This is a genomic window from uncultured Acidaminococcus sp., assembly GCA_900538365.1.
GTDB lineage: Bacteria > Bacillota > Negativicutes > Acidaminococcales > Acidaminococcaceae > Acidaminococcus.
The window spans coordinates 1-56,403 of sequence record UPXT01000006.1 but is presented as its reverse complement, the minus strand read 5'-3'; the positions used below and the strand labels follow the sequence as shown (position 1 = coordinate 56,403).

Here is a 56,403-nt window from a genome sequence, read left to right as displayed (position 1 = left end):
CGCTCTGTGTCCATGGTCAGGAAATCGATTCGGAGCCGCCGAAGACCCTCAAGATTGTTCTTGGTGTGGCCATTTCGGCTGTAGCCTATCTTCTTGTCGTATCGGGCGGTATGAATGCTGTCAAGGGACTTCTTAACATTGGCGGGCTCATCATGACCGTGCCGACGCTGTGGCTCTTCATGATGAACGTGAAGCTCTGCGAACCCCTTCTTGCTTCAAAGAGCCATCGCCTCAAAGCCGCTCCCGAAACAGACGAAGTGGCCGCCCCTGATGACCGGATTTCGGCCAAGGTCAAGGGTCTTGACGTCGTCATCAATAATCTTCCGTACGCGGATTACTGATTCTTTTTTGAGAGAGGGGAATGAGTATGTTAAGCCAAAAGTTTGATATCGAGGTCTTTCAGGAATGCTTTGGTGCCCATCATCACGAATATCCCCAAATCCTGGTGCCCATGGGGGAAACGATGGAACTATCCATCGGCAATTCGGACTATACTGTCACGCCTCAGGAACTGTGCCTCGTGCCGCCCAAGATGGACCACCAGTGCAGCTACCGGGGAAAACTGCTTGCCATCAACCTATCAAAAGAAATCATCGATGAAAAGGAGGGCCTCATGCTTTCCTATCCTATCGTCATTTCCATGGTGGGGCAAATTGCCCAGCTTGTGGACCTTATCCAGGCCGAACTACGCCAGAATCCTGAAAGTCATTCCGTATCCTATCTTTACAGCTACCTTTACAGCAAACTGATGGATAACTGCGCAGCCCCAAGTATCCGCTACCTGAGCGAGCATTATGACCTACCCATTACAGTGAACCAGCTGGCTGAAATGGAAAACTACAATGTGACCTACTATAACGATTGGTTCAAACAGCAGACGGGCTGCTCACCCAGCCTCTACCTGCGGCGTATCCGCATTGAACGGGCAAAGGAACTGCTCTTAAAGACCCATTATTCCATGATGGACATTGCTATCATGGTCGGCTACAGCAGCAATTCCACCTTTACCCGGTCCTTTCACAGCATTACGGGAATGACGCCCAAACTTTTCCGGGAAGCTAACGGCATTGACGCTGTTGGATAAACTAACAACAAAGGAGAATTGAAAATGGACAAGATTACGGGAAAAAACAGCAACAGAAAGTTCAAACTCGGCATGCACAGTTATACCCTTCACCTGAGCGGTTACGGGGAAAGCTGGGGCTTCCAGAGTGAAGGCAAGACCTATGCTTTTGAAAAGGCCGGTTCCCTCATCGACCTCATGGACCTTGCCAAAAAGGAACACATTGAGGTGCTTCATATCACTCTTGTTGACCTCGATAACGACACGAGCCCGGAACACCTGGCAATGGTGAAAAAGGAAGCGGAAAAACGGGGTCTTGACCTGGAACTCAATATCTCCTTTGATGCACCGAGTGATCCCCGCGTCAATTCGACCATTGAGGAATCCTTGGAAATTGCCCATGCCATGGGGGCCAAACTCGTCAAATACAGTACGGACATCCGCCATTCCCGTCCTTTCACCCATGCATGCATGTCGCCGGAAGCAATGGAACAGATGAGCCGCGTGGTCATGGAGTTCCAAAAGAATATTCCTACCATTGAAAAATATGGCCTTAAGATTGCCATTGAAAACCACTGCGATCTCTTTGCTGATGAAGTGGTCTGGATGGTGAAAAAACTCAACCACCCTCAGATTGGTGCCTGTTGCGATACTATCAACTCCCTCATCCTCGGCGAAGGCATTGCTGAATGCGTAAAGAAAATGGCGCCTTACTGCTACTGTGTCCATTTTTGTGACAACAAGATTTTTGCCGACCCCGACGGAACTCATTCCTTGGGCTGTGCCATTGGTGACGGCGACGTCGACGTTGTGGAAATCATGAAGATCCTGCGCGCCGAAGCTCCGGAAGAACTGGATACGATCGACCTTGAAATCGAGCTGCCGCTGAGCGGATACAGCCTCGAAGAGGGCCGCCAAAAGGAACTGGAAGGCATGAGAAAGAGTATCAAGTTCATGCGTGAAGTGCTTAAGATTGGTTCCGACGTATAAGTCGTTTTGCGTAAAAAGGCCTGTCCTTGACAGGTCTTTTTACGTCTCATGGCAGCTTTTATGAAAGCCCGAAACCCTTTACGAGGGGAAATTTTTGGGATATGATAGGATAAACCGAAGGCTGTGGTGAATGGTTTTTCATGCATGAGGTTAGGAGGTTCGGTCAGTCATGAAGTGGCAAGAGGTCATGGCTTTTTTAGATCAGTTCGATAGGGGGGCCATGCTGGTCCGCGAGGGAAGGACCATCGTGGAAATCAATGAATTTGGCAGGAATTTCCTTGGCCTATCCCAAACAACCGGTGCTGCGGTGCCGGAAAAGGCCCTGCCCCTCCTGCGTCCCTTGGAAGCAAAGCAGGTTGCCCACCTAGCCTTCCAAAAATGGGCCCGCCGCGTCAAGTGCGGCCCCGTGACGAACCTTCCGGAAGGAATGGAACTTGTGGTTTTTGAGGACGCTGCCTGTGAAGTGTACCGTGAGATGTACCAAAATATACTCAATCGGATCAGTGAGTCCGTTATCTTATGCGATGAAAATGAGCAGATCCTGTTTTTGAATGATGCTGCCGTCCGCATGGACAGCTTGCTTAATGAGGCCGTTGTAGGCCGGAGCATGGATGAGGTCTACAAAAGTGAAAATGATGTCAGTCTGCTCCTGCCAAAGGTCCTAAAAAGTGAGAAACCCCATCTTAATCAGCGCCAGCAGTATGAGACCTACAATGGAAAAGAAGTCGATATTGTATCGGACAATTATCCTATTTTCAAGAACAGTCAGGTCCTAGGCGCGTACAGCGTCATGGAAGACTTCAGTCAGCTTGATTCCCTGCACCGCAAGATCCTTGAATTGCAGGATGAACTGCTCCGCCAGGATGCCCAGATCAAGGGGAAAAAAAGTCATGACAGTGTGCTCCATGCAAAATACCATTTTGAGGATATCATTTCATCAAGCCGCACCATGCGCATTCTTGTCGAGCGCTGCAAACAGGTGGCAAAATCATCTTCTTCTGTCATGATCTATGGAGAAACAGGAACCGGCAAGGAACTTTTTGCCCAGAGCATCCACAATGCAAGCAGTCGGGCTGAGGGCCCTTTTCTTGCCATCAATTGTGCGGCCATTCCAGAAAATCTGCTTGAAGGCCTGCTTTTTGGGACGGAAAAAGGAGCCTATACGGGGGCTGAATCCCATCCTGGTCTATTTGAACAGGCAAACGGCGGAACCTTGCTCCTTGACGAGATCAATTCCATGAACATCAACCTTCAGCCCAAGCTCCTGCGCGTACTCCAGGAAGGGACCGTGCGGCGCGTGGGCAGTACGCGGGAACGAAAGGTCGATGTCAGGGTTCTTTCCAATATCAATATTCCGCCTGAAGAGGCCCTTACCTCCCATAAGCTGCGTCAGGACCTATACTACCGTCTTGGCGTCGTGGGCATCCGCATCCCGCCCTTACGGGAGCGCAAGGAAGATATTCCCCTTTTGGTTCAAAGTTTCATTGCCCGCTACAATAAGAGACTTGAACGGAACGTGCAGGGGGTTGATTCCCATGTCCTCGATATCTTTGCTCATTATGATTGGCCTGGCAATGTGCGGGAGCTGCAGCATGCCATCGAATATGCGATGAACCTCTTGCCGGAAAAGCGGGCGCTTCTTACGGTGGAATGCCTGCCTGAACATTTTGTGAACCTTGAAGTGCCCAAATCCGCAGATCCGTTAGCGTCGTCAAAAGTCATGGACACTCACAAAGGGCCCTTGCGTCGAAAAACCTTGCGTGACGTGGAACGGGCTGCTCTTGTGCAGGCTCTCAAACGGACGGGTGGAAATATTTCTGCTGCGGCAAGGGAACTTGGCATGAGCCGGCAGAATCTGCAGTACCATATCAAGCGGGACCAGATCAATCTGGAAAAATAGCGGTCTTTTTTACGTACGATAAACGGGCTGTGAAGCGATGGGCTTATCATGGGCATCGTTTCACAGCCCGTTTCTTATCCAAAAGAAGCTCGGCTTTTTTGTAACAATGAAGAAAACAGCAAAAACGCGGACCGTGAGAGGGGGGGAATACGGTCCGCATTTTTGCGTAGAAGGGTTTACTTATCTAGAAGGAGGTATTACGCGAGAGTACAGTGTGATGCTTTTTTACAGGGCCATCTTGTAGATTTCCGCTGCAATTTCGGGCGTCAGTTTGACAAAGTTCCCATGGTTGGGCGCTTCGTAGAACATGTTTTCCACCATCTTGGGGATATCTTCTTCCTTGCCGCCCAGTTCACTGATGGTCGTCGGCATCCCCAGATCTTCCTTGACAAAGCGCTGGAATGCCTTGATGCCTTCCATGGCAGTCAGTTCCGGATGTTCGAAGTCCATGGGAATACCCCAGACGCGGCTTGCGTATTTGGCAAAAAGGGTTGGCCCCTGAGTCTTCATGGCATACATCATCCAGTACGGGAAGAGAAGGGCAAGACCGGCACCGTGGCTGGCTCCATAAAGGATGCCAATTTCGTTGTCCATGTGGTGGGTGCCCCAATCCTGAGCGCGCCCGACACCGGTGGAATTGTTTTGGGCTACCATGGCAGCCCACATGATGTTGGCGCGAGCGTCGTAGTTCATCGGATCTTTCATGACCCGGCGGGCTTCTTTGATCATGGTGAGCATGACGGCTTCAAGGAGACGGTCCGTCAGTTCACATTCTTTGGTATGGGAGAAATACCGTTCCATGCAGTGGGCCATGATGTCGGAAATGCCGCTTGCCGTCTGATAAGGAGGCAGGGTCATCATCAATTCTGGATTCATGATAGCAAAGAGCGGACGCAGGATATCGCCGTCAGCGCAGCGTTTGTATTCATGACCATCTTCCGTATCAAGGGTGACCACGGAATCCGTGGATCCCTCGGACCCGGAAGCGGCGATGGTCACAACGCAGCCTACAGGAAGGGCTTCCGTAACAGGACCCTTCTTGCCGCAGTAAAAGTCCCAGAAATCTCCATCATAGGGGACGCCCAAAGCAATCCCTTTTGCCGAGTCCATGACGGAGCCGCCGCCAACTGCGAGGATAAAATCCACCTTTTCTTTCTTGGCAAGATCGATGCCTTTGTAGATGAGATCAGCGTGAGGAGAAGCTTTTACGCCGCCCAGTTCCACGTAGCCAATGCCCTCTGCATCAAGGGATGCTTCAATACGGGCAATGAGGCCGGAACGGACAGCACTTCCGCCGCCGTAGTGAATAAGGACTTTTGTGCCGCCGTATTTTTTGACGTATTTGCCCGTTTCCTTTTCCGTCTCTTTCCCAAAGACAAAGTAGGTTGGACTGTAAAAAGTAAAGTTATCCATGTTGTAACCTCCTATGTATTTCCACTTGTCCGTGGCTTATCTTGTTGGCTTTATTATAAGAAAACAGACTCTTTTATGATGTGCCTATTCTCATCATTCTTTTGCTGAATCTCACCATCTTTTGCGCAAAAAAAGAAGAGCTCCAGCACAGGAAGAGATAGAACAGGCACAGTATGGGACCGGGGCCTTTGCTATAATAGGTCATAGATAAAGGAGGTATCCCCGATGACAACTGAAATGCAGCAGTTTTGGGAAACACGGGACCGCCTGATAGCAACGGGATCGGTGGAACGGATGGAAGCGTTCTTCTTAGCGTGGCAGAAGAAGCTGGAAAGGGCAGGGGACTTTCTTGATTGGGCCAGTGTGACCAACGAAAGAGGTCTGTTCTATCGGAAAATTGGCTTATATGAGGAATCCATCAGCGTCATGGAAGGACTTCGCAAGGCCCTTCTTAAGGAGCGCGGTCGGTACTCGCCAGAATATGCGTCCCTCCTCAACAATCTGGGCGGGACTTATCGGCAGATGGGTGACAAGGATGCGGCCATTGCCCTTTTTGAGGAAAGCCTTGCCATCTATAAGGCTCAGTCACGGCTGAATGTTGCTGTATGTGCCAGTCTTTACCTCAATCTCAGTCAGGTCTATCAGGAAAAGGGAGAACTTGAAAAAGCGGCGAAACGGATGGAAGAAAGTCTGCGCTATTTTCTCCTTTCAGGCCGGCAAAAGGAAGTGGGACAGGTCTATTATCAGCTTGCATTCCTCTATTACCATATGGGAGAAGGACAAAAGACGGATCAATATATCCAAAAGGCCTTGGATGAATTCCGTCTCAATGGAAATCGCAAAAATCCCTATTATGCGGCGGCCCTAAATGGGCTGGGAGGCATCCTCTATCAAAAAGAAGCCTACGAAAAGGCTGCCCAGATCTATCATGAAGCCGCGGCCTATTTACTGAAATTTTATGGAAAAACCCATGAATATGCCATCAACCGGCAGCATGAAGCCTGGGCCCTGCGCGGCATGGGAAAGCTCAAAGCTGCCTATGAGGCGCTGGCAGAAGCAGGACAGGTTTGTGAAGGTCTTTATGGCAGGGATAATGAAAAGGTGCGGGCTGTTTATGATGAAATGGCCCTGCTTGGAAAGGAAATAAAATAGGTGCAAAGCTCCACGCACGCTGATTGGATGAAGGGACAATCCTCCGTGTTTTTAACAGCAAGACTGCATAGGGGAGGGGCTGCGCCAAATAATAAGACCGCTTCATGGTTAAAAGGGCAATCGGTTAGGTGCCTCTTTTTTCTAAAACGAAGCGGAACAGTCAGTCCTCGAGATTTGCGTGGAGGCCCTATCAGCCCATTGACGGGCGTATATCACAAAGAGAATCGAAACGGAGAAAGAGGGGACTTACAACGCTGCAGCGCGGCATGGGAAGCAGGCCTTCCGTCTTGAGCGGTCCCCCAAAAAGAAGACCTTTCTCCAAAGCCCCGTAGATGATTGCATGGTAAAGCTCCGCCGGACGCATTTTGTCTCAGCCTTTTCCTGGAATTGGGGATGACTAACCATGTTCCTTCTTTTTTGACAGTCCATCCATTTGTGGGATATAATGAAGAGATTTAAAAAATAAACCCACAAGGATGTGAACCCTGTGATTGGAGAAGGAACACAAATTGCACTCGATATGTACCGCTGCGTAGAGACGGTCATCCAGGACCCCATTCAAATCGAAACCATTTTGACAGAATGCATGGACCGGTTTTCCGTCAAGGCCCTTCATTTTTATTTGGATGAAGATCCGGACGAAGGCAGTCTTGTCTTTACAGTTCCCGTAAAGGGTGGGCACATCATCCTGCGAGTCTGTGAACGCTTTGGTTATGCTGGCCTTGATATCATGAACATGAATGGGGACTTCATTCCTGAAGAACTGGCCATCGCCATCCGTAAGGAAATAGGACCGGATCAGTCGAAGATGACGGTCATTAAGCGCGGTGATTTTGGCAATATTCAGGATATGAAGCCACGACGTCAAAAAATGGTAAAACCCATGCGGCGAGCCAAAAATGCCGGCGTGAAACTCAAGAATTTCATGCTGAAAAAATGATTCCTGCATGCTAAGGAACATTGGGCTGGCGGCATTTATCCAGTAAGAGGCATCTTGCTGGAGCGCCTCGATTTTGCAACATAGGAAAAAAAGATGAACTATTTACTTTGGGATATTGATGGAACGCTGATGCTGACTAATTTTGCCGGAGTTACGGCCATGAAGGAGACCATCCGCGACCTATATGGCGTCGATGACTTCACCTTTTCCTACAGCATGAGCGGACGGACCGACACTTATATTGCGCGCCGAGCCATTGAACAAGTCAAGGGAAGCTGTACAAAAGCCGATGTAGGGAACTTCATCGAAGCTTATGCCAAGCGCCTGCCGGAAACCCTTGCCGAGCGCCATGGTCATTTGCTGCCTTTTGTCAAGGAAACCCTTGCTTATACGCAGGCGGTGCCGGACGTAACAAACCTTCTTCTGACGGGAAATTGTGAAAAGGCCGCACTGGCAAAGCTTGCCCATTTCGGGATTGATGGCTATTTTGACCGCCGCGTCAGTGCCTTTGGAGAAATCAGCGAGCTTCGCGATGACCTTTCAAGGGCCCTGTGGCAAAAACTGACCGCCCTTGATCCAGAAGTGACGCCAAGTGATGCTGTTGTGATTGGCGATACGCCCCATGATATCACTTGCGCTGATGCCATTGGGGTCCGGGCCTTGATTGTAAAGGGCGGTTCGACCTACAAGGTGGAAGACTTAAAAAAATACACACCTTGGAAAATCATTGAGACCCTGCCCCAAGCACCGGAAACGCTGCTGCAGCTAATAAAGGAATGAGTGGAATGAGTAAAAAATGGAAAATCGCGGCCCTGCTGGCCCTTTCGTGCCTTGTGATGTCGCCGGTCCTTGCCTTTGATGCCGGAGATGTGGCGCGTCTTGTGGAGACTCGATCCTGTCCAGGCGGGGACCTTAGGGGAGCAACCCTTAAAAACAAGGACCTTACAGGGGCAGATCTTACGGGAGCCGATCTCAGTTATGCGGATCTTTCCGGTGCCGTCCTGGAAGGTGCGGATCTTTCCAAAGCCAATCTTCAAAAGGCCAATCTGCGTAAAGCCTACCTTGTGAAGGCAAAGCTGGATGGGGCAGACCTTACCCACGCCAACCTTTCCTACGCGGTTTTGAACCGAGGCTCCCTGATTGGCGTAACGGCGTATCGCACGAGCTTTGCCCATGCATCGCTTACCTTTGCAAACCTCTACACGGCAGACCTGCGGGAAAGCAATTTTGACTATGCTTCTGGGGCCATGGCCAATTTTTATTCGGCGAACCTTGCTAGGAGCTGGTTCTTCCGGTCCAACTTCATGAGCGCCAACTTTACATCGGCAAACCTCTATGATGCACGTTTCCGGAGAGCCAACCTGTCAGAAGCTCTCCTGCGCAGCGCCAATTTGACCAGCGCCACGGTCGTGGGGTCCAACCTGACAAAAGCAGAATTGACGAGTGCCAATCTTGACGATGCAAATCTTGCAGGAACAGACATGGAAGATGCCAAGTTTACTGCAGAAAGTATCCGAGAAGCCTATAAAAAATAAAAGAAGGAGCTGTAAAGCAATGACTTGTTCATTGCCTGGCAGCTCCTTTTTGCGTTTTGAGAGACGAAACATGTTATAACAATGGGACCTCTTGTCCTCCGAATAGAACCGGCAAAAGGACGCTTTTTTGTGTACTGAAGAAAGCCAAAGAGTGGGGGAATAAGCAGAAGAGTCCATATAGGCAGAAAGGGCAAAAGCTCCTCTATAAGTGCCGAGACGTTAACGATCTCCAAATGTCTGTTGTCTAGCAGGCCTGCCTCATGGTTCTTCTCCCTTTTTCATAGAGCAAAGGGACCCGTACTTGTATCAGGTCAGTCCGATTTTTGGACTGATCCCAAAAGATAGGCAGATAATGCCTCCCGTGTATCGACAATGACCGCTTTTCCCAAGGCTTCCAGCTCGGAACGGTCCCGGAATCCCCAGCTTACGAGGATGACATCCATGGCGGCGCGCCGGGCTGTTTCAAAATCAACTTCCGAATCGCCAATGTAGACGGCATCTTCCTTTTTGATGCCTAGGTCATGAAGGGCTTTTTCTACCATGAGGGGGGACGGTTTGCGGGGAATGTCTTCCTTTTGTCCCACGGCAAGGGTCACGGCAGGAAAGAAATCATCCCGTAGGGCGCGGACCGCTTCATCAGGTTTATTGGAGACGATGGCCGTCTTGATGCCTTGTTCCTGGAGACCTTTAAGAAGGTCGGCAATGCCGTCATAGGGCCTGGTGGCGATATGGCAGTGGTCTTTGTAGTAGGCCTTGAACTCCTTGAAGAGGGTCTGGAATTCCTCATCTTTGACGTTCTTTGGCAGGGCCAGACGGCAAAGACGTTCCGCTCCATTTCCTAAATAGCGCCGTACGGCGCTAAGGGACTGGGGTCCGTAGCCATGACGCGTGAGAATCGTGTTAAGGGACAGTCCAAGGTCCGCCAAGGTATCAAGGAGCGTCCCGTCAAGATCAAAAATGACCGCTTTGTATTGTTTCATATTATTTTCATCCTTTGTAATGTTGAGTTTCTGGAGGGAATCGTTTCTTTTCCGGGATTTTATTATACTATGACTTCAGAATATGGTAAAATGGAGGCAGTCTAACAAAGGAGAGTGCTAGTTATGAAAAAATTCCGCACCTTGATGCTGATGGCCCTTGCGCTCCTCATGGGCGCTATGACGGCTTTTGCTTCCCCTGAGAATCCGACCAATGAAGAAGTGATGACCGCCCTTAGCCGGGCAACGACGGTCTTTGAATGGTTCGAACATGATCCCTTGCCGACGGATGGAAAGGAACGCTTTGACAGCGGCTACATGCTCTATTATTCCGTATCGGATCCGACCATTCACAACATGTTGGAACTAAAAGCTGCTGTCCATGACATCTTTACGGATTCCCTGGCCAGCTTCATCATCAGCGGCAACAAGATGTATCGTCAGTCTGACAACAAGCTTTTTGTGGCACCTGCCGCTAAGAAAGCGGATCCCCTCCGGGGTACGCCGACCTATAGCTTGAGCCGTCCGTCGAGCGACCGGATTGTCGTGACGGCAAAGACGCCGGTCTATGCCGATAAGGCTCATAAGACCCTGGTTAAGACGGAATCTGTCGATTTTCCCTATGTAAAGACCGCCAAAGGCTGGCGCTTCTCCTATTTTGAATCGCTGAAATGATAAAAAGGAGACTGTGAGACAATGAGTCATTCATTTCTTCGCAGTCTCCTTTTTATGTTTTTTAGTTTTCCCTGCGTTAGAGCGAACCTCTTTATAAAGTTTTCTCCCAGCGATTTCAATCAGTTAAGGTGTCAACAACGCTGGGTATAGTTAAAGGATTGTCAAAAATGAAGGATTTTTAAAAATCAGAGTGACAACGACCTTGGGTGTCGTTTACACAACTTAAGCCCCACAACTCATAATTCACAACAGTCCCTATTCTCAATCGTGATACGGGCATCATACAATAAGCCATGAACCCCTTGCTTCAGATTAAAGCAGGGGGTTCACGATTTTCTCAAATGAGTTTAATTTTATGTCTGACCAAGGACGGCAGCATTACTTACGAACCACGGAAATCCGTTTCTTGATGTGACTGCCTTTGACGATTTCATCAACCAGGGCAAGGGCAAAGTCAGCGTAGCTGATGACACTTTCGCCGCGGCTATTCAGCGTCAGTTCTTCGCCAGCGAGTATGTAGCTTCCCGTGCGCGTGCCCTCTGCCTGAAAATCTGCGGCCGGGCTGATGTAGGTCCAATTGACGTCGCAGCGGGTGCGCAGTGCGGTGAGGGCTTCTCCCATGGCCGTTGCAAGGGGCTTAAAGGCGTCAGGAAAGTTCGGCGTATCAACAAGCTGCAAGGTATGGGTCTTATCCGTATAAAGGCTTCCGGCACCGCCAACAACGAGGAGACGGACCTTCGTACCGCTCAATGCGTCGCAGAGATGGTTCAAGGATGAGCTGTGAAGCGGCAGCGTTTCCGGCGTCCAGGCACCAAAGGCGTCGACGACAGCATCAAAGCCGGCAAGATCGTCCCTTGTGAGGTCAAAGAGGTCCTTTTCAATGACCTTTTGGGCAAGGGAGTGATTGGTGTGACGGACGATGGCCGTTACGTCAAGACCTTGGGCGATGGCTTCCTTTACAATCAGCTGACCGGCTTTTCCATTAGCGGCAACAACAGCAACTTTCATGATGAGTTCCTCCTTTAAGATGGAGCCTTTTAGAGGCTTGTGTTTTTCTGTTGATGGCTTTATACTACCTCAAGAAAGTACTTTTTGTGAAGTAGGCACAATAAAGTGCTATAAGTACCTAAAAGTAACTATTGTGGAGGAAAGCCGTGAAATTCATTGAATCATTGCCTGCCTGTCCAGTGGAAACCACCCTTATGCTTATTGGAGATAAATGGAAGGTCCTTATTTTGCGTGATCTCCTGCCTGGGAAAAAGCGCTTTGGTGAATTGCGTCATTCCGTTGGCCATATATCCCAAAAGGTCCTGACCTCAAACCTTCGGGACATGGAAGCCTGCGGACTATTGACCCGTACCGTTTATGCTGAAGTACCGCCTCGCGTTGAATATGCCCTGACAGACCTTGGCATGAGCCTAAAGCCCATCCTTGACGCCCTTGATCATTGGGGCAGGGACTATCAAAAAGCGGCGCATCAAGCTATGGAAAGGCTCTGACCTTATGCTAAATCACCAATCCTCCTCTATTCTATGCTATAATAGAGCGAATCATTGTTGAAGCGATGCAAAAAAGGAGCAGCGACCATGGCAGAAGAACAGACCCTTGAAGTCACCATCCAAAATATTGTCTTTCAATCCGATCAAGGGACATTTTGCGTCTTTCGAGGGGAAAATCAAGACCTTGGTGCAGTGTCTGTTGTCTATAAAGGCATGGCTCCTTTTGCCGGCGAAAAAGTGCGCCTCACGGGGTCATGGACTGAACATCCCCGTTTTGGCCGCCAATTTGACTGCCGCACATGGGAAGCCCTCAAGCCTACAGGAGAAACCGCCATCGTCAAGATGCTTGGCAGTGGGGCCATCAAGGGCGTAGGACCTGCCATGGCGCAGCGCATTGTCGATTGTTTTGGGGAGGATACGTTCCGCATCATTGATGAACATCCCGAACGACTGAGGGAAGTGCCCGGTATTGGCAGGAAAAAGGCCGAGGATATCATCAGTTCCTATAGTGAGATGACGGATACGCGGGAACTGGTCTTTTTCCTTGAAAGTCATGGCATCAGCGGCAATTACGCGCCCCGCATCCAAGCCTTGTATGGGTCAACGGCACTTACGCGGATTGCCAATAACCCTTATTGTCTTGCCGAAGAGGTAGAGGGGATCGGTTTCAAAACGGCGGACCGGCTTGCCGTCAGCCTAGGCGTGGACCTTAGCGGTCAGGAGCGCATCCAGGCAGGTATCCGGTTTGCCCTCATGCAGAGCGGGACCCAAGGGCATACCTGTGTCCCTGATGAATGGCTTGTAAAAAGCGCGGCGTCCCTTCTTTCTGTGGATCCTGTCGACGTGCGGACGGTTTTCCAGCATCTTATTGATGAAAATAGGCTGCGCACGGAAGACGTGGGCGGGGAAACCTGCGTGTACGCAGAATATCTCTACCAGGCTGAAGTGGGCGTTGCTAAACGCCTCATGGTCCTGCGTGACCGTGTGAACCAACTGTGGCAGGTGGACTACCAAAAGATCATCGAAGCGTGGGAAAAAGATGAGAACCTGACGCTGGCACCGGAACAGATAGAAGCCATCAAGACGAGCGTTGATCACGGCGTCTTTGTCCTTACGGGCGGACCGGGCACAGGGAAAACGACCGTCATCAAGGGCATCCTGTCCGTTCTTAAGGAAGCGGGCTGCAAGATCCTTCTTTCGGCACCGACAGGACGGGCAGCCAAACGTCTTGCTGAATCAGCAGGCGAGCCGGCCCTGACGGTTCACCGCATGCTCGAATATACGCCAAATGGCGACGAGGCCCTGTGGGGGCGCAACGAGGATACGCCCCTTGAAGCGGATGCCGTCATCGTCGATGAAGCGTCCATGATGGATATTGTCCTCATGTACCATCTCCTACGGGCCTTGCCCATTGGCTGCCGCCTGGTCCTTGTTGGCGACGTTGACCAGCTGCCGTCCGTAGGTCCGGGCAGTGTCCTCAAGGATATTATCCGCAGCGGCACCATGCCTGTCGTACGGCTCGAAAATGTTTTTCGGCAGGCCCAACTAAGCCCCATTGTGCGAAATGCCCACCGAATCAACCAAGGCCTTATGCCACTTACTGATGGAGAAACGGATTTTACGTTCCGCCAGTTCATGAACGAAGAAGAGACCGTGCGTTACGTCGTTGATACGTATGCCCGTATGGTTAGGAGCCTTTCCTGGCAGAACGTACAGGTCCTTTCTCCCATGCATCGCAATCCCTGCGGTGTAGAAAACCTTAATCGCCTGCTCCAGGCCCGCGTCAATCCGCCAAGTCCCGATAAAGCAGAACATAAGGCGGGGAACACGGTCTATCGTGAAGGGGACAAGGTCATGCAGATCCGCAACAACTATGAAAAGACCGTCTTTAATGGGGACATCGGACAAATTGACCTCATTCGCGGCAAGACGGTCTTTGTATCCTTCCCGGACCGTCCCGAAGGGGGAGACGTGACCTATGAAGGCGGCGAAGTGGACGACCTGCGCCTTGCTTATGCAATGAGCGTCCATAAGGCCCAAGGCAGTGAATACGCTGTTGTCATCATGCCCCTAGTGCCTGGACACTATATCATGCTCCAACGGAACCTTTTTTATACGGCCATTACAAGGGCCAAAAAACAGGTTTATCTTGCCGGCAGCAAGAAAGCGATGCAGATGGCCGTCACGAACGACCGGACGCGCAAGCGCTATTCCCTTCTTGCCGAACGGCTGCATGGGGAACTTGGTATTGATTGACATGGAACAATCAATTTAAAAATTTCATAATGGAAAATAATTATTAAAAAGAGGAATCCCGCCTTTTACAGCGAATAAGATAGAGTAAGCAGCCTGTAATAAATCATATCAGTTTTTCAATACGTGGAGGTGTACTATGGAATTTTTAGAAGCAACCCTGACCAAGATCGTACAAGAAACCAGTGATTCCTACAGCTTTATCATGACCATCCCTGAAGGATTTACGTGGAAAGCCGGCCAGCATGTTGCCTGGCAGATAAACGGCTTTGAACTTGATGCTGAGGACCGCAACACACGCGTTTTTACCATTGCGTCAACCATGGCTGACGGATACCTTATGTTTACGACCCGTATTGCCGACAAGCACACAAGTTTCAAGGAAGTTCTGCTCCATAAGATCAAACCAGGCGATAAAATTGGTGTGGCGCGCCCCTTGGGGACCTTCGCCCTGGATGCGGAAGGCTTTAAAAAGACCCTTATCGTGGCCGGCGGCATTGGCATTACGCCCATCCGTGCCCTTTTGCGGGATTACAAGGATCATCCTGCAGACGGTCACGCCATTACGGTTCTTTATTCCGATGACCGCGGCGAATTCTGCTACAAGGACTTCTGGAAAGAACTTGAAGCGGTTCCTGGTGTGGAAGTACGGCTCATTTCGGACCGGGAAATCTTTATGAAGGATACGGACACCTATGCTAAAGACGTGCAAAATGCTGCCGAATACCTTATCGCTGGTTCCCCGGGGATGAATAATGCCTTTACGGAACGTCTCGAAGGCCTTGGCATCAAGAAGGAAAACATCAAGACTGACGTCTTTATTGGCTACTAAAAAGAAAAAGTGCTGCCTGCGGGCGGCACTTTTTCATAGGTGGGGGCACACTTTGTCCCCGCTCTTTTTTTGAAAGGAAGGCTATGTGGCAAGTACTGAAAGAACTCATTCTTGCTATTTTTTATCCCCATTACTGTCCTGCTTGTCATGAAGAAGTGGAAGGTACGGGCCTTTTATGTGAGGCCTGCCGCCGCAGCACCTATGCACCAGGTTATTTGGAACTTGAAAAAGAAACGGTGCCTCACCTTGACGCCGTTTACCGTCTGTATCGCTATGAAGGGGGGATCAAACGGGCCCTTCATGGTCTCAAATATGAAAAGCGCTGGGACTATCTGGACCGCATGGGCGAGGAAGTCCTGCACCACGAGGCAGATCTTGAGCCTTTATTTACAGGAAATCCTTTTGTCGTAGCCCTTCCGACAGACCCCAAACGCCGAAAGACGCGGGGGTATGAAATCCCGCCCGCTATTTTTGGACCTTACCTGAAAAAACATGCGATGATCCTGACGCAGGCCCTTTGGCGGCAGAGGACGACAAAACCGCAGTATGGGCTCAGCCGTGCGGAACGACGGGAAAATCTATGGGGTTCCTTTGCCCTCCATCCGGTGAAGCTTGATGGGACGGTCATTGTCATCGATGATATTGCAACGACGGGCGCATCCCTTGAAGAAGCGGCCCGCCTCCTTAAAGAAGGCGGGGCAGAGAAGGTGGTGGGACTCGTCCTTGCCAGTAATGCCCCACAGCGCCAATTCTAAATTTGAACTGACGGGAAAAGGATGTCAAGCGGTCTTATTTAATGTGGAAAATGGGCAACGGGTTGTGACATTTACCGATCATATTGATTGGTTGAGGGACGAGCAGCTGGTTCTAATCCGGCATTTCTCGTAGGGCACAATTGAAATGCTTACGGACTGGCTTTAGAAAAGATAGCCGATGACGGCCAAAGAAATGACCCGATTGCAGTATACGGTCAAGCCGGATTTCCTGGAGATTGCATACATGCGATATGATGAAGCTCATCGAGCTTAAATGGAAAAATAAAGAAAAAGCAAGGCGACACCATGAAGCGAAATAGGTCCTCCACAGATAAGAAGGGAATGGATACTGCTGGTTTACTTAATGAATCCAATCTAAATGATCTATCTGAAAAAAACGGTGATGTAAAAAGGCGCAAAACCTCCATTGGGCTCATCTTGTGAACTGAATGGAGATTTTGTTGGAGGGGGCTTTTTTGTTTTAAGAGGCTAGGTGCCTCGTGAATCTCATTTGGCTATCCTAAGGTTCCTAGATTGCCCGGATGATTGGTAACTGTCAGGAACCTTTTTCTAGGGGCGATTCACTGCCTCTTCCCAGCACGATAAAGCTATTTGTTTATTAAAAAGAGGGTCACCATCCATGCGACAAGACGGGATTGGATGATGACCCTCTTTTTTATTCGGTTGGGATAGCCGCCTTTTACGCACTAACGCAGCACAGCAACTATTGTCAGTTTTCTTCTTTACTGCGTCCTCGTCATGAGGACCACTGACTCCACATGGCTTGTGTGAGGGAACATATCAACGGGCTGGACTTGACGAATCTTATAGCCGCCTTCACAAAGGAGGGCGGCATCGCGGGCCAGGGAAGCCGGTCCGCAGGAGACGTAGACGACGCGTTTGGGACGCACGGCAAGGATGGCATCAAGGACGGGCCGTTCACATCCGGCTCTTGGCGGATCAAGGACAACGACGTCGGGGCGGATTCCGTCCTTGACCAGAAGAGGCAGTTCTTTAGCCGCATCAGCACAGATGAATTCACTGTTTTTGATGTGATTGTCCCGGGCATTTTTTCTGGCGTCAGCAATCGCTGGTGCGACAATCTCGATTCCCAAGGCGTGCCGCGCCTTTTGGGCGAGAAAAAGGGTAATCGTGCCGGTTCCGCAGTAGAGGTCAATGACATTTTCCTTTCCTTCCAAGGCGGCATAGGAAAGAGCGGTTTCGTAAAGGCGCTGCGCCTGCAGCGTATTGACTTGGAAGAAGGAATGGGGGGAAATGACAAAGGTCAGGTCGCCCAAGCGGTCATGGATGACACCGGGCCCATAGATTACCTTATTGTGGGGACCCATAATGACGTTTGTGTGGCGGGTATTGACGTTCTGTACCAAGGTCACAAAGCCGGGAATGGCTTCTTTCAGCATATGGGTCAGTTCCTTGAGATGGGGGACACGGTCCGTATTGGTGACAAGAACGGCCATGACCTCTCCGGTCTGGACGCCGACGCGGCCCATGATATGGCGCACCATACCTGTGCGGGCGTCTTCTTTTAACGCCGGGATATGATAGCGTTCCATCCAGGCACGGACGACGGACGTAAGTTCGTTATTTGTATCATGCTGGATGAGGCAGCGCTTTACGTCGATGACGCGGTGCGTGCCCTGGGCAAAGCAGCCAATGGACAGGCTGTGTTTTTTTCCCTCTGCCACAGGGACCTGCATCTTGTTGCGGTAATGCCACGGATCATCGGCTCCCAAAGTGGGATTCACGTTGATGCCCGAAAAATGACCAATGCGTTCCAAGGCATCGATGACGGTCTGACGCTTTTGAACAAGCTGCGCCTCATAGGCTAGATGCTGGATCTGGCAGCCGCCGCAGGCTTCATAGACAGGGCAGGGCGGTGTGATTCGGTCCGGACTGGGAACCAGGATCTTTTCCAAGCGTCCCAGGCCGTAGTTTTTCTTTTTGGCTGTGACTGCGGCCGTTACTCGTTCACCAGGAAGGGCCCCGGGGATAAAATAGGTAAATCCTTTCACTTTACCGACCCCTTCGCCGGAACTTCCCAGCCCCGTTATCGTGATTTCAATATGTTCGTTAGGTGTGGTTGTGCGTTTATCTCTTTTCATACAATTTATTATAGCGGGGAAGAAGAGGGAAGGCAACTCTTCCCTGTTTTCACTTTGCGTAAAGAATTTGTAAAGCTAAATTCACCTCAAAAAAATGATATTTTAAAAAAATGAATCATCTTGCAAAATAAATGATTGACAGATAATATCTTCATCATCTACCATAAGAGTAGCTATTCGGGATAGAGAGACGCTTCTTTAGCAAGCGCCTTTTTTCAACGGTAAAAAGTATACAAAAATAGCGTAAGAAAATAAAAAAATACTAATTCTTGTAGTGGTAGTTTACTCAGGAACTGGGAATGTTGTTTTGCTGAATTGAGGGGGAATCATGACAATTACAGAAGAATTGCACATGCTGCTTTATGTGGCGCTTGGAGGTGCCTTGGGCTCCGTGGGGCGTTATCTTGTTGCCGGAAGCCTCAAAGGTGTGGGGGGGACAGATTTTCCCTGGCACATGATTGCTGTCAATACGCTTGGCTGTATTTTGGTTGGTTTTTTTGTGGCCGTATTATATGTGAAATTGCCGCATCCTCGTTGGATCAACCTCTTTTATTGGGGGTTTATCGGGGGCTTTACGGCTTTTTCCTCATTTATCAAGGAAGGAATGCATTTTTTCCTGCATGGAGAGCATATTACGGGATTCCTTTATATCTTCCTGCAGAACATGCTCGGTATGTTTGCTGCCGGTGCCGCTTTCTGGTTGGGCAAGATGCTGCTTTAAGGATGACCGCGGCTCCTTTGTAAGGGGTGGTGGAAGTGAGTATCAATATGTTTTTTGTTATTGTGACGGCTTTGGGCCTTGTAGGATCGACCTTTTGCTGGGGGATGTACCGAACTGGCTTCTCCCTGCTTCGCTCCTCCTGGACGCTCCTGCCTTTTTTGTTCATGCCGCTGATTTTTGCCATTGGAAATATTTTTACGGAATCGCTTCCTGTCACGCTGATCCGTTATTTTAGCTGGAGCGGTGGGGTATGGATGGGCTTTATCTTTTATTCTGTGCTCTTATCTATTTTTTTTGGTGTTTTTTGGCTCCTTGGCCGTTTTTCCCAATCTCCGAACCTTGCGCCCAACGCGGCGATTACCATTTTTTTCATCGCTTTTTTAGGGACCGGTCTTGGCGTTTACCAGGCCCTTCATCCCCATGTACGGCGGATTACCCTTCGCACGTCTAAACCTTTGTCGCGGTCCATGCGCATTGTCTTTGCTTCGGACCTGCATTTTGGAACCCTTTGGGGCAGCCGGTATGGTCAGAAGCTCGTGAGCCGTATCAATGCGGAAGCCCCAGATCTTGTGATTTTTGGCGGTGACCTTGTGGACCGCAGCCTTTCCTTTGTCATGCGCGAGGGCAGCATGGACGCCCTGCGCAGCCTTCACGCTCCTATGGGTGTCTATTCTGTCCTGGGCAATCATGACCTTATGGCAGGTACAGGGGAGCAGGAACGGGCTTATTTGGAACGGATGGGTATTCGTTTTGTCATCAATGAATCGATCCCTGTGAGCCGGGCCGTATGGCTTACGGGTCTTGATGATGAACGCTTTGGAAAGCGGGGCTATAAGATTCCCCAGGCCCAAGGCAGTGATCTCTATATTTTTGCCGAGCATGAGCCATACCACGTGCTTGACGCTTCGCAAAAAGGGTATGACCTTTATTTTGCCGGCCATACCCATGGGGGACAGTTCATCCCCCTTAATCTGATTACACAGCGTCTATTTGTCCAAGATCATGGTACGCAGGCTTTTGGCAATCTGCTGGCGACGGTGTCGACTGGTCATGGGCTGTCTGTCATTCCCATGCGGCTTGGTGTGCCGCCTGAGATTGTTGTTGTGAGTGTGGAACCAATCAAATCATAGAAGAATCACATATTGCGATGCTGATACAGGAGTGCTTTCCTGAAACGCCCAAGGACTTTGGAAAGATGCTGGTAAAAAAGATGGCCGCCCATGATTTTTTTATGAAAAGGCCATCTTTTTTGTTTTTTACAGCTCGTCTGTAAAAAGAACAAAGATATTTTTTTTATAGGAAATGAGACCGTCTTTCTGCATCCGGCTCAGTTCCGCTGAGAGCGCAGACCGATCGACACCGAGGTAATCTGCCATTTCCTGACGGTCGAAGGGAATGGAAATTTTTCTTTTTCCCTGCTTGTCAGCGAGAAAGGACAGATAGGACAGGACCCGGCCGCGAATTGACTTTGATGCCGTATAGACCATACGCCGTGATAGGCCCAGATTCTTGCGGGCCAAGATGGTCAGGAGGTTTTCTACGAGTTTATGATGATGACTGCAGTTTGAGGGACAGATGGTCAGAACCTTGTGCATATCCATCATGAGGATTTCCGTATCTTCTGCTACCTCCACGCTGATAAGGAGCGGCTCATCATCCATGCAGGCGTAGGCTTCGGCAAAGATTTCTCCGCTGTGGGCCTGTCCTAAGATGGTCCGGTTTCCCCAGATGTCATCGTACACGATGTTGACGCGGCCTTTGAGAATAAGGCTGACCGTGTGGACCTTGTCACCGGCACGGTGAATGTAGCTGCCTTTTTCAAATTGGCGGGTCACGGCGCCCAAACAGGTGAGGGTAGATTTGATTTCCTCCGTACGTAAGGTACGGAAAAAGGGTGTTTTCGCTAAAAATGCAAAATCCATGGTTTCTCCCCTTTTGTTGTTGAAACAACATAATTAATTGTAACCCTATCGTATAATGACACCATCGAAAAAGCAAGTAAAACCATAAATCTTTTACATACAGGGGAGGCAACACAAATGAAACGGAGAATTATCAAGATTGACGAGAATAAATGCAATGGCTGCGGCCTTTGCGCAAAGGCATGCCATGAAGGGGCCATTGGCATGGTCAATGGCAAGGCAAAACTGCTGCGCGACGATTATTGCGATGGCCTTGGTGACTGCCTGCCGCACTGCCCGACCGATGCCATTACTTTTGAAGAACGGGAAGCCCTGCCGTATGACAGGGAAGCTGTTGAAGCAAAGATGCGGGCTGAAGGAAAAACGATTCCGCCCCAGGGGGGCTGCCCTGGCTCCCGCGTACGCATGATGGCGCCTCAAGGCGGCTGCCCAGGATCCCGTATGAAGATAATGGATCAGGCGAAAAAAGCAGCTGCGCCTGCTGCACCGGCAGAAGCTCCTGTAAGTCAGCTGCGCCAGTGGCCTGTTCAAATCAAACTCGTTCCTATCCAGGCACCGTTTTTTGATGGGGCAAAGCTCCTCATTGCGGCTGACTGTTCAGCTTATGCGTATGCAAATTTCCACGAAGATTTCATCAAAGGACATATCACTCTCGTAGGCTGCCCGAAGCTCGATGCCGTCGACTATTCGGAAAAATTAGGCGCGATTTTTGCTTCAAACGATATCAAGAGTGTGACCGTGGTCCGCATGGAAGTCCCGTGCTGCGGCGGTCTGGAACATGCTGCCGTCAAAGCCCTTAAGGATAGCGGCAAGATGATTCCTTGGTCTGTCGTAACGATTTCGACCGATGGCAGGATCCTTGATCGGACGTAAGGCAGCCTTTGAAACGAGGAGCTTCTTAAAGTTCGGCATTTCCTTAAGACGCGTTTCTAGCTGGAAGCTAGTTGCAGGGCTTTATTTAGCTCCGAATAGATGATCTTTCTAAAAGTGCAAAATGGCCTCGAATCCGCTAGGTTCGAGGCCATTTTTTAGTGTTCCAAAAGGATGCCGACGGCAGCAGAAAAGGCAATGTAGATGATGGGATGGAGCTGCCACTTGCGATAGCAAAACCAGATGAAGGCTGTCAGTATTATCATTTTAACTTTAAAGAGGTCGGCCAGATTTCCCGTAACTTTCCAGGTATTTACCTGGAAGAGGGCAATCTGTGCGACACTCAGGCCTGCAGCCATGATGAGGGCCGCTGACGCAGGGCGGAGGCCGGAAAAGATCTTCCTGACGATGATTGAGGATTGAAATCTACGGAGCATCCGTGCAATGATGAGGATGATGATGATGGACGGGGCAATGAGTCCTAAGGTGGCGATGGCACCGCCTGCAAATCCCGCCGTTTTGAAGCCGACATAGGTCGCCATGTTGACGCCCAGGGGCCCCGGCGTCGACTCAGAGACGGCAACCATATCGGCAATGTCGGTCGTAGTAAACCAATGGGTCAGACGGCTCATCTCCTGAAGAAAAGGCAGTGTCGCAAGCCCGCCGCCAACGGCAAATAAGCCGGTTTTGAAAAATTGCCAAAATAGCTGGCCGTAAAGAATCAGTGTTTCCATGATTCGTCCTCCTTTGCGTAGTTTTCAGCGTGGTCTTGTGGATCTTGTTCCTTGCTTCTTGTCTTAATAGAGGCAGACTTTGAGGAAAAGAGGCAGCCTGCTATGCCGGAAAGAACAATCAGCATGACAGTTGGGATGCTTGTCAAAAGAGATAAGACAAGGACAATGAAAAATAACAGCCAGCGGGTCTTGTCAATGAGGGCTTTTTTCCCCAATTTGATGACCGCATCAAAAATCAGGACGGTGACGCAGGCGCGGATCCCGTCAAAGGCATGTTTTACCATGGCTAGGTCAGTAAAATTCAAAAGAAAGGCGGCAATGGACGTAATAATCAAAAGGGAAGGAAAGATAACTCCCAGTGTGGCAATGATGCCGCCTATGATCCCGTACAGCTTGTAGCCAATAAAGGTAGCCGTATTGATGGCAATGACGCCGGGCGTACACTGCCCAATGGCATAGTCATCCATGAGTTCCTCTTCCGTTGCCCAGTGGCGCTTTTCCACCACTTCCCGCTGCAGAATCGACAGCATGGCATAACCGCCGCCGAATGTGGTGATCCCGATTTGGGCAAATACCCAGAAAAGCTTCCAACACTTTTTGATTCCATCCATTTTACGCTTCCTCCTTTAGGCTGCTTTCGTCCCCTTAGGGGTATCTAGGTACCGTTTACGGGATTTTGGCGCTTTTCTTTTTCTGCAGCATAGCGTATCATAGAATTAACTATATGAATAATATTTGTTTCATAATGAGGTATATGATATGAATATATATCAACTGCGCTATTACATCGCTGTCGTTGAAGAAGGTACGATTTCAGCAGCAGCCAGGAAACTGAATCTTTCTCAGCCACCCCTGTCTACCCAAATCAAGCTGCTGGAAGAAGAGGTAGGAACGGAGCTGTTTATACGCGGTGCGCGCCAGATCACGCTGACACCGGCCGGACGCCGGTTCTACCAGTATGCACTGGAAATGACGGATATTGAACGGCAAGCCTTGGAAGAAATCCGCGATATGGGCCGAGGTGGAACTGGGACCGTGCATCTTGGTTGTATCTCTTCCGCCCACGTGAAGGAAGTCTATGAAGGGCTTGATGCTTTTCACAGGCAATATCCCCTTGTCCGTCTGCGAATCGTAGAAGGCAACACGCTTGAACTGGAAGAAAAACTGGCTCGAAATGAGCTGGAAGCTGCTTTTGTTCGGACTCCGGAAACCTTCAAGCATGTTGAGCGTCTTCCCCTTCGCCAGGATCCGATGATGGCTTCCGGCAAACGAGCGTTTTTCAGTGAGATTCCTTCGCATAGGAAGCTCGCCGTGAAAGACCTTGCAGCGTGTCCTCTGATCCTTTATAAACGCTGGGAAGCAAGGATCCGTGATCTTTTTTCTCACGCTGGAAGGCAGCCGCAAATTGTTGGTGTTGCAGACGACCTTCGTACTTGCCTTATGATGGCTGATTATGGACTGGGAATCAGCGTGACACCCTTGGAGGCCCTTCGCGGCTATCCCCATCTGACGCGTCGGGTGATTGCGGAAAAGGGCCTTGTTTCCACGCTTGAACTTGTACTTCGTAAGGATGCCTATATTTCAGCCAGTGCAAAAGCCTTATTTACTGTTTTTAAAGAGCGCGACAAAAACCAGGAGGAATAGGGACAACTGGCATGGACGGTATTTTGAATCAGCAGGAGGCAGGCTTCTGGACTTTTTTACCCAATAAGAAACCCCCACCATGGCGTGACCCATGGTGGGGGTTGATGTGATTTATAATAATGGCGGATGGGGTGGGATTCGAACCCACGATACCTTGCGGTATACTTGATTTCGAGTCAAGCACCTTCGACCACTCGGACACCCATCCGCAGACTGAACCATTATATCATATTAACGGCGCCGTGTAAAAAATTCTTGCAAAATTTTTTTACAGCGTTCTTGTTCGATACCGGCCTTGATGATGGTATCTGCATGGAGGCCCGGGTGGAGGGGAATCTGGAAGAGGCTTCCGCAGGCCCCGGCTGCACTGTCGCTCGCCCCAAAGACAACGCGTCCGATGCGGGCATTATAGATGGCCCCGGCACACATGGGGCAGGGCTCCAAGGTCACATAAAGGGTAGTGTCCGCCAAGCGCCAGCGCTGGAGCTTTTTACAGGCTTCCCGGATGACGAGGATTTCCGCATGGGCCGTGGCATCATGTGCGCTTTCCCGCCGGTTATGGTTTCGTGCAATGACGCGTCCATCCTGGACGAGGATCGCTCCTACGGGAATTTCCCCTTCAAGAGCGGCAAGGGCCGCTTCCTTCAGGGCTTCTTCCATATACATCTTTTCTTCATCCGTTGCAAGCTCCATGGTGGGATTCCTATTCTTTCCGGGTCAGCTGCAGCAGGTCATAGGGTGTTTCCTGATAGACCATATTGACCCAATTGGTGTAAAACAAGTGGGCGTAGCTGCACCACTTGAAGCAGGGCTGCTCACTGCTGTCATTGTCGGGATAGTAGAATTTCGGCTGCTCCGGGTTAAGGCCCTTGTTTTTGTCACGGATGAATTCATCCTGCAGAGAATTACGGTCATATTCGAAATGGCCCATGACAAAGATGTGGCGCATATCGCTCGTGCTGCAGATGTTGATGCCATTTTCGGCACTGCGGCTCAACACTTCAAGGCGCCGGTCAGCATCGATCTTATTGTCATCGACACGGGTATAGCGCGATTGGGGAATGAAGTAGCGGTCATCAAAGCCTCGCAGGAGCGGATGGAAGTTCGTCGTAAGTCCATAGGGATAGATGCCGTAAAGCTTTTTGGGGAGCATGATTTTTGGTATGTTGTAGTAATAGTATAACCCAGCTTGGGCGCCCCAACAATAGTGGAGAACGGAAAAGACGTGGCTCCGGGCCCATTCAAAGTACTGGACAAGTTCAGGCCAGTACTCGACATCTTCAAAGTCAATCTTTTCGACAGGCGCACCTGTAATGATGAACCCATCGTAATAACGGTCCTTGATGTCATTCCATTCAAGATAGACCCGGTCCAAATAGGAATTATCCGTGTGCGTGCTGACGCGGGATACAGGACGGCAGAAATCAATTTCGATTTGGATGGGGGAGTTGCCCAGTAGGCGCAGGAGCTGCAGTTCCGTCGGTTTTTTTAGGGGCATGAGGTTAAGGATAAGGATTTTTAGGGGACGGATATCCTGCGTCATGGCGCGGTCTTTTCCAATGGTGACGATTCCTTCTTCGCGAAGACGGTTTACAGCGGACAGGCCGCCGTCAATTTTAATGGGCATGGCAAAAAACTCCTTTCCTACAATAAAAAAAAGCCTTCCTCCCTGCAGGGACGAAAGCATCGTGGTACCACCCAGCTTTACCTTGCCGTTGGGCAAGGTCTCTTAGGAACGCGGCCAAAGCCGGATTCCCCAGTGCAGTAACGGGCACACCCGTACGGCCTACTGTGATTTCAGCCAATCAGCTCCAGGACCATCTTCCTTTCCTTATCTGCACTCCCTTTCACCGGAGCGGGAGTTCTCTGGTGCCAGACAATAAAAAGTACTCTTCCTTTCATCGCGTTTTGCTATGAATTTGGAAAAATTTTAGCATGCATGGGAATGTCCGTCAAGGAGAAAGGGAAGAAATTACGTAGGAAAAGGATATCTTGTACAATCTGTTACAAAGTCATCTTGAATGGACCTGAGAAAAGCAAGGCTCCCCCTTGGAATTTTCGTTGCCAAATAAAATGGGAAAGAGTATGATAAAGTCGTATGGCCCTTTTCTAAAAGGGCCAGGGAGCAACTCCCGTAAATTTTAAGGAAACGGTGGCGTTTTATGAGAGCGAGAAATGTTTGGGCCGAAGTCGATCTGTCGGCTATTGCCCATAACGTACAGGTCACGCGCAAAGCCCTCAAACCGGGGACAAAAATCTGCGCGGTTGTCAAAGCTGATGCCTATGGTCACGGAGCCGTGCCTGTTGCAACGGCAGCCCTGGCGGCAGGCGTCAATTATCTGGCGGTGTCCATGACACAGGAAGCCCTGGAGCTTCGGGAAGCTGGCATCATGGCACCAATTCTCATTTTGGGAACCATGACGGAAGAACATGAAAAGGCCCTTGTGGATTATAACATCACCCAAACGGTCTATGATCTTGCTGTGGCCCAGGAGCTTTCGGCAGCAGCCCTGCAGGAAAACAAGGTAGCCAAAGTCCATCTGGCCGTCGATACGGGGATGAACCGGATCGGCTGCCGTCCTGAAGAGGCGGCCAATCTCGCAGAAGCCATCAGCAAGCTGCCCCATGTGGAGCTTGAAGGCATGTTTTCCCATTTTGCCAGCGCCGATGAAATGGATAAAAGTTTTGCTGAAAACCAGTATCGGAAATTCATGGAAGCTGACCGAGCCATCAAGGACCGGGGCATCCAGATTCCTTTGGTTCACATCGATAACAGCGCTGGCATCACAGAAATGAAGCATACGGAATGTGACATGGTCCGTCAGGGCATTACCCTTTATGGGCTGTGGCCATCGGACGATGTGGAGCGCTGTCTTGACCTAAAACCAGCCCTCAGTCTCAAGGCAGAAGTTGTCTTTGTGAAGGATGTCCCAGCCGGCGAGAAGATCGGTTATGGCTGCACTTACGAGACGAAAGCGCCTATGAAGGTGGCTACGATTCCTCTGGGCTATGCCGATGGTTATTCCCGCGCCCTGTCAAACCGCGGCTATATCACGATTCGCGGTTATAAGGCCCCTGTTGTTGGACGCGTCTGCATGGACCAGTTCATGGTTGACGTGACAAATGTGCCGGGTGTCCATAAAGGGGATGAAGCGGTCATCTTTGGGCCGGGCGGCGTTTCCCTTGACCAGATGGCCAAGTGGGTGGGGACCATTCCTTATGAGCTCATGTGCCTTTTATCGACGCGTGTTCCTAGGAAATATACGTACACATATACCATCAAACATTACGAAAACAATCATTTTTAGGAAAGTGGGCACAAGCCTGCAAGCGTTTCGTACGGGGTCCGCTGCTTTTTCCCTAAGAAAAGGGCGGACCTATGTTTTTTATGGAAGAAAGGTAGGAAAGCAGGATGCAGCAGTATGAAAAGATAACAGAAGCGGTCATCGAGGAATTAAAAGCCATTGTAGGCGAAAAATATGTCCTGACGACGCCGGAGGCCCTTGAAACTTATCAAACGGATCAAGAGACGGATCCACGCTTTTTCCATACACCTGAAGCTGTCGTGATGCCCCAAAGCACGGAAGAAGTGGCCGCCGTCATGAAACTTGCCAATAAGCACCATTTTCCCGTAACGCCCCGATCTGGCGGGACGAGCGTCTCTGATGGGGCCATTGCTGTTTGTGGGGGCATTGTCCTTTTGATGGAACGAATGAACCGCATCCTCGAAGTCAATAGGGACGGCATGTATATCGTTGCCGAGGCAGGCGCACGGACCCTTGACGTGCAGGAGGCGGCCAAAAAAGAAGGCCTTTTTTATGCTGGGGACCCATGCAGTGCCGATAGTTGTCTGATTGGAGGCAACCTTGCGACAAACGCCGGCGGCGACAAAGCCGTGCGCTATGGTACGACGCGCAGCCAGGTCCACTCCATTGAAGTCGTCCTGCCAACTGGAGAGATTGCAAATCTGGGGGCCCGGACGAAGAAGAATACGACCGGTTTTTGTCTTGATCAGCTGGTCATTGGCAGTGAAGGGACTCTTGGCATCATTACCAAGGCGGCGCTGAAGCTCCTTCCCATTGCGCCGTATCGGTCCGATGTGCTGCTTATCTTTACGGACCCGAGGAAAGCCACGAGCATTGTTCCCCTTCTTCTTAAGGCGGGTCTTGACCCGACGAGTGTGGAATTCATGGATCAAGGATTCGTCAGGGCTTCCAGTGACTACTCAAAGATTCATCTCAGCCACTATGAGGATGGCTGCTACGTTATCCTAACCTTGGAGACCTTTGACGAAGAGGAAATGGATAAAAAGCTGATCAAAGTTGATGAACTGTCCCGGCAGCATGGGGCCATTGAAGTTTCCCTTGCTGATGATCGGGTGTGGACGATTCGCAAAAACTGTCTTGAAGCGACGAGAATCCTAAGCCGTGTCAGTACCAGTGACGATTTTGTCTTCCCCTTGGATAAGATTTCAGATGCCATCATGGATCTGTCGGAACTTGCCAAAATGTATCCTTTCCGCATCTTTACCCTAGCTCATGCAGGAGATGGAAATCTCCACTTCAATATCCTAAAAGGGGAGCTCAGCGATGAGGTTTGGGAAGAAAGTCTTTCTTCCTTCCATGAAAAGGCCTATGCCTATGTCTATGCCCAAGGCGGCCTTCTTTCCGGTGAACATGGAATCGGAGCAAAGAAAGTGGGCCAGCTCGAGCGTCTGACGGACCCAGGACAGATGTTCATGATGACGTCCATCAAGAAGGCCTTGGATCCCTTGGATGTCCTCAATCCGGGGAAGGTCATTGCTAAATATTGAGGCCAGCCCAAAAATCGGGCTGATTTGATGTAAAATGTGAGCTCTTTGCTTTAGGAAAAATTGATCTGAGGCAAGGAGCTCATGCTATCGTATGATGGGCCGTCTCACGTTAGGGGAGCGCGGAAGTTTTTTGCAATCTTCGGCCCAATTGGAACTGTCTGCTTTGTCACCCACGGGCCTCAATCTCCTCAATATTCCGGCCACTGGCCGTAAGGAAACTCACGCGTCGCCGATTTAATCTTGCTGCCGCCCTTCGTGTTTTACATTGCAGCCTCATAGCCATTTTTATGTCTTATGCTCGACAGCCCGAGCCGCAAGCTCAGGACGGCAATCTGGCCCTGTACCGAATGGACAGCCGAACCGCCGTTTTTCCACAGCACAAAAAGCCCGGAGGGAAACTTTTCTGTTTCCCTCCGGGCTTTCTTGTCCTTATTTTCTCGATGGGCCACAGGAACAGGCACTCCTGCGGCACACGAAGCGATCTGCTTATTGCTGCTTCCTTCCGGACCTGACAAGGTTCACAGGACTCCATTGCGCAGGACCTATCCCTATGGTCCATCCAAAAAATAAAGACGTACTTAAAAGAAAAGCCGCATGCTGCGGCGGATTCTTAAATGGCGGAGAGTGAGGGATTCGAACCCTCGATACGGTTATCCCGTATACACGCTTTCCAGGCGTGCTCCTTCAACCACTCGGACAACTCTCCAGGTTGAAATGCTCAGGTGAAGCTTTTCAATTGTATGCAGTCTTTAAAAATGACTGCGTGTTTTAGTATAAAGGATATTCATGCCATTGTCAAGAAATAAGTTGAATTTTTTTATGGAAACAAGGTATAATACCATGGTACAACAGAGAGAAAGGATGGATTCCATGTCTTACGTCGCATTATATCGTACTTGGAGACCCCAGGATTTTGATGGCCTCGTGGGGCAGGAACACATCAGGAAAGCGCTCACGAATGCTCTTGAGTCGGGGCGCATTTCCCATGCTTACCTGTTTACAGGACCCCGCGGTACAGGCAAGACAAGTACGGCGCGGATCCTTGCCAAGGCCCTGAACTGTGAGAAGGGGCCAACGCCCCATCCTTGCAACGCTTGTGATCACTGCCGGGAAATTACGGAAGGCACCAGTGCTGATGTCATTGAAATCGACGCGGCCAGCAACCGCGGAATCGATGAGATCCGGAAGCTGCGGGAACAAGTCCATTTTGCCCCTGTTTCCAGCCGTTACAAGGTCTATATAATCGACGAAGTGCATATGATTACGATGGATGCCTTCAATGCCCTGCTAAAGACTCTTGAAGAGCCGCCAGAGCATGTTGTCTTTATCCTTGCAACAACGGAGCCGCACAAGATCCCGACAACCATCCATTCCCGGTGCCAGCGTTTTGATTTTCGCCGCGTTACGGTAGACGATATTGCCGCCCACCTGAAAAAAGTGGCAGAAGGCAGTAAAATCAATGCGGAACCGGATGCCCTGCGCCTCATGGCCATTCAGGCCGACGGGGGAATGCGCGATGCCGTTGGTCTTCTGGATCAGTGCAGCATTATGGCTGACCCCGTGACGGCTGAAACGGTGCGGCAGGTCCTCGGTATTGCCGGACGGGATACGATGCGGGCCCTGGTAGAGAATATTGGCCGCCGCGACCTGCCTGCTGCCTTGAATCTTCTTAATCAGCTCATGGACGATGGAAAAGACGTGACCCAGGTCCTGACAGAGCTTCTCGAATATATGCGGGCCCTGCTCCTTTATCAGGCGGACCCGGCGTATCAAGAGATTTACTTGACCGATACGGCGGAAAACCTCAAAACCGTGGAACCGCTTTTTACGCGCAGCCGCATCCTTGCAGCCACAGAGCGCATCCATGAAGCATCCCTTGATGCAAAGCGTTCCTTGCGGTCAAAGATTGTCGCGGAGATTTGTCTTTATGACCTCTGCCGCGGCGAAGGGGATAGTCCCGCGGCACTCCTGTCCCGTATTGAGACCCTCGAAGGGGAAGTCACTCGCCTTATGGAAGGCGGCGCTCCGGCCGTATCCGCTGCATTTGAGCCGGCAAGGAAAAAAGGAACCGAAACGCGGGAAGCGGCTATTGTTTACCCGAAGGAAACCGTGCCGGACACGCCTTCCTTAACTCCAGCAGAAGCTTCTTTTTCCCCTGCGAAAGAGCCCGCTGCCACTTCGTTCAAAAGAAGGCAGGCACCTTCTTTTGAAAAGAAGGCGTCCGCTGTACCGCAGCCGGCGCAACAGAAAATGGAAGCCGGGGACGCCTCTTCATCTCCCTGCCTTGGAGAAAAAACGGACGGCCCCCGACAGCCGTCTGACCTTGCAGGGGCCCAGCGCCTATGGAATGGTGTCCTGCAAGGCCTTAAACAGCGTCATAAGATGGGCTTTTTTGCCTATGCGCGGGTGGCTTCTCCCCTTGATTTTGATGGCAAAAGGCTCACGGTGGGGACGGCAACGCAGGTGGCCAAGGACCGCCTCGAGCGCAATGACCTAAGGGACGAAGTCCTTGCCATCTTAAAGGCAGGGACCGGGCAGAATTTTGAATTTGCAGTCGAACAGGCCAGCGAAAAACAAATGGAAGCGGCAAGGAAGGCTGCGCCCCGCGCGGCCTTTAGCCCCCAACATAAGGCGGCGCCATCTGCGCCGCCCCAGGAAGCGCCCCTTTCCAAAGAAGATGACGAACTTCCTGAAACCGTCAAACGGGCCATGATGGTCTTTGGCGGAAACCTTGTAAAAGATGATTCAAATCAATAGGAGGAATGAACAATGTTTAAAGGCGGAATGGGAATGAACGGGATGCAGGGCATGCTGAAAAAAGTCCAGAAGATGCAAAGTGAGATGCTCAAACTCCAGGATGAACTCAAGGAACGTACCGTGGAAGCCACGGCAGGCGGTGAGGCAGTCAAGGTTGTTGTAAACGGCAGCAAGAATGTCGTAAGCCTTGCCATTTCACCTGAAGCTGTCGATCCAGATGATGTAGAAATGCTCCAGGATCTTATTGTGACAGCAGTCAACGAAGCGATGAAAAAGGTTGATGAAATGACGGAAAAGGAAATGGGCAAAGTAACGGGCGGCATGAAGCTGCCGGGGATGTATTGAGAACGCTATGCGCATGATCAAACCTTTGGCCCGGCTTCATGAGCAACTGCGCAAACTGCCGGGTATTGGCTCCAAATCAGCGCTGCGTCTTTCCTATCACGTCCTTGATATGAAGCGAAGCGATGTGGAAGCCCTGGCAGCGGCGCTGGTTGCTGTCAAGGATCAGGTCCATCTCTGTGCGTCCTGTTTCAATCTTTGTGAAGGAACGCGGTGTGAAATATGTGAGGATGAAAAGCGGGACCATGGGCTCATCTGTGTCGTTGAAGAACCGCAGGATGTAGCGGCCATGGAACGGACAAAGGGTTTTGAAGGTGTTTACCACGTCCTTCATGGCGTTCTGTCTCCCCTTGATGGTGTGGGCCCTGACCAGCTGAAGATCCGCGAACTCATGCGCCGTTTGCAGGACGGTTCAGTTCACGAAGTGATCCTTGCAACCAATTCTGATGTGGAGGGGGAGGCGACGGCAGCCTATCTGGCGAGCCTCATCCGTCCCTTAGGCATCAAGGTAAGCCGCATTGCCCACGGCCTTCCCATGGGTGGGGACCTTGAATATGCCGATGAATTGACGCTTTACAAGGCCCTGGAAAACCGTCGGGAACTTTGATTGCCCTTTAGGATGTGAAGAAAGGCGGTACGTAGTTATGGAAGTTTGGGTGTTTGGCCTTGCGGCCCTTGTTATCCTTCTGATCGTCGTCAATATCTTTTCCCTTTCTCTCAAGCTTTTGTGGAACGGGATTGTTGGCATGGTCCTTCTTTGGCTTTTCAATCTGGTAGGGGGAATTGCCGGCCTGCATCTTGAAATCGGTGCTGTTTCCGCTTTGGTGGCAGGATTCTTTGGAATTCCTGGCGTCATCCTCCTGCTGCTTTATCAGCTCATGGGGCACTAAGCGATGGCATTGCATAAATCAGAAAATGAAAGGGTACGAATCCTGTGCTATCTTGTGATTGGCGGGACGGCGGCCCTTTTTGAATGGGCTTTGGTGTATTTATTTGCCGTGCGCCTCGCTCTCAATTATCTTTTGTCAACAGGCCTTGCTTATCTTTGCTCCACGGTCTGCCACTATATTGCGACCAATTGCTTTGTTTTTGACAGTGGCGTCCGCTACAGCAGAAAGAAGGAGTTTTCCCTGGTCCTTGTTGTATCGACACTGGGACTTTTGCTGAACCTTTTATTGATGCGTCTTTTTGTCGGTGCCTTAGGCGGCAGTGTTATGCCGAGCAAGATCCTTGCATCGGCACTTGTGACCATTTGGAACTATCTATCCAGAAAAAAATGGATCTATTCATAAGACGGCGGCTCCCACGGCTTCCGTCTCACCAAAAAGGGTGGGTTCATGATGCTTCGAAAAAAAGTTGATATCAAGACATTCAAAAAAGTATATCTCGTTCATAACCACAATGCAGGCAAGCAGACTTTCTTTGCCGCCCTGCACCGCAGCGTGGAGCGCCTTGCCGACGAGTTTATCGCGATGTACGGACCGGCTGCTTTTTCCTATTACCGCATCAATACCTTCAACGATGCCCAAATCGTGGCACGCAAGGCCTGCGATGAACAAGTCGATTGGATCATCATTGCTGGCGGCGATGGTACGCTGCGCGCCATTTCAGAAGTGCTTGTTGAACGGGACTATATGCCGTATGTGAGTATTTACCCTGCTGGCACGGTGAACCTTGTTGCCAAGGAACTGGCCCAGAAAACCGATGCCACGAGCTGGCTCATGCGCGTTGAAAAGGGCCTAACGGCTCCAGTCTGGCTGGGAAAGGCCAATGACCGGATTTTTCTGACCGTGGCCGGCATTGGTGTGGATTCCCTCGTCGTCGATATGGTAACGCCCAAAGAAAAAAAGTTCCTTTCAACTCTTGCCTATGTGCGGCAGAGCGGCCTTGTGGCAGGAAATGAAATGCTGCTGCATCCTTGGAAGTATAAATTTGAGGTTATGATTGACGGGGATGGCGTATGGCGGGCGGCCAGTTCCGTTATCGTGACCAAGAGCCGTTACTATGCAGGACGGTTCTCCCTTGTCAACGGAGGCTCCTTATCCAATCCCGCGCTCTACGTCATCTTATTCAAAAAGGACCGTTGTGTCGACTTCCTGCGCTACACGGCGCTTATTGCGGCCGATATGCTCTCCTTGGATAAATCGGTTGAAATCTGCAAGGCCCAGGAGGTCCAGATCCGCTGCAATGTGAAGAACTTTGCTGCTGAACTGGATGGGGACAGTGTGGCAACGTCGCCCCTTTCCATTTCCCTCCTACCTACACCACTTAATTTCATTTCCTAGGGAGGCATTGTGAAAAAGAAGCTTGCGCTCATTCTTTCGGCTCTTCTTATCTTGGGCCTGGAGTACTTTTTATGCTGGAATGATCTGAAAGCCATTTCGCCTTTTCCTTTGGCTGAATGCTGGTACCGCACCTTGAATCACTTCCTGCGGGATCTGCTGCTTCTTGGGACGGGAGCGCTCCTTTATCTCAAGAAACACCGGATCAAGGACCGTGTCCGGCGCTATTTCCCCGTCGTGGTCATCGGCGTGCTGTATCTTTTGGACGCCTTCTTCATGGTGACCTATGTCGAGCTTGACTGGGGATTTATGACAGTTCTTTCAATCCTTGCCGGTCTTTTTAACAATATCGTTGTCCTTTTGGTAACGGCCATGATCTATCACCATTACCCCAATCGGGGAATGAAGGCGTTTTATTTCCTTATTTATTTTGTGACGGTCTTTATCATGTTGGGTGATGCCGTCTACTTCTGGAATACAAGCATGCATATAGAGAGTGTTCTTTTTGAGAACCTCAATTATTATGCGGCCATGGGCATCCTGTCAACCACGGCTCCTTGGAAGCTGGCCCTTGGCGCCTTGCTTCTTATCATGCTTGCTGCTCTTTTCCGAGTCGATCGCCAAAAGCGGCGCAAACCCAACCTGCCTTGGTCGCTCCTGTGTGTTGCTGTCTTTGCCTTGGGCCTTAACCTGACCTATCTTTTGTGCCGTGAAGGCGTCTATCATGGACTTGATCTTGTGCCGGGCCTTGACCTTGAAGTGGATTTGGAAAAGAACCGTAAAACGACACGGGATGCCGTGGCATACCCCGTGAACGTAAACTTTTTCCAAAAAGCCCTTTTTAAGACCGATAAAGTTGTTCATGACCCCGGTGAATATAAGAAACGGGAACTGACCGATAAGGACAAGGCCATCTTGAAACGGCTGGGCATCCTGCCCAAAAAGCCAGTCGTTGTTCGTGATAAACCTGCTTATGACCGAATCATCATGATCATCTTTGAGTCCGTCCATCGGGATTATCTCCATTACTATAATCCCTCGATTCCCAAGGAAACGACGCCTTACCTAGACTCGCTCGTCGAAACGTACCCGCATCTTGACCACTACTACTCATCGGCTGTTCCGACGACACAGGGCCTTAATGCGACCTTCCGCAGCCAGCTCATCTATGATGGTGACCTGCCGGGGACCCTTCAGCCGTCACTGTTCCGTTCCCTTGAAAAAGCAGGGATTCCGGGAACATTCTTCAGCGCGTCAAGCCGCTACTACAACAATGAGTACCGCGAGTATCCGGAACAGTTCGGCATGGCACACTATTTTGCCAAGGAAGACATTGCCAAAGAAGGCTACTCTGGGGCCAGTGGCTGGGGGTTCCATAACGATGTCATGTATGACAACCTGCTGCGCTTTTTAAAGAAAGGCCGCAGCCAGTCATTCCTTGTTGTCACAAAGACCCTTGATATGCACCAACCGTATCCGTATTACGGGATTACCTACGAAAACATGCCTGAGTCCGTGCGAACCCAGGGAACGGTAACTGTGTGCGGTATGTATTGGGTGGACCAGACAGTGAAGCATTTCTTTGAGGAAGCGGAAAAGGAAGGCCTCATGGATGATCGGACCCTCTTTGTGATTACAAGCGACCATAATCCCCATTCGGGTGGGGAATACAAAACCCTTGTCCAAAAGCCGCAGGATAAGGAGAGCGTGGCGCCGATTCCACTTATCTTTGTAAGTAAGAATCTGGAACCGTTGAAAAATCTTGAAAGTACGGATTATGGCAGCCAGGAAGACCTGGCTCCGACGCTCCTTGCGCTCATGGGCGTCCCCGTACCGGAAGAATTTATGGGGAGAAATCTCCTGCAGCCTACGGAACATCCCTATGCCTTGGGCTATTTTAGCGGCAAAGCCTATTACTATTCCGCCGACTTGTCCTTTGTTTCCACGTTGGACGAACCAACACCGGATCGGGAGGAAAAGGACGCCCTGGCAAATTACGTAATGTACAACTATGCGGAGCGGCATCTTAAGTATATGCCTTCCCTTTAAGGCCTTTTCTTCCGCAGTCTGTTATCAATTGGGAGGAGCCAAGTGGCGGGACCACCCGCCGCCGGTTCCTCCCTTGGCTTATTTGTAAGGAGTGTATGTTGATGCAAGAAAACGTGACCCCGTCCTTTGGAAGACGGATGAAAAAAATCCTGGAAGTGATGGTGCCAATTCTGATTACTCAGCTTGCCATCACGGGAATGAACCTCGCCGATACAATCATGAGCGGTCACGCGGGCACTGTTGAACTTGCCGGAGTTGCCATCGGAGCCAATATCTGGATGCCCATTTTCACAGGACTCAATGGCATCCTTCAGGCCTTGACCCCAATTGTCGCCAACTACCGCGGCGCAAAAGCCTACGAAAAGATTTCCGGTGCGGTCTTCAGCGGGCTGATGCTTGCCATGATCCTCAGCGTGAGCATCATCAGCGTGGGTATCCTGCAGCTTGACAAGGTCCTGTCCTTGATGGAACTTGAAAGCACGGTCGAGATTGTAAGCCATAACTACCTAAGCTACGTGGCTATGGGCATTGTTCCTTTATTTGGAGCCAGTATCCTGCGTTCTTTTGTTGATACCATGGGGTATACGCAGCTGACAATGCGGCTTTTTCTTCTCACCATGCCGGTCAATTGCTTTATGAACTATCTTTTTATCTTCGGAAAGCTGGGATTGCCCCGTATGGGCGGCGCTGGAGCAGGCGTGGGAACCGCTATTACCTGCTGGCTGCTCTTTCTGTCCTTTGCTTATTTGGTTACCCATTTGGGTGTCTTCCGTGACTTCCACGTCTTTGACCGCACGGGCTTTTCCTCCAGTCACCTGCGGGAGCACCTGCGTGTAGGGATTCCCATGGGTGTCGCAATCTTCCTTGAAACGAGCATCTTTGGCGTGGAATGTCTTTTCGTATCAAGATTTGGTACGGTGACCGTTGCGGCAAACCAAGCCGCCATGAGCTTTACAAACCTGCTCTACATGGTGCCCCTTAGTTTTTCCCTCTCTCTAACCATTATCATAGGAGCTTTTGTCGGAGCCAAGGATTATGCCGCGGCGCGGCTGTATGGCAGGACAGGACGTGTCGGCAATGTCATGGTCGGGCTTTCCTTTGCTGTTTTCCTGCTTGTCGGACGGACACTCATTGCTCGGCTCTATACCCAGGATCCGAGCCTTGTGGCGCCGATTGAGCATTTTCTTGGCTTTGCCATTGCTTTTCAGCTCTGTGACAGCACGGCGGCGCCTATCCAAGGCATTTTACGCGGTTATAAAGATGTCAAGGCAACCTTCTATTCGTCCCTTGCCGCTTACTGGGTCCTTGCTCTTCCCATTGGGCTTGTGATGGACTATGGCTTTCATAAAGAAGCTGATGGCTACTGGATGGGCTTGATTTCAGGAATCTTCTTTTCGGCCCTTTTTTTGACGCTCCGTCTGCGCTATATTGAAAGAAAGTATCATGCGTAAAGGGCGTCTGGAATCATGAACAAGGAGACTTGCAGCCTGCTTCGCTCGTTGGTGGATAAAAGGGCAGCAATAAAAAGCGGTGAGGCGTCTATGAGAAGTGGAAAAGCAGGAAAAGGGGCCGTGCCCTTTTCCTGCTTTTCCTGTCACTCTGGTTTTCCCCAATTACGCTCTTATCATCTTTGCTGGCAAGTAGCATTTAAGATGGCGATGTGCTACACTTGTGAAATATGAAAGGAGTTGATCCTATGGCCTCACTTTGGCAATTATTCAGCGTATTTGCCCGCATGGGTGCGGTAACTTTTGGCGGTGGCTACGCAATGCTGCCCATCCTGCAGGCAGAAGTTGTGAACAGATATCACTGGGCAACGGATGAAGAACTGGCCGACTATTATGCCGTTGGACAGTGCACGCCTGGTGTCATTGCTGTCAATACGGCAACCTTTATTGGCATGAAGCTGCGAGGCGTTGCCGGTGCACTGGCGGCCACGCTTGGTGTTATTTTCCCGTCCATGGTCATCATTACGACCATAGCGGCCTTTTTGTCAAATTTTGCACACATCCCTGCTGTGGCCGATGCCTTTGCGGGAATTCGCGTCGGCGTGTGTATCCTGATTTTTCAGGCCGTAAGGAAACTTTTTGCAAAGGCTGTCGTGGACAAACTGACTGCGGCCCTTTTTCTTCTCGTCCTTGTCATTAACGTGATCACGGATATTTCCCCCGCCTATCTTGTCGTGGCCGCCGGCCTTGTCGGAATTGCGGCAAAAAGAAAGGATGGCGACGCATGATGCTTCTCTTAGCCCTGTTCATAGAGTATTTCAAGATTGGTCTTTTCGCGATAGGCGGCGGTATGGCGACCATCCCTTTTCTGACGAAATTGGCTGATAAGACCCACTGGTTTACGCAGATGGATCTGCTCAACATGATAGCCGTTTCAGAATCGACGCCAGGACCCATTGGCGTCAATACAGCCACCTATGTGGGATTTCATATCGATGGGCTGACGGGAATGCTGGCTGCAACCATTGGACTTGTGACACCGTCTGTCATCGTTGTGATTGCGGTTTATAGCGTGCTCAAAAAATTTGGCCAGAACCATTATGTCAAGTCCGGTATGTACGGTCTCAGGGCTGCTTCCTGCGGCCTGATTGCGGCAGCAGGACTGCTTGTAGCAAAAGTAACCCTGATTGACGCCGCTGCCTGGAAAGAAACGGGAAACTTCTTTTCGTCTCTCATTGGGAACCGTCTCTTATTGGCAGCCATACTGCTCATCCTTACGACAAAGTTCAAGAAGGTTCATCCTGTAGCCTGGCTTGCTGCAGCCGCCGTGGTTGGCGTCGTATTTCATTTCGGAAGGTAGAAAGATAAAAAAGCTCTCCTGTTTCCACCGAAAGGTTAGGGCAGGGGAGCTGATTTTCTTTTGTGAAGCTGATGGGAAGACGGCGCCTGCGGTCTTCTCTTGCTTTTCAATGAGGGAAAAACCTGCTCCGTTTTGCTGTCACGCTGTGCCTTATGGAAAACGAGGATCACCTGATACAAAGATTACATCCCATCTTGTGATGGCGTTTCCAGGCTAAGGCCATCTTGCAGCCAAGATGGGATCATGGAAAGAAAAAGAGGGGAACCCCTGGTTCCAAGCCATCTTTTGGAACGCTGCCCTGTGCCTTCGGTCCGGACTGACTTGTTTCGTCCTTTTCCCAGCTGGTGCAGGCGTCCTGCTTTTGGTTTATCCATTCCATATTTCTTCTCCTACCAAAATGTGATACACTAGGGACACACTAGAGATTATCTATACCTAACTTTTTGTGAGAAGGTGGACCCATGAAATGTGAACTTCCATATTTTTCCATAGAAGGTGCTTTTGGAGGCAGCCAGGAATGGTTTACCCATGACTGGTGGATGAAAAAAGGCGGCTGTGCCGCCGTTACAGCCACGGACTGCAGTCTTTATTTTTCCCTTTATAAAGATCTTCCTGATGCAGCGCCCCAGGCCCAGAAAAAAATGAGCAAAGCGGCCTACCTGGAATTGGGCATGACCATGAAACCCTACCTAAAGCCCCGCATTACGGGCATCGATAAGCTTTCCATCTATACGGAGGGCTTTACGAACTACCTGCGTGACCGCGGCGTCAATGATCTTGTACTAACGGGGTGGTCAGGGAATCATTCCTATGAATCTGCGGCCGACCTTGTAAAACGCCAGATTGATGCCGGCTGGCCCCTGCCGTACCTTAACCTCAAGCATCGCGTACCCAGTTTTCGTGATCTTGTTTGGCACTGGTTCCTGCTTACGGGCTACGAGACTTTCCTAGATGAGGTCATGGTGAAAGTTACGACCTATGGCTCATGGCGCTGGCTCTCCCTTAAGGAACTGTGGGATACGGGCTATCAACAAAAAGGGGGACTTATCCTCTTTTCCCGTCCGGAAACAGAACAGAAAGGAAGGGGCAAATCGTTGGAAGGACTGTAAGAATCATTGTAGATTTTCTGGCGATGTACTATAATATACCTTGTATGTACCAACGGGAAGAAGTGATGCTTCCCATTTTTCAGCAATACATAGACTCAAAGGCGGAAGCTTCCGCAGAAGGGGATTTTTGTGAAACCATATCTTGTGGCGTTGGGCCTCTCTCTTGTTATCAGCTGGATTTTGACACCGGCTGTCAAAAAACTGGCATTTCATCTCGGTGCTGTGGATCGGCCGAATGCCAGAAAGGTTCATCACCGCATCATGCCGCGCATGGGCGGTCTTGCCATTTTTATTGGCTTTATGACGGCGGCCCTTACAACACTCGAACTGACAACGGATGTCATCGGGATCCTCTTGGGCGGTGCCACAATTGCAGCCGTGGGCATGGTCGACGATATGATCCAGCTGTCGGCCAAGGTCAAACTCATGGGACAGATTGCAGCGGCTTTGATTCCCGTCATTTTTGGCGTCCGCATCGAGTGGCTCAATAACCCTTGGGGCGGTTATTTTTATCTGGATTATCTTTCCGTTCCCTTTACGGTTTTTTGGATTGTCAGCTTGACCAATGTCGTGAATCTCATTGATGGCCTTGACGGCCTTGCAGCTGGTGTTTCGGCCATTGCCTCCGTGACGGTCATCATGGTTGCGCTCCAGCAGGGCATGTATCCTGTCGCCACCATGACGGCTTCCCTTGCTGGTGCCATTATTGGGTTCATCCGTTACAATTTCAATCCTGCTACCATATTCATGGGAGATACGGGTAGCTTGTTCTTGGGCTACATGTTGGCGGCCATCTCGATCTTTGGCGCTGTCAAGAGTGCAGCGACCATTGCTCTTTTGGTTCCCGCCATTGCCTTAGGGCTTCCCATTATGGATACGGCCTTTGCCATTTTGCGTCGCTATAAAAATGGCCGGCCGATTTTTCAGCCTGACAAGGGTCATATCCACCATCGGCTCCTTGCTATGGGCTTTAGTCAGCGTCAGGCTGTTATTTTCATGTATCTCATCAGTGCAGGGCTCTGCCTTGCCGCCGTACTGCTTACAGAAGTGGATGGGGTTTATGCCCTGGTCCTTCTGGGCGTACTCATTACGATCATCTTCATTGGTGCCAAGAAAATTGGCATCCTGAAGGATCGCTAGAATAGGGGCGTAACTATGGAAAAACTTAAAGTCATGACAATCTTTGGAACGAGGCCGGAGGCCATCAAGATGTGCCCGCTTATTCTCGAAATGAGGAAGCATCCGGACACCATCGAACCGATTGTCGCTGTGACGGCCCAGCACAGGGAAATGCTGGACCAGGTCATGACCCTTTTTGACATCAAGCCGGATTATGACCTTAACATCATGACAGCTGGACAGACCCTTTATGACGTCACGACCCGTGCCCTCATGGGCCTCAGGGATGTTCTTGAAAAGGCCCAGCCCGACCTTGTCCTTGTCCATGGCGATACGACGACCACTTTTGTGGGCGCTTTGGCTGCTTTTTATCGTCAGATCCGTGTTGGGCACGTGGAAGCCGGCCTTCGTACGGGAAACAAGTATTCTCCCTATCCGGAAGAAATGAACCGCAAGCTTACCGGTGCCCTTGCTGACTTTCATTTTGCACCGACGGGCAACGCCAAGCGGAACCTGCTGAAGGAAAATGTCGCCGAAGAGTCCATTTATGTAACGGGAAACACGGTCATTGATGCCCTTAAAAAAACCGTAAAGAATGCCTTTGATTTCCACAACCAGAAGCTGGAAGCGGCCATCCGGAGCAATCATAAACTGATTCTCATGACGACTCATCGCCGGGAAAACTTAGGAGCGCCGATGCGGCACGTCTATCAGGCCCTGAAGGAAGTCCTCCGTGACTATCCGGAAGCGGAAGCCATTTTCCCCATGCACAAGAACCCCAAGGTTCGGGAAGTGGCGGAACAGGTCCTTGGTAAGATGGACCGCGTCCACCTCATTGAACCCATGGATTATGAACCGTTTGCCAACCTCATGGCCCGCGTTGATATCGTTCTCACGGATTCGGGCGGAATCCAGGAAGAAGCTCCGGCTCTTGGCAAACCGGTCCTCGTCCTGCGCAATACGACGGAGCGTCCTGAAGCGGTTACGGCAGGGACGGTGAAACTCATCGGGACGGGTAAGGAAGATGTATACGCTGCGACCATGCGTCTTTTGAGCGATGAAGCCTATTATCGCAGTATGGCTGAAGCCGTCAATCCCTATGGGGATGGCAAAGCTTCGGAACGCATTGTAAGCTATCTCCTGGAAGCCTACGGTTATCAAACAGGGCGTATGAGCGAATTTGAAAGTGAAAAATAAGGAAAAAGACCATGCCACATCCCTTGCCGCCCTCACTTCGGCGTGATATTCTTCGCCTTGCTGCCCTTCAGGCCTTGGCGATTCCTTTGGTAGGCGGCCTTGCCTTCATGTTTTCACCCCAGCCTGGCGGCTGGCTTTTGGGATGCCTGGCTGGCTGGTGTGATTCGGCCTTGTTCCTTTATGGCCTTTACAGCGGCATGAAAAAAGCTCCCCAGCAGGCAGCGATTTCCATGCACCGTATGATGTTTGTGCGGCTTGGTGCTGTCCTGGTCTTTGTCCTGATTGGCCTCAAGCTGAATTGGGGCGGGCACAGGGTGCTTTTTTCCTATGTGCTTTTTTATGGACTTCTTCTCATCCAGATGGCCCGAAAGGGCATCGGGAAATCCCATACTGATTAAGGAAGTGATAACATGGGCGTAGCAGAAGCTGCGGGTACGGAAATCATCCATTACGGACCAACCGAAATCCTGCCCGGTGTTGTCATCAACATGCAGACCATGTACATGTCATGGCTCACCATGCTGATTGTGGCAGCGATTGTCTTTGCGGCTACCCGCCACGTGGAGCGGATTCCCCACGGAATCCAGAACCTCGTTGAAATGTTCATTGAGTGGCTCGATAAACTCATGGACGCTAACCTTGGCATTGAAGGACGCCGGATGGCGACTCCCTTTGTCATTACCCTGTTCCTGTTTATCTTTGTGGCTAACGAAATTGGACTGATGCCTTCCATAGCCTTCCATTTTTCGTCACCTACGAATGATATCAACGTAGCGCTGGGTCTATCCATCATGGTTGCTGTGGCAACCTATATCTTTGGCTGCATCAAGCAGGGACCGAAATACTTCAAGCACCTCATTTCTCCTTTTGCTCTTATGCTGCCGCTCAATCTGTTGGAAGAGCTCGCAAAGCCACTGACCATGGCCCTGCGTCTTTTTGGCAATATCCTTGCCGGTGAAATCTTGCTTGCCGTTTTGTATCAGCTGGTTCCGTTTATCATCCCGAATCTGTGGATCGGCTTCAGCTTGATCATCGGCTTCTTGCAGGCCTTCATCTTTACCATGCTGACCATCATTGCCTTGGCGCCTATTTTCAAACAGGCCCACGAGTAAATTTCTTCAAGAAACGAAAGGACGATTAAAATGCTTGATTCGAATACCATTATCATTGTCGCTTCCATTTTAGGGGCTGCCCTCATTGGTGTCGGTGCTTCCTTTGCCGCCACTCGCGGAGACTCCAGTGTCGCCACGAAGGCCCTCGAATGCATGGCCCGCCAGCCTGAACAGGCCGGCAGCTTCCAGACCAATATGCTGATTGGCATCGGTCTTGTCGAATCCATTCCTATCATTGCCTCCGTTATCGCCATTGTCCTCATCTTTGCCAATCCCTTTGTAACGAAATGAGGCCTCAGTTTCCGAGAAAGGATGTGCTTTGAATGGTCAGTGTGAACTACACGATAATTGCCCAGATCGTAAACTTCATCATCCTGCTCTGGATCTTGGCAAAATTCGCTTACAAGCCGCTGTTAAAGGCCATGGATGATCGCCGCAACCGCATTGTCAAGGACCTTGATTCGGCCGAACACGCCCGTAAGGAAGTGGAAGCCCTAAAGCTTGAGTATGCCAATCAGCTGAAGACGGCCCGCAAGGAAGCCAGCGATATCATCGCTAAGGCCAACGCCGATGCCCAGAAGCTTCATGACGAAGCCTTGGCCCAGGCACAAAAGGAACGGGATGCCCTGCTTGAAAGCGGCCGCGAACGGGTGGAAGCTGAAAAGAAAAAGGCCCTTCTTGATGTGCGTGAACAGGTTATTGCCCTCAGTACGGAAATTGCCAGCCGCGTCCTGCAGGCAAAACTTACCAGTGAGGAAGACCAGGCGCTTGTGGCCCGTAAGACGGATGAGGCTCTCCAAAGCCGCTGAAAAAAAGGAAGCTCCCCATTGTGGCGGGCTTCTTTTCGTCGTCATAATGGCCTTTTTTTGTGCCATTGGCCTCAGTGATGCATGTGAGATTCCACGGCTGCCGCAGTCAGCCGTTTTGGGAGGATAATAGAACGTATGGATAGTCAAAATAAGGAAAGCTTTTGGAAGCAGGTCTTCATGCGGCTCCATGTAACGGACGATGACAGGGCCCTTTTCCCTGCCGGCTCCGTTCTTCCCCTTGAAGTGACGACGGCAAAACCGCTCGTCGGGGACGAAGAAGCCCTTGTAACCAAGCTTTTAAGTGAAAAGTTCGGAAAAACTGTTGAAATCGCGTCCCGCACGGTGGATCCTTCTGTCGTAGGCGGCATTGCCGTTCGCTATGAAGACCATATCTTCGATGCTACGATTAAGCGCCAGCTCGAAAAGATGGATGAACTCATGAAGACCATCCACCTGAGGGGAGAGGGCCTTTCCGGTACGGACCATCTGACAGACGCGCTTAAAGCCGGCGTTGAACATTTTGATAATGAAGTTGGTCTTGAGGAAATCGGAATTGTCAAGACCGTCGGCGATGGAATCTGTACAGCGACGGGTCTTGGCGGTGCTATGAGCGGTGAGCTAGTTGCTCTCCATGACGGTATTTACGGCATGGTCCAGAACCTTTGGCCACAAGAGGTGGGCATTGTTCTTTTAGGCGGCGCCAGTCAGGTCAAGGAAGGGGACACGGTACGCCGCACAGGGAAAATCATGAGTATCCCCGTAAGCGAGGAAATGCTGGGCCGGATCATCAGCCCCCTGGGCCTGCCCCTGGACGGCCGGGGCAGCATCAAAGCCACTGCTTACCGTCCCATCGAGTCACCGGCTCCGGGCATTGCAGCCCGACAGCCCGTTGATGTGCCTCTGGAAACGGGCCTTAAGGCAGTGGATGCCCTTGTTCCGATTGGCCGCGGTCAGCGCGAACTCATTATCGGTGACCGCGGAACGGGAAAGACGGCCATTGCCATTGATACCATTCTCAATCAAAAGGGTAAGGATGTCATCTGCATTTATGTGGCCATTGGGCAGAAAGCTTCCAGTGTGGCCCGTTTGTCGGCGGCTTTTGAAAAATATGGGGCTTCCAGCTATACCCTCATTGTTGCCGCGACAGCTGCCGATACGGCCCCGCTGCAGTATCTGGCGCCTTATGCCGGAGCGGCTGTAGGGGAGTACTTCATGGATCAGGGCAAAGATGTCCTGATTGTTTATGATGACCTAAGCAAGCACGCGGTGGCTTACCGCGCCATGAGCTTGCTCCTGCGCCGTCCGCCTGGACGGGAAGCTTACCCGGGCGATGTGTTCTATCTCCATTCCAGACTGCTCGAACGTGCTTGCCGCCGCAACAAAGCCCATGGCGGTGGGAGCATGACGGCACTTCCTATCATCGAAACCCAAGCCGGTGATGTGAGCGGCTATATCCCGACGAACGTCATTTCCATTACAGACGGACAGATTTATTTGGAAACGGATCTGTTCAATTCCGGTGTGCGGCCGGCCATCAACGCGGGTCTTTCCGTTTCTCGTGTCGGTGGGGCGGCCCAGACAAAGGCCATGAAGTCCGTTGCGGGAACACTGCGGCTTACGCTGGCCCAGTACCGGGAACTAGCCGCTTTTGCCCAGTTTGGTTCCGATCTTGATAAAGCAACCAAGATGCAGCTTGAACGCGGGGCCCGCGTAACAGAAATGCTGAAGCAAGCCCAGTATCATCCTCTGACCATGGCAGAAGAAGTCGTTGGACTGTATGCCGTGACACAGGGTTATATGGACCATATCCCCGTGACCGATGTCATTCGTTATGAACATGAGATGCTGACCTACATCAAGGCCCATTACGAAGGCATCCTCGCACAGATCTCGAGTACAGGGAAACTGACGGATGAGGTCAAGGAAACCTTGAATGATGCGCTTACGGACCATAACAAGGTCTTTATCCCCACGCCGGAAGATGCCCCCATAGGGAGTGAATGATCATGGCCAATACCAGTGGAATCAGGGCCCACATGAAGAGCGTCAGCAGCATTGGGAAAATTACCGGTGCCATGCAGATGGTCGCGTCGGCCCGTATGCATCAGGCCCAGCAGCGGGCCACGGCGAGCCTGCCCTTTGCAAGGAAGCTCCAGCGCCTCCTTCAGGAAGCCATCAGTGACCCATCCGTTCTCGCCCATTTGGATCCCGTAAAGAACCCGCTCCTTGAACGGCGGCCCCTGTACCGGACGGCCTATATCGTGATCGGTTCCGACAAGGGGCTTGCTGGTTCCTATAACAGCAACATTGTCAAGCATACGGCCATTGAGCTTCGGGGAAAGGAAGAGTCCCCTCTCATTGCTGTGGGAAAGCAGGCCCGTCTGGGACTGCTGCACCACGGCTATAATGTTGTGCGGGAATGGGAAGGATTCAGCGAGAAGCCAACCTATGAAGCCGCCGAGGAGATTGCCGATTATGCGGCCAGCATGTTTACGCACCGCGAAGTGGACGAAGTGGACCTCATCTTTACCTACTTCAAGTCCCCTATGGTCCAGATTCCTCGCACTGACGCCATCCTGCCCCTGAAGACGAACTTTGAAGATGATGAGCAGTGGCAAGCCCAGGAAGTGTGGGAAAAAGATGACCCAACGGATTTTTCGACGCTTGTCTACGAACCGGAAGCAGGAGAAATGCTTCCCTATCTGGCATCTTATTATATTAAGAGCCAGATCTTTACGGCCCTCATCCAAAGTTCGGCCAGCGAGCTCGCCGCTCGTATGACAGCCATGACGACCGCCACGGACAATGCCAATACCCTTCTAGGAAAACTGCGCCTGCATTACCAGAAGGTCCGGCAGTCGTCCATTACGACGGAAATCAATGAAATTGTGGGCGGGGCGGAAGCCTTGAAATAAGAGGAGGTCCCATCTGTGTCAGATATCAAGTTAACAAATCGTGTTGACCAGGCCGTTGCCCGGCTAACTGCTAAAAAAGAAGGTCATGTCGGCAAGATTGTGCAGGTCATGGGACCTGTTGTCGACATTCAATTTCCCGAAGGATCCCTGCCAGCAATTTACAATGCCATTGAAATTGACGGGAATCCGACCAAGGATATCCATATCCATCTGACGACGGAAGTCGTGCAGCATATCGGCAGCGATACGGTGCGCAGCGTCGCCATGAGCTCTACCGACGGGCTTGTGCGGGGGATGGAAGCCTTCGATACGGGGCATCCCATCACCGTTCCTGTCGGCAAAGGATGCTTGGGCCGTGTCTTCAACGTCCTGGGAGAGGCCGTTGATGATGACCCGACTCCAGTGGACGCCAGTGAATATTGGCCTATCCATCGGCCCGCACCGGCCCTTAGTGAACAGTCGACGGAAACGAAGATCATGGAAACAGGCATCAAGGTTGTAGACCTTATTGCACCGTATGCTTTGGGCGGAAAGATTGGTCTTTTTGGCGGAGCTGGTGTCGGCAAGACCGTCCTAATCATGGAACTGATCCATAACGTGGCCACCAACCATGGCGGCTATTCCGTATTTTCCGGCGTTGGGGAGCGGACCCGCGAGGGCAATGACCTGTGGGGTGAAATGAAGGAATCCGGCGTCATCGACAAGACGGCCCTTGTCTACGGTCAGATGAATGAACCGCCAGGAGCCAGAATGCGCGTTGGCCTGACGGGACTGACCATGGCAGAATACTTCCGTGACGCCATGAGTCAGGACGTCCTGCTTTTCATTGATAATATCTTCCGTTTCATCCAGGCCGGTTCTGAAGTTTCCGCCCTTTTGGGGCGCATGCCAAGTGCTGTTGGTTATCAGCCGACCCTTGCCAATGAATTGGGGGCTCTGGAAGAGCGTATCACATCGACGAAAAATGGCTCCATCACCTCTGTTCAGGCTGTTTATGTCCCAGCCGATGACCTCACCGACCCGGCACCGGCAGCTACCTTCTCCCACCTTGACGCGACGACCGTCCTTTCGCGTGAGATCGTGGAACTGGGCATTTATCCTGCCGTAGACCCCTTGGCCTCGACAAGCCGGATCCTTGACCCGCTCATTATCGGCGAGGAGCACTATAAAGTGGCCCGCGGCGTCCAAGAAATCCTCCAGCGTTATAAGGAGCTCCAGGACATCATCGCCATTCTCGGCATGGAAGAACTGGGCGAAGCCGATAAGATCATCGTTTCCCGGGCCCGCAAGGTTCAGCGCTTCCTGAGCCAGCCTTTCCATGTCGCTGAACAGTTCACAGGCCAGCCGGGCTGTTATGTACCGCTTAAGGAAACCATCCGGGGCTTTAAGGAAATCCTTGAAGGCAAGCATGACGACTTGCCCGAATCGGCTTTCTATATGGTGGGAACCATTGATGAGGCAATGGAAAAGGGCCGGAAGATGAGAGGCGAGTGATATGGCAAGTTTAATGACCCTTGAGGTCCTAACGCCCGATCAGTATCTCATGAAGCGAAAGGATATTGCCTATGTGCTCCTTAACACGGTCACAGGCGGCATTGGGATTCTCGCAAACCATGGACCCCTCATTGCCGTTCTCGGTGAGGGAACCCTTAAGTTGCAGGATGGAAACAACCATGTTATTCTATTATATGTCGAAGGCGGGTTCGCCGAAGTCAAGGATAACAAGGTCATCATCCTCACGCCCAAGGCAGAACTTGCAGAACACATTGATGTGAAAAAATGGGAGGCTGTCCGTGATGAAGCCGCGGCGCGCCTATCCCGTCCCGGCGTCCTTACCGATATTGAACACACGGAAAAGACGCTGCGCCGAGCCGAGGCACGGCTCAAGACGGCAAACCTCATGGGGCATGTCGCACCCTATGAATGGGAAGCCTAATGAAAATCAACTGTCTGCAGCATGTTTTGCGAGAGGGGGACAGCCACGATGGATTTTATCAGCAAGATGGCTGCAAGCAAGATGGGTCAACTAAAGGCCGAGATTGCCGAGCTGAAGGAACGTCTTGAGGAGACCCATACAGATGAGCAGCGGGCGCGCCTTAAAAAGACCATCCGAGAAAAAGAAACGTACTATAATATTCTAGCCGATCGTATCCGTATGCATTCCATATTTTGATTCCAGCGGGAACTGGGGCCATGGTCCTGGTTCCCGTTTTATGTGCCAAGAGCCTTATTTCTTTGGGCCATACAGTAGGCAAGCGACGTATAGTATGGTATAATTTAAAATTAGTGAGAAAATCAATCGTCGCATGATGACGTAACAAGACCCATGGTCATTTGAGGGGGTGCCATTGGGCGTGAGACACATTCTGGGAGTCGTGTTCCTCATTGTTTCTGCTGCGTTTGTCCATTGGGATGCGAAAAGGACAAGAATGCACCATCCAAATTTCTGGATTGTTGCGGTGTCCCTTTTCCCACCCATACTTGTCCTGTATCTCATCCGCCGCTATCAGTACCTGTCACAGACCAAACTCTCCAAACGTCAGGTTCGGGAGCTCATCAAACGCCGCAAGAGCCGGGCGCGGATGAAAAAAGCCGATGCTGACCGCAAGGCGTGGTCAAAGGCCGAAAAAAGTTACAAGAAAAGGGATCCCGATGGATTCAAGGAAACCAAGGAACGCGTAGAAGAGGAGAAAGAAGCCCTGCGCGAGCAGTTTGAAGACGAGCTTGCCACGCAGGAAAAATTACGAAAGCACCGCATGGGCGTCCGCAATTAGGAGCCTGTGGTTTTTGATTGAAGTTTAGCCTTGTACTGGGTCAAGGCCCCAGTCAAAGAAGTGAGGGAATCAGAGTGGAAAAATTGGTAGTCAAAGGCGGACACCGCCTTTCGGGAACGGTTCACGTGAGCGGGGCCAAGAATGCGGTCCTGCCCATTATTGCCGCCTCTGTCTTGGGGACGGAAGGCAGCGTCATTTCAGAAGTGCCTGAACTGGAAGATGTATCGACCATCTGCAAGGTCCTGGAATGCCTGGGGCTTAAAGTCGATGCATCCAAACCGCATACACTGAAAATCGACAGCCGTGTCGTTACGGGGTATGAAGCTCCCTACGAGCTTGTGAGCACCATGCGGGCTTCGTTCCTTGTCATGGGATCACTGCTTGCCCGTGTAGGAAAAGCCAAGATTTCCCTGCCCGGAGGCTGCGCCATCGGGACGCGTCCCATTGATATCCATCTGAAGGGCTTTGAAGCGCTGGGAGCACGGATTGAGCAGGGGCATGGCAGTATTGAGGCTTCTGCCCCGAACGGGCTTGTGGGCACGACCATCTACCTTGATTTTCCCAGTGTTGGGGGAACGGAAAACCTCATGATGGCGGCTTCCATGGCCAAAGGCACGACAATCATTGAAAATGCGGCCCAGGAACCGGAAATCGTTGATCTTGCCAACTACATCAATGTGATGGGAGGAAAGGTCCGCGGCGCAGGCACGACGGCCATCCATATCGACGGCGTGGAAAGCATGAAGGGCGGCGAGCATATTGTCATCCCTGACCGCATCGAAGCTGGAACCTATATGGTGGCCAGTGCGATGACCCAAGGGGACATCAAAGTGGAAAATGTCCTGTGCGAACATATGAAACCGCTCATTGCTAAACTCCGTGAGGCAGGCTGTACCGTCGAAGAAGGCATCAATGACGTGCGCGTCGTGGGGCCGAGAAGACTCAAGCCGATTACGATCAAGACCTTGCCTTATCCAGGGTTCCCGACTGATATGCAGGCCCAGGTCATGGCCATGATGTGCATTGCCGATGGGCAGAGTTCGGTTCTTGAAACGGTCTTTGAAAACCGTTTCATGCATGTGGATGAGCTTCTGCGCATGGGGGCAAATATCAAGACGAGCGGCGGCAGAGCGGCTCTCATTGAAGGCGTGGATAAGCTGTATGGCTGTCAGGTCCGGGCGACGGACCTGCGGGCCGGGGCAGCCATGGTCCTTGCGGGACTTGTGGCCGATGGCACAACGGAAATCACCGATATCTACCATATTGACCGCGGCTACGAGAATCTGGTAACGAAGATGATGGCCCTTGGGGCCGACATCCAGCGCGTAGGCTGAGGCGCATATGAAGCGGCTGGAAGAAGGCTTCCTGTCAAGGCTCTTTACCAATGTCGACGTCGGCGTGGACCTGGGAACAAGCAACCTGCTTGTTTTTCTGCCAGGACGGGGCATTGTTTACCGTGAGCCATCCATGGTAGCTATCGATAAAACAAACGGAAAAGTCGTCGCTGTCGGTCGGCGGGCAAAGGAAATGATGGGGAAGACGCCTGACCGCATCGACGTGGTCCAACCTCTTGCGGGCGGTGTTGTCGCCGATTATGAAGCGACTGCCGGTATGCTTGGTACTGTCCTCGAACGAGTCGTGGGACGCAACATCTTTTTTAAGCCCCGTCTCATGGTCTGCATTCCAACGGGTGTGACAAGTGTTGAAAAGCGGGCTGTTATCGAGGCCTGTGCCCAGGCCGGCGCGGCAAGGACTTTTCTCATTGAGGAACCCTTGGCAGCAGCTATTGGGGCCGGTATCAACGTGCGGGAAGCCAAAGGACGCATGGTCGTTGATATTGGCGGCGGAACAACGGATGTGGCTGTCATCAGCCTTGGCGGTATTGTTGCCAGCAAGGCGCTGCGCATCGGCGGCAGCAAATTTGACGAGGCCATTGTACGCTACCTCAAAAAGGATCTGAATATCCAGGTCGCGGACAACGTGGCCGAAGAAATCAAGCTCCAGATTGGCAGTGTGAGCCGTCTGGGAATGCATGGTGATATGCTCGTCCGCGGCCGTGACCAGATTACGGGCCTGCCGACAGCACTGCGCATGACGAGCCGCGATACAATGCGGGCCATGGGAGAACCAGTATCCCAGATCCTGTCATGTATCCGGTCCGTTTTCGAAAAAACACCGCCGGAGCTTGCGGCGGATATTCTCAGTGAAGGCATTGTCCTGACTGGTGGAGGCGCTCTTTTGGAGGGACTGGCCGATGTTATCCAATCTGATACACACATTCGGACAAAGGTCGCCAAAGATCCTTTGGACTGTGTGGCCATTGGAGCCGGCAAGGCCTTTTCCCATCCGGTCATCATGGACGGACTGCTTCATCAGGAATAGCAACAACATCATAAACGGGGTGCTGCTGTGCGGCGCCCCGTTTTCATCTGTATGAGAGGAAATAAAAGAACCATGAACATGAAACAAATTGGGCGGACCCTGTCCATTGCGCTTCTGGCAAGTCTGATAGCAGGTTCGGCCGCGGCGGCAACCATCAGTGACCTTCGGGGCGGTGTCAAGGATACGCGGGCGCGGCTTGTCATGGATATTGATGAAACCATGCACTATGAGGAACGGGCCCAAGGCCGGACACTCACCCTGACCTTTGATGCCAAGACGGACCGGACGCGGTCCGTAAAGGTGCGGGACCGGCGCGTCAAAAATGCGGTCCTGTCGCCTTTGGGGAAAAAGAGCCGTCTTGTCGTTACCTTCCGGGAAAGTGTGCCAAACTATAAGGTCTTTTTCCTTAAGAAGCCAGGCCGGTTGGTCATTGATTTTCCGACAGAGAGCAAAAGCAGCAGTTCGGGATCCCGCAAAAAAACGGGAGAGCACCTCGGCAAAGGGGTGACCTACCGAAAAAGCCGTGTCGACATGGGAGCGGGCAATGTTGACACCTACGTTCTCACGATTGCGCCTGACAGTGCTTATGAACTCCAATTTGTGCCAGGGTATGGGCACACCATCCAAAAGGGAACCCTTTCCATGATTTCCCGCCGTTCTGGGGCCAAGGCCCTTGTCAATGCTTCCTATTTTGACTCCGATATCTGGGTTGTGGGAAACCTTAAGATCCGTGGCAAGTGGCTTGGCATGGAAGAAACGCCCCGCACAGGCCTCGTCCTTGAAGGAAAGGGTAAGGCGGCCATCCTGCCGCGGCTTTCCTTCACGGGCACCGTGACCCGACCCGACGGAACTGAAATGAAGATTACGGGCCTGAACCGCATGCGCCTTGAAAATGACCTGATTTTTTATAATAATGCCTATGATGATACAACAAATACGAACGCGGCAGGCGTGGAAGTAGCCGTCCGTAACGGCCGCGTCATAAAGACCGGCACAACAGGCAGCATGCCTATGAGCTGGAACATGACCGTTCTTTCCGGACACGGCACGGCGGCGGACTTCCTGCGGCCCCTTGCAGTTGGGGACAAGGTCAAGATCAAGACCAGCCTTGGCAGCCCCCTTGCCGATAAAGCGCCCAGTGTGGGTACGGCAGGGCCTCTTTTGGTTTATGACGGCCTTGTGAATGTGACGGCAGGTCTTGAAGAAATTCCATCTGATATCGCGGATGGACGGGCACCCCGAACAGCGGTTGGCATCAAGAAGGATGGGACCATCCTTGTTGTGGTGGCAGACGGACGGTCCAGCCGCAGTGCGGGGATGACCCTTTCTGAATTGGCGCGTTACCTGATCCAGCTTGGCGCGGACCGGGCCATGAACTTTGATGGCGGAGGATCCAGTGAAATGGTGGTGAATGGGGCCGTGAAGAACCGTCCCAGCGATGGCGCTGAACGGCCAGTCCGTGTGGCACTGGGCCTTTTCCCACGCTAAGGGGGGCTTGCATGAACAGATACTTTCGATATATAATGATAGATACAACGAAACCTAATTTGTCGTTGTCATAAAGAAGGTGGATATCATGATGAGAAAGTTACTCCATAAAAGAAATGTATGGGCTCTTGCCATCCTTCTGGTCATTGCCGCCCTTGGCATTGCCCAGGCAGCCACAACAAGACCGCAGACAGCCAGTCTTTCCGGGCAGGTAGTGACCGCTGTTTCCGTCGGTGCTTCTGTTCAGGAAGGCAGCGTCCTGGTAACGGTCAAGACCCTTGCTGGTTCGGCCCCGGCTGCAAGAGCCAACTGCAGCGGCAAGGTCGTTTCCGTATCGGCAAAACCGGGAAGTTCGGTTTCGGCTGGCCAAGTGGTTGCCCAGATTGAAGAGCCATAACAAGTCTTAAAGCTGCAGCGCATGAAGGGTTGCAGCTTCTTTTTCGTATCTAGAACAAAAGTAGGGAGGACCTATGCTACGCTTTTTGAAACGAATGGGGCTCATGGTGAGCCTTGTTTGGATGATGCTCATTTCGGTGGCATCTGCCAACGTACCCACCATTGCGGTAGAGGAGCTGCGCCCAGGTATGACGGGCTACGGCAAGACCGTTTTCCAAGGCACAAAGATCGAGACCTTTGATGTTGAGGTCCTTGGTGTAACCGGATCAGAAACGGGGGGCTACAGCATCCTTATCCGTGCTTCTGGAGATAACCTCAGGAAAAATGGTGGCATCTCCCAAGGTATGAGCGGCAGTCCGGTCTATATTGATGGACGCCTTGCCGGTGCCGTGGCGTATGGACAGGCCTTTTCAGATCCTAACTACTGCTTTTTGACCCCCATCAACCAGATGCTTGATATGCTCCAGGAACCTGATCCGCGTCCGTCCGTCTTTGAGGGTCTCACAGCAAAAAACACACCCCTTATGGTCAGTGGGTTTACGGAAGATGGGCTTTTGCACCTCAATGAGAATCTGAAACCCTTCGGCCTTACAAGTTATGCCGTACCGACAGGGGCTGATGCCCTTTCCGGTGTGGGACTCGAACCGGGCAGCTCCGTCGGCGTTTCCCTGGTCCGGGGCGACATGAATATCGGTGCCATTGGCACCGTCACTTGGGTAGGGGACGATGGTCATATCCTGGCCTTTGGACATCCCTTTATGCAGCACGGTAAGAGTGACTATTTCATGACCAATGCCTATATTTATGCAGCTGTCCCCAATATTCAGAGTGCCTTTAAAGTGGGCTCTCTCGGTGATACCTTGGGCCGCATTACAGAGGACCGTTTAAGCGGCGTTGCAGGAAAATTGGGGGAAAATGCCAAAATCATCCCCATGTACGTGTCCGTCACTGATATGGACCGCGGCCTTCACCAATCAACGAATGTGCAGCTTGTCACTGATGAGGACCTTGTGCCGACCCTCGTGGATGGTGTTGCCTATAACGCTGTAAGTCTTGCCAAGGACCGCAAAGGCGGCGGAACGAGCCGCATCCGTTTTACCGTAACTGCCCAGGGAGAGAAGGAAGGCCCCATCCGCCTGCGCCGGGAGAATATGTTCTACAGCAGCAAGGACATCGGCAAAGTTACGAATTCTGAGCTCAATATTGCGCTTGATATGCTTATGAACAATCGGTTTGACACGGTGAAAATCTTTGATGTCAATGTTGATGTGGAAACAAGTGCCCAGTGTGAAGTCGCGGAACTGGTCAGCGCCTCCTTCCCTAACCAGCCCGTGGTACAGGGCGGGAATCTGCCCATCCGGCTGACCTTTAAGCCGTATCGGGCCAAGGAATTTACGCGGACCATCCACTTCAAGGTCCCTGACAAGCAAAAACCGGGGCCGATGAATTTTATTGTACGCAGCGGCAATGCAACCCAGTGGCTGCAAAACGCTTTGAGCCGCCGCAATCAGCAAAATGCGGGGGATGAGCAGATGGCTGGCTCCATGGCCAACGCTCAGCGGGAATTCAAGGATTTCCTGAGCGATTTCAATAGTATGGATGCCAATAATGAAATTGTCGTGGACCTTGCCCAGAATCTTGATTCTGTGGAAGCTAAGGATGGAGATGCCCAAAGCTTTGCTTCCGGCGTTTCGACCCTCCTCAAAGGAAGCCCAAACAAGCAGAAATATACTATGGACTTCATCATCAGCGGGGAGACGGCCATTACGGTGCAAGTGAAAAAACGGTAACATGGTTCCCGCAATCATGGCAGAGCCTTGATCGCGATTATGAGCCCATTGCTTTAGGAAAGATGGTCCTGAAGCAATGGGCTCATGCTTGTATCAGGAAAAGTGACCGGATCATTTTGACTGCATATAAGCATTGATAGGGCTGTATCGCTTCATAAAGACCTATCTAAGCGTAAAATGTTTCTCGGTAGGGAAAAATAGTCCTTGTAAAATAAAGGGGAGACCCCTATTGTTAAGATAGTGTTGACGACACGAATATCAAA

The 56,403-nt window shown here is 51.2% G+C and carries 58 protein-coding genes, 2 tRNA genes, 1 other RNA gene and 1 other annotated feature (1 of these 62 only partly in view); of the genes, 47 read left to right on the top strand and 14 right to left on the bottom strand.

What is annotated here, in order from left to right; all coding sequences use genetic code 11:
• The 4 genes from QZQ08_RS02430 to QZQ08_RS02415 all read left to right on the top strand — a co-directional run.
• Positions 1-341 carry the final stretch of a BCCT family transporter gene (locus QZQ08_RS02430; RefSeq protein WP_296327308.1) on the top strand. It extends 1,297 nt beyond the left edge of the window, so 341 of the gene's 1,638 nt are visible here — the last part of the coding sequence; its start codon lies off the left edge, out of view; its stop codon occupies positions 339-341.
• A 26-nt stretch (positions 342-367) separates the two neighbouring features.
• Positions 368-1,084 (top strand): AraC family transcriptional regulator, encoded by a 717-nt coding sequence (locus QZQ08_RS02425; RefSeq protein WP_296327305.1) that lies wholly within the window; start codon positions 368-370, stop codon positions 1,082-1,084.
• Positions 1,085-1,108: 24 nt separating this feature from the next.
• Positions 1,109-2,053 carry a sugar phosphate isomerase/epimerase gene (locus QZQ08_RS02420; RefSeq protein WP_296327300.1) on the top strand — a complete coding sequence of 315 codons (945 nt, stop codon included), beginning with the start codon at positions 1,109-1,111 and terminating at the stop codon, positions 2,051-2,053.
• Between the two features lie 169 nt (positions 2,054-2,222).
• Positions 2,223-3,953: a sigma-54-dependent Fis family transcriptional regulator gene (locus tag QZQ08_RS02415; protein ID WP_296327297.1), complete on the top strand. Its 1,731-nt coding sequence runs from the start codon at positions 2,223-2,225 to the stop codon at positions 3,951-3,953.
• Between the two features lie 225 nt (positions 3,954-4,178).
• Here QZQ08_RS02415 and QZQ08_RS02410 read toward each other — a convergent pair whose 3' ends face one another.
• On the bottom strand, positions 4,179-5,366 hold the full coding sequence (locus QZQ08_RS02410) for an iron-containing alcohol dehydrogenase (protein WP_026385733.1): 1,188 nt from the start codon (positions 5,364-5,366) through the stop codon (positions 4,179-4,181).
• A gap of 225 nt (positions 5,367-5,591) precedes the next feature.
• On the opposite strand from QZQ08_RS02410, the gene QZQ08_RS02405 reads away from it, so the two are divergent.
• From QZQ08_RS02405 to QZQ08_RS02390, 4 genes are all read left to right on the top strand, one after another.
• Positions 5,592-6,518 carry a tetratricopeptide repeat protein gene (locus QZQ08_RS02405; protein ID WP_296327288.1) on the top strand — a complete coding sequence of 309 codons (927 nt, stop codon included), beginning with the start codon at positions 5,592-5,594 and terminating at the stop codon, positions 6,516-6,518.
• A 487-nt stretch (positions 6,519-7,005) separates the two neighbouring features.
• Complete coding sequence (locus QZQ08_RS02400; RefSeq protein WP_296327285.1) at positions 7,006-7,458, top strand: S-adenosylmethionine decarboxylase family protein; 453 nt, start codon at positions 7,006-7,008, stop codon at positions 7,456-7,458.
• 93 nt (positions 7,459-7,551) lie between these two features.
• On the top strand, positions 7,552-8,238 hold the full coding sequence (locus tag QZQ08_RS02395; RefSeq protein ID WP_296327282.1) for an HAD family hydrolase: 687 nt from the start codon (positions 7,552-7,554) through the stop codon (positions 8,236-8,238).
• 5 nt (positions 8,239-8,243) lie between these two features.
• Entirely contained in the window at positions 8,244-8,993 is a 750-nt protein-coding gene (locus QZQ08_RS02390; RefSeq protein ID WP_296327279.1) for a pentapeptide repeat-containing protein, read from the top strand.
• A 311-nt stretch (positions 8,994-9,304) separates the two neighbouring features.
• Here the strand turns inward: QZQ08_RS02390 and QZQ08_RS02385 are convergent, their stop codons facing one another.
• Positions 9,305-9,973 carry an HAD family hydrolase gene (locus QZQ08_RS02385; protein ID WP_296327276.1) on the bottom strand — a complete coding sequence of 223 codons (669 nt, stop codon included), beginning with the start codon at positions 9,971-9,973 and terminating at the stop codon, positions 9,305-9,307.
• Between the two features lie 123 nt (positions 9,974-10,096).
• On the opposite strand from QZQ08_RS02385, the gene QZQ08_RS02380 reads away from it, so the two are divergent.
• Complete coding sequence (locus QZQ08_RS02380; RefSeq protein ID WP_296327274.1) at positions 10,097-10,645, top strand: hypothetical protein; 549 nt, start codon at positions 10,097-10,099, stop codon at positions 10,643-10,645.
• Between the two features lie 378 nt (positions 10,646-11,023).
• On the opposite strand, the gene QZQ08_RS02375 is transcribed toward QZQ08_RS02380, so the two are convergent.
• Positions 11,024-11,653, bottom strand: coding sequence for an NAD(P)-dependent oxidoreductase (locus tag QZQ08_RS02375; RefSeq protein ID WP_296327271.1), 630 nt, complete (start codon positions 11,651-11,653; stop codon positions 11,024-11,026).
• Positions 11,654-11,799: 146 nt separating this feature from the next.
• Between QZQ08_RS02375 and QZQ08_RS02370 the strand changes: the two genes are divergently transcribed.
• From QZQ08_RS02370 to QZQ08_RS02355, 4 genes are all read left to right on the top strand, one after another.
• Positions 11,800-12,144, top strand: coding sequence for a helix-turn-helix domain-containing protein (locus QZQ08_RS02370; protein WP_296327266.1), 345 nt, complete (start codon positions 11,800-11,802; stop codon positions 12,142-12,144).
• Positions 12,145-12,231: 87 nt separating this feature from the next.
• The gene (locus QZQ08_RS02365) at positions 12,232-14,400 is read left to right on the top strand and encodes an ATP-dependent RecD-like DNA helicase (protein ID WP_296327263.1); all 2,169 of its coding nucleotides are present in this window, start codon (positions 12,232-12,234) and stop codon (positions 14,398-14,400) included.
• Between the two features lie 136 nt (positions 14,401-14,536).
• Positions 14,537-15,229 carry an FAD-dependent oxidoreductase gene (locus QZQ08_RS02360; protein WP_296327260.1) on the top strand — a complete coding sequence of 231 codons (693 nt, stop codon included), beginning with the start codon at positions 14,537-14,539 and terminating at the stop codon, positions 15,227-15,229.
• Positions 15,230-15,312: 83 nt separating this feature from the next.
• Positions 15,313-15,984 carry a ComF family protein gene (locus tag QZQ08_RS02355; RefSeq protein ID WP_296327257.1) on the top strand — a complete coding sequence of 224 codons (672 nt, stop codon included), beginning with the start codon at positions 15,313-15,315 and terminating at the stop codon, positions 15,982-15,984.
• 743 nt (positions 15,985-16,727) lie between these two features.
• Here the strand turns inward: QZQ08_RS02355 and rlmD are convergent.
• On the bottom strand, positions 16,728-18,107 hold the full coding sequence (gene rlmD, locus QZQ08_RS02350; protein WP_296327252.1) for a 23S rRNA (uracil(1939)-C(5))-methyltransferase RlmD: 1,380 nt from the start codon (positions 18,105-18,107) through the stop codon (positions 16,728-16,730).
• Positions 18,108-18,435: 328 nt separating this feature from the next.
• On the opposite strand from rlmD, the gene QZQ08_RS02345 reads away from it, so the two are divergent.
• Both QZQ08_RS02345 and QZQ08_RS02340 read left to right on the top strand, forming a co-directional pair.
• Positions 18,436-18,828 (top strand): CrcB family protein, encoded by a 393-nt coding sequence (locus QZQ08_RS02345; RefSeq protein ID WP_296327249.1) that lies wholly within the window; start codon positions 18,436-18,438, stop codon positions 18,826-18,828.
• 35 nt (positions 18,829-18,863) lie between these two features.
• Positions 18,864-19,958 (top strand): metallophosphoesterase, encoded by a 1,095-nt coding sequence (locus QZQ08_RS02340; RefSeq protein ID WP_296327247.1) that lies wholly within the window; start codon positions 18,864-18,866, stop codon positions 19,956-19,958.
• 126 nt (positions 19,959-20,084) lie between these two features.
• On the opposite strand, the gene QZQ08_RS02335 is transcribed toward QZQ08_RS02340, so the two are convergent.
• The gene (locus tag QZQ08_RS02335) at positions 20,085-20,750 is read right to left on the bottom strand and encodes a Crp/Fnr family transcriptional regulator (RefSeq protein ID WP_296327244.1); all 666 of its coding nucleotides are present in this window, start codon (positions 20,748-20,750) and stop codon (positions 20,085-20,087) included.
• A gap of 117 nt (positions 20,751-20,867) precedes the next feature.
• Between QZQ08_RS02335 and QZQ08_RS02330 the strand changes: the two genes are divergently transcribed.
• Positions 20,868-21,623, top strand: coding sequence for an ATP-binding protein (locus QZQ08_RS02330; protein WP_296327240.1), 756 nt, complete (start codon positions 20,868-20,870; stop codon positions 21,621-21,623).
• Positions 21,624-21,778: 155 nt separating this feature from the next.
• Here QZQ08_RS02330 and QZQ08_RS02325 read toward each other — a convergent pair whose 3' ends face one another.
• Positions 21,779-22,354, bottom strand: coding sequence for a chromate transporter (locus QZQ08_RS02325; protein WP_296327236.1), 576 nt, complete (start codon positions 22,352-22,354; stop codon positions 21,779-21,781).
• Positions 22,342-22,965: a chromate transporter gene (locus QZQ08_RS02320; RefSeq protein WP_296327233.1), complete on the bottom strand. Its 624-nt coding sequence runs from the start codon at positions 22,963-22,965 to the stop codon at positions 22,342-22,344. Before QZQ08_RS02320 ends, QZQ08_RS02325 begins: the two co-directional genes overlap by 13 nt.
• 148 nt (positions 22,966-23,113) lie before the next feature.
• Between QZQ08_RS02320 and QZQ08_RS02315 the strand changes: the two genes are divergently transcribed.
• Entirely contained in the window at positions 23,114-23,998 is an 885-nt protein-coding gene (locus QZQ08_RS02315) for a LysR family transcriptional regulator (RefSeq protein ID WP_296327230.1), read from the top strand.
• A gap of 120 nt (positions 23,999-24,118) precedes the next feature.
• On the opposite strand, the gene QZQ08_RS02310 is transcribed toward QZQ08_RS02315, so the two are convergent.
• The 3 genes from QZQ08_RS02310 to metA form a co-directional block, all read right to left on the bottom strand.
• Positions 24,119-24,206: transfer RNA gene (locus tag QZQ08_RS02310), tRNA-Ser, on the bottom strand.
• Positions 24,207-24,229: 23 nt separating this feature from the next.
• Positions 24,230-24,691, bottom strand: coding sequence for a tRNA adenosine(34) deaminase TadA (gene tadA / locus QZQ08_RS02305; RefSeq protein ID WP_296327224.1), 462 nt, complete (start codon positions 24,689-24,691; stop codon positions 24,230-24,232).
• Positions 24,692-24,701: 10 nt separating this feature from the next.
• Entirely contained in the window at positions 24,702-25,625 is a 924-nt protein-coding gene (gene metA, locus QZQ08_RS02300; protein ID WP_296327220.1) for a homoserine O-succinyltransferase, read from the bottom strand.
• Positions 25,626-25,668: 43 nt separating this feature from the next.
• Positions 25,669-25,909, bottom strand: a binding site (T-box leader).
• A 251-nt stretch (positions 25,910-26,160) separates the two neighbouring features.
• Here metA and alr point away from each other — a divergent pair.
• Both alr and QZQ08_RS02290 read left to right on the top strand, forming a co-directional pair.
• On the top strand, positions 26,161-27,306 hold the full coding sequence (alr, locus tag QZQ08_RS02295; protein ID WP_296327218.1) for an alanine racemase: 1,146 nt from the start codon (positions 26,161-26,163) through the stop codon (positions 27,304-27,306).
• Positions 27,307-27,410: 104 nt separating this feature from the next.
• Positions 27,411-28,811: an FAD-binding oxidoreductase gene (locus QZQ08_RS02290; protein WP_296327215.1), complete on the top strand. Its 1,401-nt coding sequence runs from the start codon at positions 27,411-27,413 to the stop codon at positions 28,809-28,811.
• Between the two features lie 260 nt (positions 28,812-29,071).
• Here QZQ08_RS02290 and QZQ08_RS02285 read toward each other — a convergent pair whose 3' ends face one another.
• From QZQ08_RS02285 to QZQ08_RS02275, 3 genes are all read right to left on the bottom strand, one after another.
• Positions 29,072-29,260: a hypothetical protein gene (locus QZQ08_RS02285; RefSeq protein ID WP_296327210.1), complete on the bottom strand. Its 189-nt coding sequence runs from the start codon at positions 29,258-29,260 to the stop codon at positions 29,072-29,074.
• Positions 29,260-29,359: signal recognition particle sRNA small type (gene ffs / locus QZQ08_RS02280), an RNA gene on the bottom strand. The genes QZQ08_RS02285 and ffs overlap by 1 nt, the downstream gene beginning before the upstream one ends.
• A 67-nt stretch (positions 29,360-29,426) precedes the next feature.
• Positions 29,427-29,517, bottom strand: a tRNA-Ser gene (locus QZQ08_RS02275).
• Positions 29,518-29,681: 164 nt separating this feature from the next.
• Between QZQ08_RS02275 and dnaX the strand changes: the two genes are divergently transcribed.
• The 10 genes from dnaX (at position 29,682) to QZQ08_RS02225 (ending at position 39,049) form a co-directional block, all read left to right on the top strand.
• Positions 29,682-31,568, top strand: a complete 1,887-nt coding sequence (gene dnaX, locus QZQ08_RS02270; RefSeq protein WP_296327208.1) for a DNA polymerase III subunit gamma/tau — start codon at positions 29,682-29,684, stop codon at positions 31,566-31,568.
• 12 nt (positions 31,569-31,580) lie between these two features.
• Positions 31,581-31,913 (top strand): YbaB/EbfC family nucleoid-associated protein, encoded by a 333-nt coding sequence (locus tag QZQ08_RS02265; protein WP_009015856.1) that lies wholly within the window; start codon positions 31,581-31,583, stop codon positions 31,911-31,913.
• Between the two features lie 7 nt (positions 31,914-31,920).
• Positions 31,921-32,517 (top strand): recombination mediator RecR, encoded by a 597-nt coding sequence (recR, locus tag QZQ08_RS02260; RefSeq protein ID WP_021736552.1) that lies wholly within the window; start codon positions 31,921-31,923, stop codon positions 32,515-32,517.
• Positions 32,518-32,554: 37 nt separating this feature from the next.
• Positions 32,555-32,800 carry a pro-sigmaK processing inhibitor BofA family protein gene (locus QZQ08_RS02255; protein WP_296327200.1) on the top strand — a complete coding sequence of 82 codons (246 nt, stop codon included), beginning with the start codon at positions 32,555-32,557 and terminating at the stop codon, positions 32,798-32,800.
• Between the two features lie 3 nt (positions 32,801-32,803).
• On the top strand, positions 32,804-33,202 hold the full coding sequence (locus tag QZQ08_RS02250; RefSeq protein WP_296327196.1) for a GtrA family protein: 399 nt from the start codon (positions 32,804-32,806) through the stop codon (positions 33,200-33,202).
• A 45-nt stretch (positions 33,203-33,247) separates the two neighbouring features.
• Positions 33,248-34,195 carry a diacylglycerol kinase family protein gene (locus tag QZQ08_RS02245; protein WP_296327191.1) on the top strand — a complete coding sequence of 316 codons (948 nt, stop codon included), beginning with the start codon at positions 33,248-33,250 and terminating at the stop codon, positions 34,193-34,195.
• Between the two features lie 9 nt (positions 34,196-34,204).
• The gene (locus tag QZQ08_RS02240; protein WP_296327188.1) at positions 34,205-36,241 is read left to right on the top strand and encodes an LTA synthase family protein; all 2,037 of its coding nucleotides are present in this window, start codon (positions 34,205-34,207) and stop codon (positions 36,239-36,241) included.
• Positions 36,242-36,342: 101 nt separating this feature from the next.
• A complete protein-coding gene (locus QZQ08_RS02235) occupies positions 36,343-37,692 on the top strand; it encodes an MATE family efflux transporter (protein WP_296327186.1) in 1,350 nt (449 codons plus the stop codon).
• A 245-nt stretch (positions 37,693-37,937) separates the two neighbouring features.
• A complete protein-coding gene (locus tag QZQ08_RS02230) occupies positions 37,938-38,477 on the top strand; it encodes a chromate transporter (protein WP_296327184.1) in 540 nt (179 codons plus the stop codon).
• A complete protein-coding gene (locus QZQ08_RS02225) occupies positions 38,474-39,049 on the top strand; it encodes a chromate transporter (RefSeq protein ID WP_296327182.1) in 576 nt (191 codons plus the stop codon). The genes QZQ08_RS02230 and QZQ08_RS02225 overlap by 4 nt, the downstream gene beginning before the upstream one ends.
• Before the next feature lie 241 nt (positions 39,050-39,290).
• Here QZQ08_RS02225 and QZQ08_RS02220 read toward each other — a convergent pair whose 3' ends face one another.
• A complete protein-coding gene (locus QZQ08_RS02220) occupies positions 39,291-39,428 on the bottom strand; it encodes a hypothetical protein (protein ID WP_296327180.1) in 138 nt (45 codons plus the stop codon).
• An 82-nt stretch (positions 39,429-39,510) separates the two neighbouring features.
• On the opposite strand from QZQ08_RS02220, the gene QZQ08_RS02215 reads away from it, so the two are divergent.
• The 18 genes from QZQ08_RS02215 (at position 39,511) to QZQ08_RS02130 (ending at position 56,140) form a co-directional block, all read left to right on the top strand.
• Positions 39,511-40,158, top strand: coding sequence for a hypothetical protein (locus tag QZQ08_RS02215; RefSeq protein ID WP_296327178.1), 648 nt, complete (start codon positions 39,511-39,513; stop codon positions 40,156-40,158).
• A 129-nt stretch (positions 40,159-40,287) separates the two neighbouring features.
• Positions 40,288-41,298, top strand: coding sequence for a glycosyltransferase family 4 protein (locus tag QZQ08_RS02210; protein WP_296327176.1), 1,011 nt, complete (start codon positions 40,288-40,290; stop codon positions 41,296-41,298).
• 15 nt (positions 41,299-41,313) lie between these two features.
• Positions 41,314-42,474 (top strand): non-hydrolyzing UDP-N-acetylglucosamine 2-epimerase, encoded by a 1,161-nt coding sequence (gene wecB / locus QZQ08_RS02205; RefSeq protein ID WP_296327174.1) that lies wholly within the window; start codon positions 41,314-41,316, stop codon positions 42,472-42,474.
• A gap of 11 nt (positions 42,475-42,485) precedes the next feature.
• Complete coding sequence (locus QZQ08_RS02200; protein WP_296327172.1) at positions 42,486-42,872, top strand: hypothetical protein; 387 nt, start codon at positions 42,486-42,488, stop codon at positions 42,870-42,872.
• A gap of 12 nt (positions 42,873-42,884) precedes the next feature.
• The gene (gene atpB / locus QZQ08_RS02195) at positions 42,885-43,586 is read left to right on the top strand and encodes a F0F1 ATP synthase subunit A (protein WP_009015843.1); all 702 of its coding nucleotides are present in this window, start codon (positions 42,885-42,887) and stop codon (positions 43,584-43,586) included.
• A 30-nt stretch (positions 43,587-43,616) separates the two neighbouring features.
• A complete protein-coding gene (gene atpE / locus QZQ08_RS02190) occupies positions 43,617-43,877 on the top strand; it encodes an ATP synthase F0 subunit C (RefSeq protein ID WP_009015842.1) in 261 nt (86 codons plus the stop codon).
• 32 nt (positions 43,878-43,909) lie between these two features.
• A complete protein-coding gene (atpF, locus tag QZQ08_RS02185) occupies positions 43,910-44,395 on the top strand; it encodes a F0F1 ATP synthase subunit B (RefSeq protein WP_296327167.1) in 486 nt (161 codons plus the stop codon).
• 135 nt (positions 44,396-44,530) lie between these two features.
• Complete coding sequence (gene atpA, locus QZQ08_RS02180; RefSeq protein ID WP_296327164.1) at positions 44,531-46,399, top strand: F0F1 ATP synthase subunit alpha; 1,869 nt, start codon at positions 44,531-44,533, stop codon at positions 46,397-46,399.
• Positions 46,400-46,401: 2 nt separating this feature from the next.
• Positions 46,402-47,310, top strand: a complete 909-nt coding sequence (gene atpG, locus QZQ08_RS02175; protein WP_296327162.1) for an ATP synthase F1 subunit gamma — start codon at positions 46,402-46,404, stop codon at positions 47,308-47,310.
• Between the two features lie 24 nt (positions 47,311-47,334).
• Positions 47,335-48,804 (top strand): F0F1 ATP synthase subunit beta, encoded by a 1,470-nt coding sequence (gene atpD, locus QZQ08_RS02170; RefSeq protein WP_366140909.1) that lies wholly within the window; start codon positions 47,335-47,337, stop codon positions 48,802-48,804.
• 1 nt (position 48,805) lies between these two features.
• Complete coding sequence (atpC, locus tag QZQ08_RS02165; RefSeq protein ID WP_296327159.1) at positions 48,806-49,246, top strand: ATP synthase F1 subunit epsilon; 441 nt, start codon at positions 48,806-48,808, stop codon at positions 49,244-49,246.
• A 48-nt stretch (positions 49,247-49,294) separates the two neighbouring features.
• Entirely contained in the window at positions 49,295-49,483 is a 189-nt protein-coding gene (locus QZQ08_RS02160) for a hypothetical protein (protein ID WP_014128814.1), read from the top strand.
• Positions 49,484-49,664: 181 nt separating this feature from the next.
• Positions 49,665-50,084 (top strand): hypothetical protein, encoded by a 420-nt coding sequence (locus tag QZQ08_RS02155; protein ID WP_296327154.1) that lies wholly within the window; start codon positions 49,665-49,667, stop codon positions 50,082-50,084.
• Positions 50,085-50,158: 74 nt separating this feature from the next.
• Positions 50,159-51,418, top strand: a complete 1,260-nt coding sequence (murA, locus tag QZQ08_RS02150) for a UDP-N-acetylglucosamine 1-carboxyvinyltransferase (protein ID WP_296327152.1) — start codon at positions 50,159-50,161, stop codon at positions 51,416-51,418.
• A gap of 7 nt (positions 51,419-51,425) precedes the next feature.
• Positions 51,426-52,466 carry a rod shape-determining protein gene (locus QZQ08_RS02145; RefSeq protein WP_296327150.1) on the top strand — a complete coding sequence of 347 codons (1,041 nt, stop codon included), beginning with the start codon at positions 51,426-51,428 and terminating at the stop codon, positions 52,464-52,466.
• Between the two features lie 72 nt (positions 52,467-52,538).
• Entirely contained in the window at positions 52,539-53,954 is a 1,416-nt protein-coding gene (locus QZQ08_RS02140; protein WP_296327149.1) for a phosphodiester glycosidase family protein, read from the top strand.
• Between the two features lie 88 nt (positions 53,955-54,042).
• Entirely contained in the window at positions 54,043-54,351 is a 309-nt protein-coding gene (locus QZQ08_RS02135) for a hypothetical protein (RefSeq protein WP_296327146.1), read from the top strand.
• A gap of 73 nt (positions 54,352-54,424) precedes the next feature.
• A complete protein-coding gene (locus QZQ08_RS02130) occupies positions 54,425-56,140 on the top strand; it encodes a SpoIVB peptidase S55 domain-containing protein (protein WP_296327144.1) in 1,716 nt (571 codons plus the stop codon).
• Positions 56,141-56,403 lie beyond the last annotated feature (263 nt).

Excerpts from the sequence above, each read along its gene's own strand:
- QZQ08_RS02345 (WP_296327249.1), top strand. The coding sequence starts at position 18,436 with ATGACAATTACAGAAGAATTGCACATGCTGCTTTATGTGGCGCTTGGA.
- QZQ08_RS02385 (WP_296327276.1), bottom strand. The coding sequence starts at position 9,973 with ATGAAACAATACAAAGCGGTCATTTTTGATCTTGACGGGACGCTCCTT.
- QZQ08_RS02215 (WP_296327178.1), top strand. The coding sequence starts at position 39,511 with ATGAAATGTGAACTTCCATATTTTTCCATAGAAGGTGCTTTTGGAGGC.
- QZQ08_RS02425 (WP_296327305.1), top strand. The coding sequence starts at position 368 with ATGTTAAGCCAAAAGTTTGATATCGAGGTCTTTCAGGAATGCTTTGGT.
- QZQ08_RS02420 (WP_296327300.1), top strand. The coding sequence starts at position 1,109 with ATGGACAAGATTACGGGAAAAAACAGCAACAGAAAGTTCAAACTCGGC.
- QZQ08_RS02380 (WP_296327274.1), top strand. The coding sequence starts at position 10,097 with ATGAAAAAATTCCGCACCTTGATGCTGATGGCCCTTGCGCTCCTCATG.
- QZQ08_RS02145 (WP_296327150.1), top strand. The coding sequence starts at position 51,426 with ATGAAGCGGCTGGAAGAAGGCTTCCTGTCAAGGCTCTTTACCAATGTC.
- QZQ08_RS02330 (WP_296327240.1), top strand. The coding sequence starts at position 20,868 with ATGAAACGGAGAATTATCAAGATTGACGAGAATAAATGCAATGGCTGC.
- QZQ08_RS02230 (WP_296327184.1), top strand. The coding sequence starts at position 37,938 with ATGGCCTCACTTTGGCAATTATTCAGCGTATTTGCCCGCATGGGTGCG.
- QZQ08_RS02265 (WP_009015856.1), top strand. The coding sequence starts at position 31,581 with ATGTTTAAAGGCGGAATGGGAATGAACGGGATGCAGGGCATGCTGAAA.
- QZQ08_RS02200 (WP_296327172.1), top strand. The coding sequence starts at position 42,486 with ATGCCACATCCCTTGCCGCCCTCACTTCGGCGTGATATTCTTCGCCTT.
- recR (WP_021736552.1), top strand. The coding sequence starts at position 31,921 with ATGCGCATGATCAAACCTTTGGCCCGGCTTCATGAGCAACTGCGCAAA.
- atpF (WP_296327167.1), top strand. The coding sequence starts at position 43,910 with ATGGTCAGTGTGAACTACACGATAATTGCCCAGATCGTAAACTTCATC.
- QZQ08_RS02320 (WP_296327233.1), bottom strand. The coding sequence starts at position 22,965 with ATGGATGGAATCAAAAAGTGTTGGAAGCTTTTCTGGGTATTTGCCCAA.
- QZQ08_RS02160 (WP_014128814.1), top strand. The coding sequence starts at position 49,295 with ATGGATTTTATCAGCAAGATGGCTGCAAGCAAGATGGGTCAACTAAAG.
- QZQ08_RS02255 (WP_296327200.1), top strand. The coding sequence starts at position 32,555 with ATGGAAGTTTGGGTGTTTGGCCTTGCGGCCCTTGTTATCCTTCTGATC.
- QZQ08_RS02395 (WP_296327282.1), top strand. The coding sequence starts at position 7,552 with ATGAACTATTTACTTTGGGATATTGATGGAACGCTGATGCTGACTAAT.
- QZQ08_RS02250 (WP_296327196.1), top strand. The coding sequence starts at position 32,804 with ATGGCATTGCATAAATCAGAAAATGAAAGGGTACGAATCCTGTGCTAT.
- atpB (WP_009015843.1), top strand. The coding sequence starts at position 42,885 with ATGGGCGTAGCAGAAGCTGCGGGTACGGAAATCATCCATTACGGACCA.
- atpE (WP_009015842.1), top strand. The coding sequence starts at position 43,617 with ATGCTTGATTCGAATACCATTATCATTGTCGCTTCCATTTTAGGGGCT.
- QZQ08_RS02405 (WP_296327288.1), top strand. The coding sequence starts at position 5,592 with ATGACAACTGAAATGCAGCAGTTTTGGGAAACACGGGACCGCCTGATA.
- QZQ08_RS02225 (WP_296327182.1), top strand. The coding sequence starts at position 38,474 with ATGATGCTTCTCTTAGCCCTGTTCATAGAGTATTTCAAGATTGGTCTT.
- QZQ08_RS02220 (WP_296327180.1), bottom strand. The coding sequence starts at position 39,428 with ATGGAATGGATAAACCAAAAGCAGGACGCCTGCACCAGCTGGGAAAAG.
- metA (WP_296327220.1), bottom strand. The coding sequence starts at position 25,625 with ATGCCCATTAAAATTGACGGCGGCCTGTCCGCTGTAAACCGTCTTCGC.
- atpG (WP_296327162.1), top strand. The coding sequence starts at position 46,402 with ATGGCCAATACCAGTGGAATCAGGGCCCACATGAAGAGCGTCAGCAGC.
- QZQ08_RS02360 (WP_296327260.1), top strand. The coding sequence starts at position 14,537 with ATGGAATTTTTAGAAGCAACCCTGACCAAGATCGTACAAGAAACCAGT.
- dnaX (WP_296327208.1), top strand. The coding sequence starts at position 29,682 with ATGTCTTACGTCGCATTATATCGTACTTGGAGACCCCAGGATTTTGAT.
- QZQ08_RS02315 (WP_296327230.1), top strand. The coding sequence starts at position 23,114 with ATGAATATATATCAACTGCGCTATTACATCGCTGTCGTTGAAGAAGGT.
- wecB (WP_296327174.1), top strand. The coding sequence starts at position 41,314 with ATGGAAAAACTTAAAGTCATGACAATCTTTGGAACGAGGCCGGAGGCC.
- QZQ08_RS02365 (WP_296327263.1), top strand. The coding sequence starts at position 12,232 with ATGGCAGAAGAACAGACCCTTGAAGTCACCATCCAAAATATTGTCTTT.
- rlmD (WP_296327252.1), bottom strand. The coding sequence starts at position 18,107 with ATGAAAAGAGATAAACGCACAACCACACCTAACGAACATATTGAAATC.
- QZQ08_RS02415 (WP_296327297.1), top strand. The coding sequence starts at position 2,223 with ATGAAGTGGCAAGAGGTCATGGCTTTTTTAGATCAGTTCGATAGGGGG.
- QZQ08_RS02335 (WP_296327244.1), bottom strand. The coding sequence starts at position 20,750 with ATGGATTTTGCATTTTTAGCGAAAACACCCTTTTTCCGTACCTTACGT.
- tadA (WP_296327224.1), bottom strand. The coding sequence starts at position 24,691 with ATGGAGCTTGCAACGGATGAAGAAAAGATGTATATGGAAGAAGCCCTG.
- QZQ08_RS02130 (WP_296327144.1), top strand. The coding sequence starts at position 54,425 with ATGCTACGCTTTTTGAAACGAATGGGGCTCATGGTGAGCCTTGTTTGG.
- QZQ08_RS02135 (WP_296327146.1), top strand. The coding sequence starts at position 54,043 with ATGATGAGAAAGTTACTCCATAAAAGAAATGTATGGGCTCTTGCCATC.
- atpA (WP_296327164.1), top strand. The coding sequence starts at position 44,531 with ATGGATAGTCAAAATAAGGAAAGCTTTTGGAAGCAGGTCTTCATGCGG.
- QZQ08_RS02235 (WP_296327186.1), top strand. The coding sequence starts at position 36,343 with ATGCAAGAAAACGTGACCCCGTCCTTTGGAAGACGGATGAAAAAAATC.
- alr (WP_296327218.1), top strand. The coding sequence starts at position 26,161 with ATGAGAGCGAGAAATGTTTGGGCCGAAGTCGATCTGTCGGCTATTGCC.
- QZQ08_RS02355 (WP_296327257.1), top strand. The coding sequence starts at position 15,313 with ATGTGGCAAGTACTGAAAGAACTCATTCTTGCTATTTTTTATCCCCAT.
- QZQ08_RS02325 (WP_296327236.1), bottom strand. The coding sequence starts at position 22,354 with ATGGAAACACTGATTCTTTACGGCCAGCTATTTTGGCAATTTTTCAAA.
- QZQ08_RS02290 (WP_296327215.1), top strand. The coding sequence starts at position 27,411 with ATGCAGCAGTATGAAAAGATAACAGAAGCGGTCATCGAGGAATTAAAA.
- QZQ08_RS02245 (WP_296327191.1), top strand. The coding sequence starts at position 33,248 with ATGATGCTTCGAAAAAAAGTTGATATCAAGACATTCAAAAAAGTATAT.
- QZQ08_RS02390 (WP_296327279.1), top strand. The coding sequence starts at position 8,244 with ATGAGTAAAAAATGGAAAATCGCGGCCCTGCTGGCCCTTTCGTGCCTT.
- QZQ08_RS02140 (WP_296327149.1), top strand. The coding sequence starts at position 52,539 with ATGAACATGAAACAAATTGGGCGGACCCTGTCCATTGCGCTTCTGGCA.
- QZQ08_RS02375 (WP_296327271.1), bottom strand. The coding sequence starts at position 11,653 with ATGAAAGTTGCTGTTGTTGCCGCTAATGGAAAAGCCGGTCAGCTGATT.
- QZQ08_RS02410 (WP_026385733.1), bottom strand. The coding sequence starts at position 5,366 with ATGGATAACTTTACTTTTTACAGTCCAACCTACTTTGTCTTTGGGAAA.
- atpC (WP_296327159.1), top strand. The coding sequence starts at position 48,806 with ATGGCAAGTTTAATGACCCTTGAGGTCCTAACGCCCGATCAGTATCTC.